A 57,671-nucleotide genomic window follows, 5' to 3' on the forward strand; every position below is an offset into this window, starting at 1 on the left:
TAAGCGTTGTTGTTCATACCACGCACGAGCGACAGCAAATTGTGTATACATATATGGAAATAATAGCCACATCGCTTCTGTTTTTGTAAATCCTGCTACTTCTTCTTTATGTTCGAGTAATAATCGGCTTAAACCATTTGCAATATCGACTTCATTTGCGGCAATACATGTCATCGTATGGATAAGCTCTGGGTAACGTCGGGCAAAAGCACGTACGATACGCCCTCCCATATCATGACCGATCAAATGTGCACGCTCGATTTTTAAATGTTGCATTAATTCTTTTAAGTCTTCAACTAATGTTGCAATATTATATTCATGTGGCTTAGATGATTTGCCATGTCCACGTAAATCATAAATCACGACATGAAAATAAGGTTCGAGTAATTTTTGTGTTGGATATAAGGCAGCCATATTGCCATCTAAGCCGTGGATTAAAATGACTGCTTCCCCTTCACCACTTGTTTGATAGGCGATTTGTTGTTTATCTCTCGTTACAAACTTCTTCAAAACAGTTCCTCCTTAAGCGCTCACCTTATGTATACCCATTTAACAAAATTGCATGCATTTTATATTATTATCATTTATAAACTTTAATTATATAATTCATTAATGTATTTTTGAGTTAACATATCATCACCATAAAGTGTTTGTTATTGCGCTCAAACGATACAAAATACCCTTTCAAAGCCGCATTCCATCATGAAACGCACTTCAAAAGGGTATTTAAAGTTCAGTTGATTCGTTTTATGTTCGTTTACTCGCTGACAATTCAATCGTGTAGAAAATAATCAATACTAAAATCATGACCCAAATCGCAATAGAAATAAGCTGAGCCGCTTGATCATCACCTACAATGACATCTATCGTTTTTTGCAGCAATAACAGTCCAATTCCTGTATATTCCAAGTACTTTTTATATAACCCAAACGCCGTAATGATGATGCCCACCATCGCAATCGCTAAATGTGCATAATGTGTCACGACATGAATCCCTAAGTTCAAATCAAAGGCATTCATTAAAATTAATACGAGTGCAGAAATGGCTAATGCAACACCTGCATAACTTTCTATTTTATTACGATATAAATAGTTTTTATGCATAATGCGTGTATATATAATAATTGATATCGGCAACATCACAAGCATATAAACAAGGGATAGACCTGTCGCTGCACCGAATGGCACAAGTTGCTTGTCATAGAGTGACGAAATCAATATAAAGTTAATAATAAAAAATACAACTGGGTTGAACTGTAATATAAACAAGTTTTTTTGTATCGTTAATATAACTTCAGCCGGAGATTTTTGACGGTATTCGATATAGTCTTTATCTTCCGCTTCTGATTTTTGAATATCTTTTCTCAAATTTTCTTTAACGTCATCGATTAAACTTGGAGACACACCTTTATGCGTAAAGTAATCTTCTACATTCTCCAGTAAAGTCCGATCATTGGGTCTCATATAATCCTCCGTCTCATTTGTTAGCCCTATTATAACAGAAAGTGAGACGTGACGTGTAGACACTCAAGCAAGTTCACTTCATGCGATCAACCATTACTCTACATCAATACGGTAGAGCTTCAATGTTTGATCTTTTGGTGTAGAAGTCGCAAATTGGTATGACACTTTGCCATCTGAAATATAACCACTGCCGCCTGTGACATTGTTATGGTGTTCGCGTGTAGTCGCGTGTGAGCTGACTTGATCCTTCACCTCTTGATACTTCGGACCGTTCAATTCTTGATAACTCATACTAATACGTGTCACTTTTGCATGTTGACCCGCACCACTCGCAGTCACAATCATCAAACCATCTTTTGTATGAAATTCATAATAATGATGATGACCGTAAGCTTCTTTCGTATGAATACCGTGTCCTTTATGTCGAAATACATCGCTCATCCGTTCACCAATTGTAACACCTTCGACAGTTCGATCACCATGTTGTAATGACTTCACTGAATCTAATGTATTACCTGACATCGCATCTGCTGTACCTGCATACATACCCGAAAATGTAAGTCCTGTTATCAATAATGCACTGACTAGCTTTTTCATAGGGTACACACTCCTCTTTTATCTCTCTTATTTGTGTTCACTATCATCATACCCTAAATTGCAATGAAATAACAGTTATATTACAAATTGGTTACAAATCCATATTATGCGTCGTTCTTTGCATGAAATTTTTCACTGTTTTAAGGAATTTATCCTTTTCTTCTACAAATGGATAAACGCCTGACTTTTTAAATAACTCGTATGTCGCGTTCGGCATCAACTCAGCAATGTTTTCAGACTCACTCGGTGCAATGCGTTCATTCGCTACACCCGCGATGACAAGTGTACGCACGTTCATTTCTGATAAAGGCGCATTAAGTTCAAACCCCGTAAATGATTGATCCACCGCATTTTTCTCATAGTCTGTTAATAATGCTGCTGAGTCATTCACATTTTTCAGGAATTTACGCACTTTTCCTTTCGCGTAGTATAAATGTTTTTCTAAAAATTTATCTTGTTCGCTATCACTCCAAGTTCGAATCGTTTCAGCGTATTTACGGAACAAACGCTCATGTGGCAAACCTTCTCCGGAGACAGTCGGATTGATTAAAATGAGCTCGGATACTTTTTTAGGGTCACGTTGAACAAGGTCTAATGCAACAGCGCTTCCCATTTCAATCGCTATAAACGTCGCACATTCGATATAGAGAAACTCCATTAACTCTTTCAAATCTTGACTATAATCATGAAAATCAATCGCTAATGGCTTATCAGAATAACCATGCCCTCTCAAGTCCACTAAAATCACTTGAAAGTAACGCGATAAACGCTTAGCAATCTCTTCAAATACAGTATGATTCATATAAACAGAATGCACCATTACAATAGGATAACCTTTCCCCATTGAGCGATAATTCAATGCTGTGCCATCTGATGCTCTAAATAATTGCATTACCTTTCAGCCTCCCGTTCGATGTTTAAAATGTCTAATAATTCTTCAAGTGTTGTAATTTCAAAGTCCATTTCTGATTCTAAAGGAATGATGTCATCTTCTCTTTCGCCATGACGATACCACACACTCACCATACCCATTGCGCGAGCGGGTGCGACATCATTTAACGCATCATCACCAACATACACAATTTCTTCTGGCGCGACGTCTAACTTTTCAATAATTTCTTCATAAATGCGCGGATGTGGTTTTCGAAAGCCGACCATTTCTGAAGTCGTGAGGTGAGTGACGTAAGATTCGATACCTAACGCATAGACACGATAACGCTTAATTTTAGATTTACCATTTGCGATGACACCAATTTTATAATTTGCTTCTTTAAGTTTTTGCAAAGTATAAGTCGTATCATGAAATGGGAAAACATATCGATAGAAATGCATTTCAAAGTCGTTAAATAAATCTTTCCACGTTAAGCGATCGATATTAAATTGCTTGATGATTTCTTTATACAAATCCGGTTTGTCATGATCTTCGTCGTCATCGAGTTCGATAAATTTTTTGCGGAAGTCTGAGGCTTGTACACGCACTAAGTAATCATGAAAACGTTCGTATTGCTCTTCAATAAATTTTTCACGTGATTTTTGACGGTCTAACAAAGTCCCTTCTAAATCAAATATAATTGCTTTAATGTTTGTTAAGTCCATGGTATACCTCATTACTTATTCTTTAAAAATCATATAATACTATATTAGTCAATTGCTTATTGTCGTTCAACTATCATGAGATAAAACATGAGCGGAATCCCTAAAATAGCTAACACAACACTTGCGGGCAGTTGAATGGGGTCGAGTAATTGCCCTCCTAAAATATCGGCCAATACCATCACTGTCCCACCGATTAGAATATTTAAAGCCATTTTAAAAGCTAACGTTCCTCGGCTCATGCGATGAACAAATTGTGGAATGACCATTCCGATAAAACCAATGACCCCTACAAAGCCGATAATGACTGTAGACATCACTGTCGCTAATACTAATACACTCACTGATAAGCGTTCGACATGAATCCCGAGCGCCGCACTAGAAAGATGGTTCATTTGCAGCAATTTTATTTTGGGCACTAACAGCATGAGCATGACAGTCATAATGATAAAGACGCTGATGACCACTACTGCTTCTCGATATTCCGCAGCTGCAAAACCACCAAACATATACGCCACTATATTTTGTAGCCGTTTGGGATTAAATTGTACGAGTAAAAATAATAACGCATTCAATAGCGAGCCTATTAAAATCCCTGCTAAAATGAGTGAACGTGTCGGATAACCGCGCGAGATAGTATAAGCGACAGCCATCACAATCACTAATGATAGCATGCCCATCACCATCGCTAAAGGGGCAACCCATACAAAAGGTAATCCGAGTAATACAGCAAGCGCAGCCCCCACTGTCGCACCATTGGCAAGACCCAGTGTAAAACTATCAGCAAGTGGATTGTTCAAGATGATTTGAAACATTTGTCCCGCTAGCGTTAGCCCCATCCCGGCAAACAATGCGAGTAACATTCTCGGCAGACGTACATCAACAATGAGTGTTTCTACCAAAGGACTCTGCCACTCTAACCGACTGAACAAACTGTATGCACAGACAAGGATTAAAAGAAGGCTCCATGCACTGATGCTCATGAAGCCTTTCGTTAACTTATTTTTCATACACAGCATCTCTCAACATTTTCATCGCGTCGTCTAAACGTGGTCCAGGACGTGATAACATATCGTCATTTAAAGCAACAACACGGTCATCTTTCACCGCTTGTACTTGATCAAAACCACCGCGCTGTTGTATATCATTACGATAAGCCTCTGTCGATACGCCTGAAGTCGCTATCATGACATCTGGATTTTTCTTAATGACTTGTTCTTTAGACACTTTTGGCCATCCTTCTGTATCGTCAAACACATTATGCGCATGAAGTTGCTTTAACATGTCATTCATAAAAGTTCCTTTACCAGCTGTATACATTTCTGGTTCCGATGCAATTTCAATAAACACTTTTGGTGCTTTCTTTCGATTTGGAATATTGTCAATGACTTGCTGAATATTGTGTTTTGTTTCTTTTACTAAATCGTTTGCTTGTTGTTCCGTTCCTGTTAATTTTCCAATTTGATTAAACGTTTCGTACATTTCATCAATCGAATGTGCGTCTTTAACGTAAGCGACACGGATACCACTCTCTTCTAAACTATCAAGTACCTTACCTTGAGACGCTTTTTGAGATTCATGCGCTAAAATCAAGTCAGGTTGCGCTTTAATCAACGCTTCCTTATTGAGTTGCATCGCGTCAAATTGTTGCTTCTCTTTCACTTCTTTCGGATAATCGTCAACAGTAGAGACCCCTATAACTTTATCGCCCAGTCCGAGTTCATATAAAATCTCCGTATTACTTGGCATTAATGAAATAATACGTTTCGGCATTTTATCAGAAGATTTGCCAGTTTCTTTCGACTGATTGGCATTGAAATTACAACCCGCGAGTATGAAGACAAGCATGACCATCACGGTTGCGAACCATTTTAATTTCATCATTCCACTCCTATTTTTTCATCTTATTTTTGTTTATCTTATCATTTTTCGTTGTTTTTTGGACTCTTAAATTAATTTTTTGTACAAAATTTTAAAAACCATCTAATTTAAAAGGTGCAAGTTTCATATCTTCCATAAAATACGAGCTCTTAATGATAATTAAATGAAGAAACTGTCGACATCTTCTCTTTTATGGTTTGATTTATTCATCTGGGCGAAACACTTGAAGGATCAGCTGATGGGAAAAATCCACTAACGCCTGAACTATGTCACTTTAAAATCAAGTGTTAGCTAGTTGAGACGTCATCCCCTAAAAACACGACTCCTTGATGACAAATCAAGCGTATAGACCCTAAAATCGAACTTTAATAACCTAACTGTTACAAGTGATGATGAAAACGATAACAAACGATAAATATATTAAGTTTTCTATCTAATAAAATAGCTTAAAAAACTGTATTGACAGTGTTTCGCCATCGGAATATAATTAATTGAAAATGATTATCAATTGAGATAGACCGTTTATCATTATATATGAATTTAAAAACATTATTCTTCAACATATCAAGGGCTTCGTTGTTGTTTTTGCATACATACAACGGTTTATAATGACGAACAAATTCTACAATTGATAGTGATCAATCTTACTGATGAGGTGGAAATTATGAAAAAATTAACAACGGTTTTAATCGCATCGTCACTTCTTTTTGCTGCTTGCGGGAATCAGGACAATAGTAACAGCTCCAAAAATCAATCATCCAAAGAAAACACCGAAAATAAAGCTGCGTTAGAAAAAGCAACGAAAGAATATAAAAAATTCACGGATAAAGAGTTAGATCAATTCCTAACTGGCACTGAAGACTTTGTTCAAGCTGTTAAAAATGATGATATGGAAAAAGCAAAATCCTTATATCCAAAAGTGCGTATGTACTATGAACGTTCTGAACCTGTGGCTGAATCATTTGGAGACTTAGACCCTAAAATTGATGCGCGTTTAGCTGATTTAAAAGAAGAGAAAAAAGAAAACGAATGGACGGGCTATCACAAAATCGAGAAAGCTTTATATGAAGATCAAACTATCAATGATACAACGAAAAAAGATGCCGACCAGCTGTTAAAAGATGCGAAAGAGTTACGTGCCAAAGCGGACACTTTAGACATTACACCGAAACTCATGCTTCAGGGCTCTGTTGACTTACTTAACGAAATTTCAACTTCTAAAATTACAGGTGAAGAAGAAATTTATTCTCATACAGATTTATATGACTTTAAAGCCAACATTGAAGGCGCACAAAAAATATATGAACTTTTCAAACCTATTTTAGATCAAAAGGATAAAGATTTAAGTCAAAAAATTAAATCAAAATTTGATAAAGTGAACGGCTTGTTAGACAAATATAAAAAAGACGACGGTTACATTTTATTCACTGAATTAACTGATTCACAGAAAAAAGAACTCTCTAATGCAGTCAACGAACTCGGTGAACCGTTAAGTCAAATGGCTGTGGTTACAGAATGACACAAGAAAACAACCATAATGAAACGACCTATTCCAGACGCTCATTCCTCAAAATGTTAGGAGTTGGAGGTGCAGGCGTCGCAATAGGTGCAAGCGGGGTCGGCAGCATCTTTTCATTTAAATCGATGTTTGATACACCACAAGATGACGCGGACAAAGCTTATCAATTTTATGGTAAAGTGCAACCCGGCATTACGACGCCTACGCAAAAAAATATCAATTTAGCGGTATTAGATTTAAAGAGTAAGGACAAGGCAACTATCCAAAAAATGTTTAAAGCTTGGACCGAGAGCACGGTGAAAATGATGCACGGTGAAGCGATTGGGAAGACGACAAGCAACACCTTACTCCCACCTATTGATACAGGAGAAGCAATCGGTCTTGATGCAAACAAATTAACGATTACTTTCGGTGTGAGTAAAGACTTTTTACAAAAACTAGGGCTCAAAAGTAAAATTCCGCAATCGTTTAAAGACTTACCGCACTTTCCAAATGACCAATTAGACAAAGACATTACTGGTGGCGATATTTTCATCCAAGCTTGTGCAGACGATCCACAAGTCGCTTTCCACGCCATTCACAACTTGATTCGACCTTATCTCGATGTCGTACAAGTGAAATGGTCTGAAACAGGATTTATTTCAGGTAAAGGCAAAGAAACACCACGGAATTTAATGGCATTTAAAGATGGGACGCAAAATCCACGTGACACAAAAGCTTACAAAAATTACGTGTTTTTAGAAGATGGTTGGGCACAGTACGGGACTTATTGCGTGTTAAGGAAGATACAAATCCATATCGAAACGTGGGATCGCACCGCTTTAGAAGAACAAGAAGCCACATTTGGACGTCATCGTGCATCGGGTGCGCCTTTAGGTAAAAAAGATGAGTTTGACGAAATGGACTTATCAGCGAAAGACGCTCAAGGTGAGTACGTCATTCCCAAAGATGCCCATGCACGTCTAGCGAAAGAGGCGAATACTGAGATTTTACGTCGTGCTTATAATTATATGCGCGGGACGAACGATAAAACCGGAAACTATGATGCAGGCCTTTTGTTTATTTCATTCCAGAAGCATCCGCAACAATTTATTGACATCCAAAACAATTTAGGTTCTGTAGATAAATTAAATGAATATATTACACATAAAGGGTCTGGATTGTTTTTAATTCTCCCAGGCGTCAAAAAGGGAGGTTATTTAGGTGAAACGTTATTTAATTAAATGCGTTATTATGGCTGTACTCTTGTTGGTCATCGCTAAAGTTCCTCCTGTCATGGCTGCTGAAAAGGATTTTAGTGATGTTTATGTCGCTATTTCAGACGCAAAATCAACATTACAAGATAAAAATCAATCTGAAAATGCTAAAAAACAAAGTCTTGACCAAGTGAATAAAGCAGTGGCTGACCTCAACATTGATCGTTCAAAAGAAGGCAAAGATGTCACATCGGCTTTAAAAGCGTTAGATCGCTCTGGGTCTACTGAGAAGCAAACGGCACAGCTTTCAGAATTAACAAAGTCACTCATCGCTTATGAAAATACGGTCAATCAAACAGACAATACAGAAGAAATTAAAACATTACAATCCTTAATTGATAAACAAAATGCACCGATTAAAAAAGCGATTGAAGATAGTGATCAAGAAAAATTAAAACAAATTAATGGTGAACTGAATTCCATTTGGACGAAACACGAATCTGTCATTAGAAATAAAAATGTCGATCAATACGGACAAATTGAAGTCTATTTAATGCAATTAAGGGTGGCTATTGAAAAAGAACCATTGAACACTCAAAAAGTTGAATCAAGTTGGCAATCTTTCAAAACAGCGATTGATCAGGCAGACCAAGTCGCAACCTCAAAAGGTAAAGGCAAATATCATGCAACAGATTTAAACACACATCTCGATAAAGCCATTCAAGCGATTGATCAAGGTGATTTGGATAAGGCAGATCAATCTCTCAGTCAATTTATCAAAACGTGGCCGTATGTAGAGGGTCAAATTCAAACAAAAAACATCAGTCTATACAATAAAATCGAAAATCGTATCCCGTACTATCAAAGTATATTGGATGATAAGAACAAAGATGATGTGAAAAAGGAATTAACATCAATCAACAAAGACATTGCAGAAACGGTTGGTAAACAAGGTTATACGTCATGGGATGTCATGCTCATCTTTTTACGTGAAGGATTAGAAGTGTTACTCATCGTCATGACATTGACAACGATGACACGTCAAATGAAAGATAGAAAAGGAACAGCGAGTGTGTTAAGTGGTGCCGTAACGGGCTTAATCATCAGTCTGTTACTCGCATTCTTGTTTATTAGCTTGCTTGGCGATAGTGGTGTCCTCCGAGAAGGTATGGAAGCAACACTAGGATTGGTCGCTGTGTTCTTAATGTACATTGTCGGCATATGGATGCATCAACGTTCCAATGCAAAACGTTGGGATGAAATGATGCAATCGATGTATCACAATGCCATCCAAAATCGCAATCTCTTATTACTTGGTGTGATTGGATTCATTACAGTATTAAGAGAAGGTGTCGAAGTCATTGTCTTTTATATGGGGATGGTCGGTAACATTACCGCTGTACAGTTTACTTTAGGAATTGTTTATGCCCTTGTGATTTTAACTGTGTTTGCATTGTTATATCGCTTTATCGTGAAACTCATTCCGATTTATTATATTTTCAAATTCTTATCACTCATTCTCTTTGTGATGGCGTTCAAAATGCTTGGGATGAGTATTCAAAAGTTACAATTATTAGATATTGTACCGAGACACGGTTTAGAACATGTGCCGACGCTCAGTTGGATTGGTTTTTATCCAACGATTGAGACGATTGTGGCACAAGTCATTTTCATTATTTTTGTGGTACTCATTTATACGTTGAGAAGCAATAAAAAGTAGCAGTGATGAATGAAAAGTAGGGACATCATCATTTTTGATGCTGTGGATGCAGTATTTTGTTTTACTTGCCCTCCTTGTGATGGTTTGTGGTTTTTGATTGCCCTCATGGCTCGCTTTCCGAGGGGCTGGCGCTTCAACTAAATTCGGCTTCATTGAAACACACATGAGATGGAAGCCGAATTGGATTTTCCGGCCCAGCTGATCCCTCAGGAGTCTCAGCCTTTCGGGCAAACTTAGACCCCCAATACAGCGAAAACTGAGGGTAAGCTTCTAAATTGAAGACAATCCATATCATTCAATTATTGCGTCCAATTCATCCTCGTTGTTGGTTTTTTTATTATCAATAATTGATATAATTCCATAAAAAGGATAGGGACTGGGGAAACTAATGGCCCACCCTCTTTAACTCAAGTGTCCAATGATGAGAGTGGTCGTGTGACGTTTCAATACCGTTCTTATTTTCAAAGCACTATGTGAATGGATAAAAAATTTTAGAGAAGAGGAATTTTTATGCTAGAAAGTACATTCGTTTTAGGTATAGCAAGCCCAACAGGTCTCATTATCATTAGTGTCATTGCGCTCATTCTGTTTGGACCGAAAAAGCTCCCTCAATTTGGTCGTGCGATTGGTTCAACGTTACGTGAATTCAAATCTGCCACAGAGCATATCACAGAAGATGACGAATCTCTAGATACACCCAGTACAAAATCTACAAAACAAGAACGCAAATGAGTTATCACTCCTCAATCATTTTAATGAACTGAGAGAACGATTAATCAAAATTGGCATTGCACTTGTTGTCGTACTCATCATCGTCTACATTTCGTCGCATTGGTGGATCAAGCCATTCATTCACGTTATCGCTCAAAATGGTGTGCAGTTACATGCTTTTAGTTTTACCGAAATGATACAAATTTACATTATGATTATTTTATTTTGTACGCTATGTCTCATTTCACCTATACTGTTTTATCAATTGTGGGCATTTATCGCACCTGGTTTAAAAGACATCGAACGGCAATTCGTTTATAAATATAGTTTAATTTCCGTTGTGCTTTTTCTCACGGGAATTGCATTAGCATATTGGCTCATTTTCCCGCTCATCGTTCAGTTTTCATTCAATTTGTCACAGTTGATGTCAATTGATCCAGTGATAGGTTTCAAACAGTATCTAACAGAACTATTGCGTTGGCTGTTATTCTTTGGCGTCATTTTTCAACTGCCCATTTTATTTATCGGATTGGCCAAATTCGAACTGATTGATGTGACGATGTTACGGCCTTACCGTAAATATGTGTATTTCGGTTGTTTCGTTTTGGCGAGTTTGATTGCACCACCTGACATCATGTTAAATATTTTATTATCCTTACCTTTAATTTTATTGTTTGAACTGAGTATGTTCATCATACGATTTACGAAACCGCATTAAGTTAAAAAGGCAACTTCAGCGCTTGATAAACTGAAGTTGCCTTTTTTGATTTACATTTGTTCTGGTGCAGACACACCGACTAATTGTAATGCATTGCGTAATGTAATACGTACAGCATCAATCAATGCTAAGTGTGCTTGCGTTTTTGCTTGATCTTCTGTTAATACTTTTTCTGCATTATAAAACTTATGGAAGTGTGCAGCTAAATCTTGAATATAATTTGTCACACGATGCGGTGCTCTCGCTTCAGCAGCCCCTTCGATCATCGGTTCAAATTCCGCGACTTTCTTCAATAATTCAATCGCTTTATCATTTGTGATGGTTTGATAATCGGCACCTTTTTTAACTTGATAGCCTTGTGCTTCAGCTTGGCGTAAAATCGAACAAATACGTGCATGTGCATATTGTGCATAGTAGACAGGATTGTCTTGAGATTGTTCTTTCGCAAGTGCCATATCAAAGTCAAAATGTGTATCTGCACTACGCATTGTCAAGAAGTAACGCGCTGCATCAATACCCACTTCATCCATAATTTCTCTTAATGTGATTGCATTGCCGGTACGTTTACTCATTTTCACTTCTTCGCCATCTTGCATTAAACGCACCATTTGCATAATTTGAATTTCTAGACGGTCACTGTCCACACCAAACGTTTCAAGTGAGGCTTTCAAACGGTTAATATAGCCGTGGTGATCTGCGCCAAATAAATTGATCAATTTGTCATTGCCACGTTGGAATTTATCGTAGTGGTACGCAATATCTGGTAAAAAGTATGTGTACGTTCCATCTTGTTTAATCAACACACGGTCTTTATCGTCTTTGAAATCTGTCGTACGTAACCACGTCGCGCCGTCTTTTTCATATGTGTAGCCATTTTCTTTCATACGGTCTAATACAGCTTGAATTTCACCTTTTTCATATAAAGATGTTTCACTAAACCAATTATCGAAATGAATGTTAAAATCTTCAAGGTCTTGTTTTAACTTTGCCATCTCATAGTCCACACCGAGCTGTCTGAATGTCTTCAAACGTTCGTCATCAGATAAATCCATTAAGTTCGGTTGCTTTTCAGCTAAATCTGCACCGATATTTTGAATGTCTTGACCGTGATAACCGTCAGCTGGCATTTCCGCTTCTTGACCTAAATGTTGTAAGTAACGTGCTTCGATTGATTTCGCTAAGTTCGTAATTTGATTCCCGGCATCGTTAATGTAGTATTCTCTTGTAACGTCGTAACCTGCTGCGTCTAAAATATTGCATAACGTATCCCCGACTGCTGCGTTACGGGCATGGCCGATATGTAAGTCACCAGTTGGGTTAGCTGACACGTATTCCACTAATATTTTTTCATTTTTCGGTTCTGCAACACGACCAAATTGTGTATCTTGCGCTAAAGCTTGATCGATGACGTCATTTAAATAACTTGAATCGAGGTAAAAATTAATAAAACCTGGTCCAGCAATATCAATCGATTTGACGTGTGCCGCTTCAGTATCCAAATGGTCCACAATGAGTTGTGCAATTTCTCTTGGGTTACGTTTCGCGAGCTTCGTCAATACCATCGCAATGTTTGTCGCGTAGTCTCCATTTTTCGTATCTTTTGGAATTTCGATTTTAATTTCAGGAATCGTTTCGACAAGTTGCGCTTGTTGAATACTTTTTTCAATTTCCTGAATCAATGTCTGTTTCACTTGATCAATAATGTTCATCTTATTTCTCCTTATATTTAATTTCGTATTGATAGGTGCCCATTTTTTCATCGCCTTGGAATAATGCATAATGCACTTTCAACTTACCGCCGTCTGGTGTCACGAAATGAAGAATGCTCATCGTATGCACGGTCAACACCATTTTACCATGAGGCAATTCGTAAAATGTCGTCGTATCTTGTCCTTCGATAAAATGCATATTCATATTGATATCGCCTTTTCGAATCAATTTGACGCTATCATCTGCCAGCTTAATCGTCACATTGACAGTCGCGTTTTCAATTTGTTCTTGATAACGAATCCAATCCGTCTCTTTTTTCAACCATTGGCCCGTTGTTTGATGTGAAAAATGCTCTTTTTGCGCATCTCTTTTAACAATTTGATGTACATCAATTTTGACGTTATGCTCCACGGTCTTCTTCACCTTACTTCATAAAATAATACTTGTCATTATAACACAAGTTACATATTGTGGATGTAGAGAATTCCACATTTTTATTTCATCTACCTTAAAATATTGAAAGAAATACACAAGGTGACTCTCTTCTAAATTCACTTATCGAAAGTTGTTTAGAAATCAAGTCACCTTTAAACAAACTGTAAGCACTATGCCATCAAGCTGTAATGACGACCCGCCTTCTATTCAGCATCATTAAAAGCTTGCTGCAATGCTTCTGAAGAATTGGCCCACATGTCCGGGTTATGTGTTTTAAGAAAATCGGCTAAAATTTGACGGTTTTTAGCACCAATATGATCGACAATCACTTTATGCTTCATCGATTTATCCATCATATTGACATGTTCGGGCATACTTTTATACCCACGACGGATGGACTTATTGACTAACAAATAGGCCGCAGTAACCCCTGCATAATAAGGACCGTGTTCACCGCGTTCTGTTGTCACCCAACATAGCCAATATGCTTTAGCCCCTTCCACATCAACAGTGTCTTTATCGGTAATCCATTTCACGCCACGTTCGACTGCTGCACGTGCATGCATTGCGCCGATATCAATAAAGGCTTCTTCCGCATCAATATCGATAAAAACGGGTGCAATATTATCGAGACTGATTGAACCAATATTAGTCCCTTTATGACCGTCTAATGGATCATTCTTGATAATGTTAAAATTAAACCCTTTTTTCTCAGCCATGTCATTTTACCTCCAAATTTTTCATACTTCACGTCATTGTCATTTTAAAATGCATTGCTCCGTTTGTGAACGTATTTATGCCTTAGTCGGTTAATTCAACTCATTGAGCAAGTTAATAATTTTCGCTTTAATTTCTGGATCCTCAATGTTCATCACGAGCTCTTTCGGGTAATAAAGCTTATAATCTTCACGTTTAATGCCCGTAATACTAGAAATAATGAGCGATTGGCTACTAATTTCACGAATACCGCCATTATTTTGTAATAAGTGAATCGGTTGTCTATTCGAACCTGGTCGATCGTAATCATAAGGCAAATCCGAAAACGAATCACTCACAAAATAATAATCAGGGTCAATGCCTGCTTGTTCAAATAAATCGCGCAGCTCAGTAATTGTAATAATCGAGCCATCAAACGGTAAAAATTTAAATAAGTCTCGATGGATAAAACGACGTGCCAAATCACTCAAAATAGGGTCCTCTTCATCTATCCAGCGCTTCAAATAATACGTCACATCGGCTTCATCTAATTGCACGTACTCTTCTACAGTCGCACGATTTTCGAAAAATGGCACAAAATCACGCGGCGGAATATTAAATTCGTATCCTTGCTCGTATAAATATTTGGCGCGTTTAAAACAATGATTGAGGACGACTTCACCACCACGACTCACCGGATGGAAATAAATTTGCCAATACATTTGATAACGGCTCATAATAAAGTTTTCAACTGCATGCATGCCGCTTTCTTTAATCAACACTTCATCTGCTGAAGGACGCATCAATCGCAAAATACGCTCCATATCAAACGTGCCATAAGACACCCCTGTAAAATAGGCATCACGCTGCAAATAATCCATACGGTCTGCATCAATTTGTGACGAAATCATCGACACGACCAATGGATTGTGGTGTGTTTTATTAATCACTTCTGCAACTTCAGCTGGAAAAGTTTCACTGACACGTCTCAATACAGTATTCACTTCTGTATCACCCATAATAATCGCTTGTGTATAGGCTTCATGATCTGTATTAAAAATCTTTTCGAAACTATGCGAAAAAGGCCCGTGTCCTAAATCATGTAATAACGCAGCACACATCGCAAGTGGTCGGTCAGCATTATTCCATTCTTGTCGGTCTTTAAACGTCTCATCAATCATACGACGGACAATTTCGTATACGCCAAGGGAATGACCAAAACGACTATGTTCAGCCGTGTGAAAAGCTAAATTTAGCGTCCCGAGCTGTTTAATCCGACGTAATCGTTGAAATTCTTTTGTTTTGATTAAATCCCAAATCAGCTGATCTTGAACGTGAATATAGCGATGAATGGGATCTTTGAACACTTTCTCTTCTGATAACTTACGTGTGACATAAGCTGTTTCTGTCAATCAAAACCCTCCTTGTTGGCATTTAACTTAATGGTTTTTTCATGAGTGCGAGATTCATCGTTTCACCGTACATCACATGTGCATACGTACGAATGATTTCAAAACCTTCTTGTTCGTAAAATGCGACACCTTTTTCGTTTTTCGTGTCGACTTCTAAATAGACCGCATCATATTGGCCTTTATAATGTTCTAAACCTTGTTCTAATAGTAAGCGGCCATATCCTTTATTTTGAGAGTGTGGGCGAACGTAATGCGCAGATAAATACAACTCACTGCCTTGAATAAAGTTCGCAAAACCGACAACTTCTTTATCTTCAATTGCAACCATAAATAGTTGTTCTTCTAATCGTTTACGCAAATGCTCTTCGTTATATGAAGCTGCGAGGAGTTCATTCACTGTTGAAGCTGCATAAATATTTAAGTACGTATTGTACCACGCTTTTGTCGCAACATCGCGGATACCGATTACATCATCTGGTGTAGCAATTCTTACTTCATACATTCCACATTTCGCTCCTTATTGCTTGCTAGAATACTTTTTATTATATCATAAATGAAGGGCTAAACAGCGGGGAAAATGCTTCAGATTGCAAGTGTTTTCGAGTCGAACAACATGACGAGTTAATGCATATTTCGGCATGAGTTGCGTGTGGTGTCGTCGTTACTTTCCTATTCTTTACTTTTCGGTTTTCATTACTGATGATTTTGGACATTCCGACGATTTTTCACTTCAATTTGAATTTTGCGGTTTTACGATTGTTATGATGGTCTCTCGTTTTTATGCCAAACCTAGCTGAATTTCGATGATTATAAAACGATGCATGCGCATATAAAAAAGAGACGTGCCTTTTCAAAATTTAAGGGGCGTCTCTTTGCCTATAGCTCTATTGAATAAGAAATTGGGGTTACGCTTTATGACGATTTGCCAATTTTTCTTTTAATTTACGGTCTTGTTCTTCTTTGCGACGTTTTCGTTCTTCATTACGCTTTCTCAAACGCTCTTCTTCTTCAGGATCGCGTGGCTTTTGAAGCTGCTTCTGAACTTTTTCCATCAATTCTTCTTCAGTCGTTGCAGCAAGCGGACGGTTATTGACAAACGCAAATGTTTTACGTCGACCTGGTCCACAATATGATTGACAACCCACTTCAATCTCAGCGTCTGGGTCAAGCTTTTTCAGTTTTTGCGTCAACGTTTTAAGATTCACTGCTTGGCAATCATCGCAAACCAAAAATTTATTTTTCACCTCGACGTCCCACCTCTCAATTTTTTAACTCTATTCATTTTACTCTTTTTTCACAATTTTTCAAGGTGGAAATATTCAAGTCACACTACGATTTATCGTGAGACACTTTCACTTTTTCTGACAAACCTATTAGTCAATTGCCTCAAATTTATCCTTCAAGCGATTCATACATGGCATATATTAACGTTCAGCTCATTATCATTCATCTACAATTCCAGTCTATTCAATTTAAATCTACATAAAATTGTTATTGAATCAATCGCACATACTTTTTATTCTTATGTTGATTTATAAAATAATAAAATAAAGGTGTGATCACATGAAAAGATTACGTTTAATACTTTTATTATCTTTAGCATGCTTAGTCCTTAACCCTATCGATTCCGCTTATGCCAAAGGGAAACAACGACCTGTTCCAGATACCATTGCAGACTCGCACAGTAAATATACTGCATTATACAAAAATGCGAATGGTCGCTACTGTACAGCGATTCTCATTTCATCCACTGCCGCATTAACTGCTAAACATTGTGCAGGATCTCAACCCTTAAAAAAGGCCGGCACGATCTATCCAGGCGCAAATGGAGACAAAACACCATTTGGTTATATGAATATTAGCAGCTATATTCCAAACCCAAATCCCAACTACGATATTGCACTATTAAAAGGAACTGAAAGAGATCAAGACAAATTTTATAAATACTATATTAGAAAATTCTCGACGACCGTTACAGGCTACACTGATGATGAATTACGTGGTTTCATTGGTCAAGACGTATACTCGTATGGTTATCCTCAAAAAAGTATTCCTTATGAGAAAATCCAATACCGGAGCGACGGGCAAATTACTAACTATCAAAGTACCCCAAAACCTTATCTTTTTACGGATATGCCTAATTTTGAAGGACAATCAGGAGCAGGGGTTTTCAAAAAAGATGGTCCATTTGTCGGCATTATCGTTACAAGAAACGGCAATTATGAAGCAAATGTCCTCGCTTTTACTACAGAAATTGCAAAATGGATTAACGATAATGCGAAATAATACGTTGCTTTATTCTTAAGTCACTTTACAACTCACTTCAAAAGAGGTTGGTGTAGGATTGCTAACCTCTTCCATATGTTATGGTTGAGCGATAGCGGCATTTTATCGCTATCGCCTTCAACAATTTTCCTACAAGCCCATTAGTCAATTGCCACAAATTCATCCTTCAAGTTTTTAATGCATGTCTTACATTATCGTTGCGCACGTTATCATGGATCTGCAATTTGAGTCGCTCAATACGAAATCGACGCAAAAGCATCATTGAATAAATGATAGATAATTTTTATGATTATCTTGATATAAAATAAAAAATAAAGGTGTGATGACATGAAAAAATTATGTTTGACCTGCTTACTCTTTCTCTCATGTTTTCTGCTTATGCCTTTCAACACGACTTACGCCAAAGGAACACAAGTCCCCGTGCCAGACACCGTTGCAGATTCTCACAGTAAATATGCCGCATACTTTCAAACGAATTCAGGTCGCTATTGTACAGCCATCTTGATATCATCCACTGCAGCAATCACGGCTAGACATTGTGTAGGACTTAAACCTGCAGAAAGAGTAGGTACAATCTATCCAGGGCGAAATGGTGACCAAAGACCTTTTGGCTATATGAATATTAGGTTCTACATTCCACATCCCAATCCAAAATATGATATTGCGTTAATCAAAGGTATTGAAAGAGACCAAGATGAATTCTACAAATACTATATTAAAAAATTCACGACGACAGTCCGAGGATACACGGATGAAAAACTCAAAAGTTTCGTTGGTGATGAGGTGTACTCCTATGGTTATCCTAACAGAGAGTCAGTGCCTAAAAGATTACAATACCGTAGTGATGGCAAAATTAATCAATATAAAAAAACGCCAAGACCTTACCTTTTCACGGATATGCCTGCGGGTTATGGCGGTCAATCTGGGTCGGGGGTTTTCAAAAAAGATAGTCAATTTATTGGCATTATCATCACAAGTACAAAGAGTAAAACTGCAAATGTGCTCCCTTTTACCGAAGACATTGCACAGTGGATTAACGACAATGCGAAATAACGCTTTGTCATATTTTTAACTTAGACCAGAAAGAGATGGGAGGTTGAAGTCCGGCCTCTCAATCATTTGAACTTTCATCCCAAACCTTCACAGATACATCATTTTATAAAATTTTAAATATAATGCTTTAATATAAAAATCTTATATCAAAGGTGTGATGATATGAAAAAATTATGTTTAATACTCTTACTATTTCTCTCGTGCTTTCTGCTGATACCTTTCAACACGACTTACGCCAAAAAAGGCACACAAGTCCCCGTTAAAGATACAGTGGCAGACTCTCATAGTAAATATGCTGCATATTATCAAGTGACTTCAACTCGTAGTTGTTCCGCTATCCTCATTTCATCCACTGCCGCACTCACCGCTAGACATTGTGTAGGCAAAGAACCTGCACAAAGAGTGGGCACAATTTATCCAGGGCGTAATGGAGACAAAATCCCATTTGGTTATATGAATATTAGAACTTTCATCCCACATCCAGACTATGATATTGCAATCATAAAAGGAACTGAAAGAGATCAGGATAAATTCTACAAATACTATATTCGACCATTCACGACGACAGTTCGAGGTTACACAGATGAAGAATTAAACAGTTTCGTCGGTAAAGAGGTATACTCCTATGGTTATCCGAACAGAAGTCCAGCGCCTAGGAGAGTACAATACCGTAGCGATGGTACTATTTATAAATATATAAAAATCCCAGCACCTTACCTTCCAACGTATATGCCTGGTTATAGCGGGCAATCAGGGTCGGGAGTCTTCACAAAAGATGGTGAATTTATTGGAATTATCAGCACAAAAACAAAACAAAACACCGCAGACGTACTCGCTTTTACCGAAGACATTGCAAAATGGATTAACAAACATGCGGAATAGCGCATTACTTTCTTCTTATATAACTTTATAACGCACTTCAAAAGAGGTTGGTGCACGATTGCCAGCCTCTTCCTTTAGCTACGGAAGATTTTATCGCTATCTCCTTTCAACATTTTGCCTACATGCCATTAGTCAATTGCCACAAATTAATCCTTCAAGCTATCAATGCATATCTTACATTATCGTTCAGCACGTTATCATTTATTTGCAATAATCGCCTTTTCGATTTAAATCATCACAAAAGCATCATTGAATAATTGATACATCCTTTTTATGATTGTGTTGATTGATAAAATAATAAAATAAAGGTGTGATGACATGAAAAAATTGCGCTTGATAATCCTATTTTCTCTAGCATGCTTGCTTCTTATGCCTTTTGACTCTGTTTATGCCAAAGGAAAACTAACACCCATCCCTGATACTGTCGCAGATACTCACAGTAAATTAACTGCATTTTACAAAACCGCTTCAGGTCGCTATTGTACAGCTATCCTCATTTCATCCACTGCCGCACTCACTGCTAAACATTGCATAAAGTCCCCAAGCAGAGGACTATGGGGTACAATATTTCCTGGGGCATCTAGAAACAAAACGCCTTTTGGTTATATGAATATTAGAACCTACAAGCTACATCCAAATTCAAAGTATGATTTAGCGATCATCAAAGGAACCGACAGAGACCAAGATGAATTCTACAAATACTATATTGGAAAATTCACTACGACAGTCAAAGGTTACACAAATGCAGAATTCAAAAGCTTCATTGGTCAGGATGTATACGCCTATGGTTATCCTCACGGTAGCCAGCTGATAAATAATATGCAATATCGCAGTGATGGTAAAATTACAAATTATAAAACAAAACCATATATTAATACCGATATGCCTGCTTATCCTGGACAATCGGGGTCTGGTGTTTTCAAAAAAGACAGTAAATTTATCGGACTTATGGTCAAAAGAACAAGTGGCAACACTGGCGTTGTACTCCCTTTCACCAAAGACATTGCAGATTGGATTAACCAAAATATGAATTAACACTTTGCTGAACCTTTCAATAGTTTTTACCTCATAACAAATAGGAGGTTGGTGCATGATTGTCAATCTCATAAACGTATTATTTCATAAAATTTTAATTATAATACTTCAAAATATTAAACATCTCATATCAAAGGTGTGATCATATGAAAAAATTATCATTAATACTCTTACTATTTCTCTCTTGCTTACTTCTTATGCCTTTTAACACGACTTACGCCAAAGGAACACAAGTACCCGTGCCAGATACCGTTGCAGATTCTCACAGTAAATATACCGCATACTTTCAAACGAATTCAGGTCGCTATTGTACAGCCATCCTGATTTCATCCACCGCTGCACTTACCGCTAAACATTGTGTGGGCGCTAAACGTGCACAAAGAGTTGGTACAATTTATCCAGGGCAAAATGGAAAACAGAGGCCCTTTGGTTATATGAATATTAGCACCTACATTCCAAATCCTAACTATGATATTGCATTGCTCAAAGGAACGGAAAGAGACCAAGACAGATTCTACAAATACTATATTAAAAAATTCACGACAACAGTTCGAGGTTACACAGATGAAGAACTTAAGAAGCTTAAAGGGGAAGAGGTATACTCCTATGGTTATCCTGACAAGAAAGAAACGCCTAAGAAAACACAATACCGTAGTGATGGTATAGTCATGGCTTTTAAAAGAATACCACCACCTTATCTTTTTACAGATATGCCTAATTATAGCGGTCAATCAGGCTCAGGTGTTTTCAAAAAAGATGGTCAATTTCTTGGCATCATCATCACAAGATCAAAAGTGTACACTGCAAATGTACTTCCTTTTACTACAAACATTGCAGATTGGATTAATAAAAATTCGAAGTAAATCGTTGGTATTTACTTAAATATATTTAACTCACTTCAAAAGAGGTTGGAACTTGATGTCCAGCCTCTTAACTTATTCTGTGCTATAGTTCGTTGTTAGAGCGTTTTCCCTCATACCACATTTAGTACGAGGCGCTCCCCTTCTAAACTTCTCCTACAAACTAATCACTCAACAACCATATTTTATTTTTAAGACCGTGTTTGTATGCATTTTATCGTAGTTCACTATGTGATTATTTTGCTCTTTCATCTCAAGAATTCATAGTCATGTTATTTCATAAAATTTTAATTATAACGCTTTAATATATTAAATATCATATATTGAAGGTGTGACAAAATGAAAAAATTACGATTAGTACTATCACTGTTTCTAGTATGCTTAATTCTTAGCCCTATCGATTCTGCTTACGCCAAAAAAGGAACACAAGTCCTTGTTCCGGATACTATTAAAGATACCCATAGTAAATATACTGCACTATACAAATCTGGTATTTACCACACTTGTACAGCTATTCTCATTTCATCCACTGCCGCTATTACTGCTAAACATTGTGGAGGAAATCGCCCCTTAAAATATGGCGGTAGAATATACCCTGGTGCGTCAGGGCCCCTTACTCCTTTTGGTTATATGAATATTAGCAGCTATATTCCACATCCCAAATATGATATCGCAGTCATAAAAGGAACTTTAAATGATCAAAGTAAAGCCTACAGATACTATATTAGACCATTCAAGACTACTGTTACAGGTTACTCAGATCAAGAATTTCAGAAGTTTGTTAATACTGAAGCATATTCCTATGGTTACCCCAACAAGGGAGGACCATATCAACAATACCGAAGTGATGGCATGATTACTTTTTATCAAAAGAAACCCCTTTATCTTCGTACGGACTTGCCTACTTATGGTGGACAATCAGGGTCTGGCGTCTTTAAAAAAAATGGTCAGTTTGTCGGAATGATTATTACCAGAACACCAGAAACTTACGAAGGGAATGCACTTCCTTTTACAAAAGATATTGCCAAATGGATTAACAAATATGTGAAGTAACGACCTATCATGCATTATTAATACTTTATATAACACATAGCAAAACAAGAGGCTGATCATTTCTAGCCTCTTAATTATTGTTGTGGGTCAATCTTAAAATGAATTTAATCACATCTTCAGCCAACATCCTTAGCATATTTCTTCATTACAGTAGTAATCCTTCCTCTTTTCATACAAACTTATCATTCAAATGCCACAATTTTTTCTTTCCAATCATTATTTTGAATGTCTTTCACCACCACTCAGCACGTTATGGTCATTAAAATATCGCTCATTCCATATCTGATATAAGAAAAATATTATTACATAAATTATGCACATTATTATTTATAGTGTTAACATAAAGGATAATATAATAAAGGTGTGATTACATGAAAAAATTAGAATCCATACTCTTATTGTTTCTCTCATGCTTTCTACTTATGCCTTTGGAATCTGCTTATGCCCAAAATGACATAGATATGAGGCCTGATCCGCCTCCAAAACCTCATCAAGACATTGTCCCAGATACAGTTAAAGACCCTCACAGTAAACTTACCGCAAAGTACAGTATTAAACCCGGTCTGAATTGTACTGCCATTCTGATTTCATCCACTGCCGCATTAACTGCTAAGCATTGTATAAAGGCTAAACCTGGAACATCTTACGGCACGATATACCCAGGTGCAAACGGAGACAAAACGCCTTTTGGTTATATGAATATTAGAGAAGTCATTACACATCCAAACTATTTGTATGATATAGCAATATTAAAAGGAACTGAAAGAGACCAAGATAAATTTTATAAATACTATATTGGAAAATTCAAAACAAAAGTTAAAGGTTACACAGATGAAACATTAGGCAGTTTCGTTAATAAAGAAGCTTACTCTTATGGCTATCCCAAAAAAGGTGACATTTATTATCAATATCGTAGCGATGGCACAATTACTCAATATATTGACAGCTTCAAACTTTATTATACAAATATTCCTGCATTTGGAGGGCAATCAGGCTCTGGTGTCTTCTTGAAAAGCGGACAGTTTGTCGGAATTATTATTGCAAGTACTGTAGACAAACATGAAGCTCATGTTCTACCTTTTACTACAGAAATTGCAGAGTGGATAAACAAAAATGCCAATTAAAAAATTACTATAATTCAATATTTCTTGACTAGTTTAATCACTCATCCTAGAAAGAGGTCAATATATGAAATCTAGCCTCTTACTCATAATCCTGTTGTACGTAACATGACTAAAGTAGCACCGAGATTGTTTATGAGACAGATTTTACCTCCCGTCACTTTAAAACCTCATGCGATTTCGTTTTATAAAATTTAAATATATAAAAGGTGTGACGACATGAAAAAAACACGATTAGTACTATCACTGTTTCTAGTATGCTTAATTCTTAGCCCTATCGATTCTGCTTACGCCAAAAATGAGCAAGAATCAGCATCTGATATGTCTACAGATCCCCCTCACCAAGACGTCGTTCCGGATACAGTTAAAGACACTCATAGTAAATATACTGCAAAATACATTTCTGCTACTGGTAAAGTTTGTACGGCTATTCTAATTTCATCAACTGCCGCTTTAACTGCACAACATTGTGGTGGAACTAAATACAAATCACCTGCCGGTAGGATATATCCTGGTGCTTCAGGAGATAAAACGCCTTTTGGTTATATGAATATCAGATATTACATTCCACACCCAAGATATGATATTGCACTAATAAAAGGGATTGATAGAGATCAAGATAAATTCTACAAATATTATATTAAAAAATTCACGACTAAAGTTACAGGTTACTCAAATGAGCAATTTGAGAGTTTCAAGGATAGTGACGTATACTCGTATGGCTATCCCTACAAGAAGGGGGTTTTTGAGCAATACCGCAGTGATGGTAATATCACTTCTTATAGTGGTACCCTACCTCTTCTTAGTACGAATATGCCTGCGTCTGAAGGCCAGTCGGGTTCGGGCGTTTTCAAAAAAGATGGTCCATTTGTTGGCATCATTATCTCAAGTAATAATGGCAAAGCAGATGCACTCCCTTTTACTAAAGACATTGCAGACTGGATTAACAACAATGCGAAATAACACTAAACTGTAATTTTAAGTTTTTTACTCACTTTATCACTTATGCTAAAAGAGGCTGGTCAAGATTTCTAGCCTCTTCCTTTTTTATTGCTCAATTTTAAAATGAACTTAGCGTCATACCACACTAACATTCTCGATGTTATTTTTTTATTCTTTTATTTTAAGTCATATATTCTGTGGTATTATCACTTGCTCCATGTCCTCTTATAGACAAACATAGTCGAAACTATTATATGTAGGACATAGGGAACTTCATCATAAAAAGAAGGGTCATAAATAAATTGACGATCATTATCAGGAATAAATTCTTTGAAATAACATTAATAGAAAAAATACCTGTCATTATCATTTTCTAAATTATCAAATGAAGAATCATAACAAAATCCTAGACTAAGAGCAGTTTTTATAGATGGCTTATTTTCCCTTTTTGTGCGCGCTAATATTTTAATGTTCTTATTAATTTTATTACATTCAACATAATTTATGATTGCCCTACATGCTTCTTTTGTATAACCTCGTCTCATAAAATCAGGACTAATTCTATAATATAAATTAAGATATTTATTGTTATTAATTTTCTTATATCTGACTCCACATACACCTACCAATGTAAAGTTTTTTGTTAATACTAAGAAATATCCAAATCCATATTCATTCCAGTGTTCAATCCAACTATCAAGCATGATTTTTGTTTGTTTTAAATTAGTATGTGGCCCATTAGGATTATGTAAATTTGTTCTACTATCTGAATGAATTTTATATAAATCATTTAAATATTTATAACTAGGCTTCATTAAATACAAATTTTTAGTCTCAATTTCTATTTTCATAAGATGCCTCCTTATTGAATATCATACAACACCATTCGGCATGTTTTCATACCTTCATTAAAGTTCCACTCTTTTCGCTTCACATATTCATATAAATATTATTATATAAAATTTTAAGTTATTGCGTTAAAATATTAAGTATAATATGTCAAAGGAGTGATTTCATGAAAAAAATGCAATTGCTAGTTTTGCTTTTTCTAACATGCTTCATTCTAATTCCTGTCGATGTTGCTTACGCCAAGGGAACACAAGTACTCGTTCCAGATACAATTAAAGACACTCACAGTAAATATACCGCCAAATACGAGTCTGGTATTCGTCGCGTTTGTACAGCCATTCTCATTTCATCAACTGCCGCAGTAACCGCTAGACATTGTGGTGGCACTCAACGTGCAACACGTGCCGGGACAATCTACCCAGGTGCTTCAGGATCCAGTATGCCTTTTGGTTATATGAATATTCGAGAATACATTCCACATCCAGAATATGATATTGCAGTAATCAAAGGCATTTTAAGAGATCAAAGTAAAGCCTACCAATACTATATTAGACCATTCACGACGCAAGTTAGAGGGTATACAGATGAGCTATTAACTGATTTCAAAGATAGCGAGGTATATTCTTATGGTTATCCATATAGAGATCGTGTTTTTAAACAATACCGCAGTGATGGCATTGTTAAATTTTATAGTAAGCAGCATGTCCTTCTTGTTACGGATATTCCTGCGCTTAAAGGACAATCAGGATCTGGCGTCTTCAAAAAAGATGGACAATTTGTCGGAATTATCATTGGAAGTAGAAAAGATGGCGAAGCAAACGTACTCCCTTTTACTGAAAAAATTGCAAAATGGATTAACCAGAACGCAAAATAACCCATTCCTTAACTACCTTTATCATTCACGCCAAAGAGGTTGGTATCATCACCCCGACCTCTTACTTTTGTTATAACTTAAATGCATCAAAGAGTTTACGTCATTCACAATCCCGCTATTTTCACTTCATAACGTCACAGGATCGTTATTTCCAAAAATTTTAAAGTTGATTTTAATATATTGAACGATTATATATTAAAGGAGTGATTTCATGAAAAAATTACGATTAATACTATTACTGTCACTAGCTTGCTTTCTTTTCTTCCCTATCGATGCTGCTTATGCCAAAAAAGGAACACAAGTCCTTGTTCCAGATACAGTTAAAGATCCGCACAGTAAATATACCGCCAAATACGAATCTGCTAACCACTCACATTGTACAGCAATCCTGATTTCATCAACTGCCGCAATAACAGCAAAGCATTGTGGTGGAAATCATCGCACTTCATATAATGGGACAATCTATCCAGGCGAGTCAGGATTGAGCACGCCTTTTGGTTATATGAATATTAGTACATACATTCCACATCCAGACCCCAAATATGATATTGCGCTGTTAAAAGGGACTGAAAGAGATCAAAGTAAAGCTTATAAATACTATATAAAAGAATTTAAGACACCAGTGACGGGTTTCTCAGATCAAGAATTAAGTAGGTTCACTAAGAGTCAAGTATATTCCTATGGCTATCCTTCTAAATATGGTGGTTATAAGCAATATCGCAGTGATGGCGAAATCGAATATTATATAAGATCCTCGCTCCTTTTTTATACGACATTGCCTACTTATGAAGGACAATCGGGATCTGGCGTTTTCAAAAAGAATGGTCAATTTATCGGTATTATTATCACACGGACACAACAATATGAAGGAAATGTGCTTCCTCTTACAGAAGACATTGCAAAATGGATAAATGATAACGCGAAATAATACATTTCTTAACTAACTTTATCACTCATGCTAAAAGAGGCTGGAAATCAAATTCTAGCCTCTTACTCATGTCATAGACTTTACGATGTCCTTAACACCCTGCCATACCAAAATTTCTTATCATTACTATTTCATAAAATTTTAAAGTTATTACACTAAGATATTAAATATAATCTATTAAAGGTGGGATAACATGAAAAAATTTCGGTTGCCGTTCGTACTGTGCTTAATATGCTTTGTCCTCTTCCCTGTCGATGTTGCTTATGCTAAAAAAGGCACACAAGTCCTTGTTCCAGATACGGTCAAAGATCCACACAGTAAATACACTGCCAAATACGAATCTGCTAACCATCAGCATTGTACTGCCATTCTGATTTCGTCAACTGTCGCAATCACTGCTAAACATTGTGGCGGGGATTACAAAACATCATTTAACGGGACGATTTATCCAGGAGAATCAGGGTTAAGTACGCCTTTTGGTTATATGAACGTTAGGGTCTATATTCCACACCCAAAATACGACATTGCGCTATTAAAGGGGACTGAAAAAGACCAAAGCAGGGCCTACCATTACTATATTAGAAACTTCAAGACCCAAGTTAAAAGTTTCACAGATATGCAATTACAGCGTTTCCTTTATGACGATATCTACTCCTATGGTTATCCTTACAAACGTAGTGCTTACAAACAATATCGTAGTGATGGTCAAGTTACTTTTTATGAAAAAAATAAAGTGCTCCTTCGTACGTCATTACCGACTTATGAGGGGCAATCGGGGTCCGGTGTTTTCAAAAAAGATGGTCAATTTATCGGTATTATCATCACTAGAACACAACAATTTGAAGGCAATGTACTCCCTTTTACTCAAAAAATTGCAAATTGGATTAATGAAAATGAATCATAACAACTTGCTAATGCACCATTGCTTCCTAATTCCAAAAATTTACTACGCTGTTATTTCATAAAATTTTAAAGTTATTACATTAATATATTAAACATAAACTATTAAAGGTGTGATGACATGAAAAAATTAAGGTTGCTATTACTGCTGACACTCATATGTTTTATCCTCTTCCCTGTTGATGCTGCTTACGCCAAAAAAGGCACACAACACGTCGTCCCAGATACCGTCGCGGACCCTCACAGTAGATTAACTGCCAAATACGAATCTGTTCACCTTAACCATTGTACTGCCATTCTCATTTCGTCAACTGTCGCATTAACTGCTAAACATTGTGGCGGAGATTATTATTCATCATTTAACGGGACAATCTATCCGGGTGAGTCAGGCTCGAGTACGCCTTTTGGGTATATGAATGTGAGAGTCTACATCCCACATCCAGACTATGATATTGCGATATTAAAAGGAACTGAAGCAGACCAAAGTAGAGCCTACAAATACTATATTAAAAATTTTAAGACACCCGTTACAGGATTTAGTGATAAAGAATTATACGATATCATGGGTCAAGATGTTTACGCCTATGGTTATCCATACAAATTCAGTGGGTATAAGCAATACCGCAGTGATGGCAGCATCTATTATTATTATCAAAATAAGCATTTTGTTCATACATCATTGCCTACGTATGAAGGGCAATCGGGATCTGGCGCCTTCTTAAAAGATGGTCGGTTTGTCGGAATCATCATCACAAGGACAGAAAGTTATGAAGGTAATTTCCTCCCATTTACTAAAGATATTGCAGATTGGATTAACCAACACGCGAATTAGAATCTTGCTGTAATCGTGCTTTCATAAATTTTAAATTATTAAAGGTGTGTTGACATGAAAAATTTACGTTTGCTGCTCTTACTATCACTCGCATACTTTATCCTCTTCCCTGTTGATGCTGCTTACGCCAAAAAAGGAACGCAACACGTCGTCCCAGATACCGTTGCGGATCCTCACAGTAAATACACTGCCAAATACGAGTCTGTCCACCTTGATCATTGTACGGCCATTTTGATTTCATCAACTGTCGCATTAACTGCAAAACATTGTGGTGGAAATTTTCTCTCATCGTTTAACGGCACGATCTATCCAGGGGAGTCAGGATTAAGCACCCCTTTTGGTTATATGAACGTTAGGGTCTACATTCCAAATCAAAAGTATGACATTGCGCTATTAAAAGGGACTGTAGCTGACCAAAGTAGTGCTTACAAATACTATATCAAACCATTCAAGACAGAGGTGACAGGTTTCAGAGATGACCAATTATACGGTTTCACCAATCGTGACGTATACTCGTATGGTTACCCTTACAAGTTTAGTGGTTATAAACAATATCGTAGTGATGGTAGCGTTGCATATTATCATAAAAATGACCATTATCTTCATACGACATTGCCGACTTATGAAGGACAATCGGGGTCTGGCGCTTTCTTAAAAGATGGTCGATTTATCGGAATCATTATCACAAGAGACGACCACTATGAAGGCAATATACTCCCTTTCACTCAAGACATTGCAAATTGGATTAACGAACACGCAAATTAGAATGTTGCTGTATCGCACATAATCCCTAACTTTAGCACACAACAAAAGAGGCTGGCGCTTAATTTCCAGCCTCTTACTCATGTTATTCTTCAACCTTACAATGAACTTATCTCATGTGCATCTACTTTCGTTTGCAATTTTTGCTCTTGTCACTTTCAAACTTTGCATAAATGTTATGTCCTGAAACTTTAAATTTATTATGTTGCTATATTAAATAGAATATATTAAAGGTGTGATAACATGAATAAGATAAGATTGATAGCATTACTTTTACTAACATGTTTTATCTTCTTCCCTGTCGACTCTGCTTATGCCAAAAAAGGGACACAAGTCCTCGTTCCAGATACAGTTAAAGATCCTCACAGTAGATATACCGCAATATACGAGTCTGTTCACCTTAGCCATTGTAGTGCCATTCTGATTTCATCAACTGTCGCATTAACCGCTAAACATTGCGGCGGGAATTATCTCTCATCATTTAATGGTAGTATCTATCCAGGCGAGTCAGGGATGAGTACGCCGTTTGGTTATATGAACGTGAGAGTCTACATTCCACATCCAAGATATGATATTGCACTATTAAAAGGGACTGAACAAGACCAAAGTAGAGCCTACAAATACTATTTTAAAGGCTTCAAGAGTACTGCTGTTACAGCCCTCTCAGATAAAGAATTAAAGGATATGATAGGTCGTGACGTATATTCTTATGGTTACCCGTATAAGTTTAGTAGGTATAAGCAATATCGCAGCGATGGTAGCATTCAAAATTATTATCCACAAGATTTTTTCCTTTATACGTCAATGCCTACTTATGAAGGACAGTCAGGGTCGGGTGCTTTCTTGAAAAATGGTCGTTTTATCGGCATCATTATCACAAGAAATCAACACTATGAAGGCAACATACTCCCTCTCAACAAGGATATTGCAGACTGGATTAACAAAAACTTAAATTAGAATCTTGCTGTATCGCACATAATCCCTAACTTTAGCACACGCCAAAAGAGGCTGATACATGTCTTCAGCCTCTTACACATGTTATTCTTCAACCTTACAATGAACTTATCTCATGTGCATCTATTTTCATTTGCCTTTTTCGCTCTTGTAATATTTATATTTAATACACTCGTTATTTCATAAAAATTTAAAGTTATTATGTTAATGTATTAAATAGAATATATTAAAGGTGTGATAACATGAATAAAATAAGATTGATAGTATTACTTTTACTAACATGCTTTATCCTCTTCCCCGTCGATGCGGCGTATGCCAAAAAAGGGACACAAGTCCTCATTCCAGATACAGTTAAAGACACGCACAGTAAATATACTGCAAAATATGAATCTGGTATCCGTCAGCATTGTACAGCTATTCTGATTTCGTCAAATGTCGCACTAACCGCTAAACATTGTGGCGGGAATCAACGCACAAAATATGGTGGCACGATTTATCCGGGTGAATCAGGATTGAGCACGCCTTTTGGGTATATGAATATTAGCGAGTACATTCCCAACCCAGACTATGACATTGCAATCTTAAAAGGGACTGATAGAGACCAAAGTAGGGCTTATCAATACTATATTAAAAAATTCAAGACGCCAGTTACAGGTTTCTCAGATCAAGAATTGCAAGATTTCGTTGGCAAAGAGGCATACTCTTATGGCTATCCATATAAGTATAGTGGTTATAAACAGTACCGTAGTGATGGAGAAGTTGAGTTTTATGAAAAATCTGTCCCTATTCTTCGCACGACATTGCCTGCTTTTGAAGGACAATCGGGGTCTGGGGTATTCACAAAAAATGGTGAATTTATCGGTATCATTATTACAAGAACGGCTAATAACGAAGCAAATGTCCTCCCCTTTACTGAAAAGATTGCGCAATGGATTAACAAAAACGAAAAATAGCAGCTTGTTTTCTCTATTTTTATAATCCACAAAAGAGGCTGGCGCTTGATTTCCAGCCTCTTACCCATGTTACGATTTACTATAAAATAAACAAATGCCCTAAACCACTGTGCTTACACACTGAGTGCTTTCAATTTCTTTTTGAATTTATTATACACGACAAATAGCGGAATCAAGATAAGCAAATAAATGTTATAACTGACTAAACGCATCATCGCAAAGGGCAGTTCAAATAAGTACGCAAACCAAAACTCAGCATCTTGCTTCTCCCACAAACCTGGCGTTAAAAATAGACCTCTAGTATCATGTTTTAATGTCAAATTCAACATCAGTAGAGCGAAAAATACCGCAAACAGTGTCTCCAAAAATCTCAGCCAGCGTTTGTAATAATAGCTTAAAGACTCTCGATCAGAAAACAACACTTCTGTCTCATCCCCTGCCTTCATCCAATATTGATTCATCCAACCGCCCCGATAGCCTTGGACGTGCTCCCAACCAAATGATTCATATAAAGCAAGATAATCATTCATTTTTTGACGGCTATAAATTTCTTGATAATCTAAGCGTACGATATGCGGTTCATGGGTCTTTTCGAAATAATAATTGCCTAAAACTGACACTTTGACTAAACGGTATCCTTGTTGAAGTTGGTCATTTAGCCACTGTTCTTCTTTTACAGGATCAAAAAAGCTTCTCCACTTTTTATAACGCGTTCTCATCTGAAGCCCCTCCTTGTTGATAAAGTGACACTAAATGTTGCAAGCGCTCTGTTTCAAGTTTCAAAATTTCTTCGCCTCGCGCTGTGATTTGGTATACTTTGCGTCTTTCTTTAGGATTGCTAATCATTTGAATATAGCCATGTTTACTTAAATTTTCTAAAGCCCCATACAATGTTCCGGCAGCGATTTGGACTTGACCTAAGCTTAACTCTTGGACATAAGTCATGACGCTGTAGCCATGTAACGGTTGACGTAATGCTAATAAAATGTAATGCATTGTTTCGGATAATGGGACGAGTTGAGGTCTTTTTTTCATCTTTTTTCACCACACATTATATAGTTCAACTGTATAGTTTGATTATATAGTCGGACTGTATAGTTGTCAAACAGCAAAATAAATAAGCGTTGAACACTGCAATCTGAAAATACATTCAGACTTTTGTTCAACGCCTATCTTATATGAAGCTCATTATTTTTTAACTGGAATGCTGTGTGTAATATCAATCCCTAACACGAGCGGCATGATAAAGTACACGACAACGATAATGACGACGATACTAATCAAGTTCATAACAAAACCTTTGACCGCCATTTCTTTAATTTGAATTTTACCTGTACCAAAGACAATCGCGTTCGGTGGTGTCCCTACTGGCAACATGTAAGCGCAGTTTGCGGCCATTGCGGCAGGTGCCATTAATAGTAATGGATGCACGTCAATGGCTACAGAGAGTGTCGCTAATATCGGTAAAATCATCGTTGCTGTCGCTGTATTGGATGTGATTTCCGTTAAGAACAAGATAAACACGGTAATCACTACGACAATAATAATCGGGCTGACCCCTTTTAACAATGTCAGTTGTTCACCAAGCCATGCTGCAAGGCCACTTTGTTGAATCCCTTTGGCTAACGCTAAACCACCACCAAATAGAATGAGCACGCCCCACGGCAATTCTTTTGCAACGGACCAGTCTAAAATGCGTTTATGTTGATGCTTGGCTGGAATTAAGAAGAGTAAAATCGACACGAACATCGCAATGGTACCGTCTGCCACGAGTTCTGTAAATGCCCATTTCGACAGTAAAAATTCACGCGAAATCCATAAAAAACTCGCCAATAAAAAGACAACGAATACGACTTTTTCTTCATATTTAATTTTGCCTAACGCATCCAATTTGTCTTTGATCACTTTTTGACCGCCTGGCAATGTTTTCATATCATGACGAAATGCGACAAATTTGAAATAAAGCCATGCTAAAAATAGCAGTAAAACGACTGTTGGCACACCGACAATCATCCATTTCGCAAAACTCAATTCGCCACCAAAGTTAGTCGCATATTGCCCTTTTAAAATGATGAGCGGCGGTGTCCCAATAAGCGTACCCAAGCCCCCAATAGTGCCGGCATAACCAATACCCAACACAAGTGAACGTTCAAACTTTTGAATACTTTCATCACTGTCCGCTTCGGTTTTCAATGCATTGGCCTCTTTAATAATCGCTAAACCAATCGGAATCATAATCATTACCGCAGCAGTGTTCGACACAAACATCGATAAACCACCTGTTGCGACCATAAAGCCTAGTAAAATGCGCCCTGTACTCGTACCAATACTGCTTATAATCGTGAGCGCAATTCGTGTATGTAAATCCCAACGTTCCATCGCAATGGCTAAAATGAAGCCACCTAAGAAGAGATAAATAATATCATTCCCATATTGCGCGGATACGGTTGCACTGTTCATGACGTGTCCTAACGGCAACAGGACAAGTGGTAGTAAGCTTGTCGCTGGAATAGGAATCGCCTCTGTGATCCACCAAATCGCAATCCATGCTGTTATCGCTAATACGTAAACCCCTTTGAAAGATAAATCATCTGGTCGAACAAAAAGTAAAATCAGCGCAAAAAGTAGCGGTCCGAGTACGAGCCCAATCGCTTGAGCTAATGTATAAGACGGATCTTTCTTTTTGTCAGTAAAAAAAGTTAACAATCTTGATTCGTTTGGACTGTTCATGATGTGCCCCCCTTTGTTTACAATAGAACATCCCAAATTGTATTAATTTTTAAAATAGTATAGCATATTTAGCGATTAAGTATCTAGAAAAAGTTAAGCGCTTTCTTTTTTAATACTTATGAAAAATTTTAAAAACTATCTACATTGTCTATAATTGAAATATAACCCAATAAAAATATAGCAAATAATATTTAAAATACTTTGTTGTGGTATATGAAAAACAAGGTAATGTGATGAGGGAATTGTTGTTTATGACGATGAACTCAAAAGAAATGTTAAAGAATAAGGTGATGTGATGAATAGAACCATGTACGCTCTAAAAATAGGCGTCATTACTTTTTTAGTATTTTGTACCATTCGCTTTTTTTGGACAGAATTTAATCATTTTTTTGATCAAGTGTTGTTTGCTTCCATCGTTAGCGTTTTAACTGTATGTATTTCTTTATTTTTAATAGGTAAGCCTGAAAGTTAAAACATGACTAACGCCAGTATAGGTTGAAGTTTCACTCACTCCATCCATACTGGCGCTTTTTGGTAATCCTATACGACCACTCATCTGAAATCTTTATGCTATTTTTTTACTGGCAATTTCAAAATCGCAATCGGTTTACGAATAAATGATTTCGCCACTTGATCCGAAATCAACAATCCGACCGCAATCGCCCCGGCAATCAGAGTGGCACGGACGAAAATATCACTGGCTTCATTAAAATTGAGTGTCAAAAGTTGTTGTGTGGCCTTAAAAAATATACTCCCCGGCACTAACGGAATAATGCCTGGCACCATAAAAATGATGACCGGCGATTTATATTTTCGTGCCATGATATGAGAAATAATACCAAGAATAAAGCTGCCATAAAGACTCGCATAAATGCTGTCGATACTAAATATTTCGGACGCAATGTGAAAAGTCAAATAGCCGAATCCGCCACATAAACCCGCTGGTAAAAATAACCGCTTCGGCGCATCATAAACGAACGCAAAGCAAAAAGAAGTTAAAAAACTACATATAAAAATAATGAGAATTGTCATTTTTACCACCTCCTACATGATTAAAAACGCTGTCGTCACACCTGCACCAATTGCAAATGATGTGACAATGGCTTCTAAAAATTTTGCGGTAAACATGAGCATATGGCGTCCGAACAAATCTTGAATGGCTGTCGTAATTAAGACTCCCGGCACGATAGGCATTACTGCAGCTGTAATGGTGGCACCGATATTAGGACTGTCCAACCAATGATTCAACGGTATCGCGATTAAACCGATGACAATGGCCCCTAAAAAATCAGGGATGAATAATGTGAGCTCTTTACTCTTCATCCACTCAGTTACGAAATACCCCATTGCACCGGCAAGCACTGCAGGCAATAAGTCAATCCAAGCGGCTCCCTGTAAATATAAAAAGCCCATAGAGATGAGTCCCGCAAACAACATTTTGTGACCTAATGCATAACGCTCTTGCCCAGGTTCTAATTGTTTCAACATCGCATAAGCTTCGTTAAAATCAATCGCATGTCGTGCAATTTGACGCGACACATGATTCACTAAATAAATATTCCTCAAATTCGTATCGTTCTTTTTAATTCTGACCATGCGAGTATCGTGATCCGGTGATAATGAGAAGTTAATAAAAATATTAAGTGCATAACCTTGTGATTCCTCATACCCATAACTTTGTGCAATCCGACTCATCGTATCTTCCACACGCGTCGCCTCAGCACCACATTCTAACAAGATACGCCCTGCCAACGTCACAATATTCATGACCTCTCGATCCGTGGGGATATACTGCGTCATTTCCGTCACCTACTTTGATGTATTTCTGTTTCCAACAAGCGCTACAACGACTGCTTCGACGTAGTCCTATTGTTCGTTTTGACTTAATTCAAAAATTATAACCGATTTAAGTCGAGATTGCTATGATAGATATTAAGCCACTCAGCCCTATCAAAATAGATGTATCGCTTATAGCATAATCATTTCCTCTAATTTCCCACTTTTGTATTTACATAAGTAAGTACTTTTGTTATAATATGTTTATGGAGATGATAAAAATGACTCAAACATTTAACGATGTAAGTAAATCGACCGAACGCATTTTTAAAAACGGAAATAGTCAAGCTATGAGTTTAAGTAAAAAAACGATTCAATCCGTTGATTTTGAGATTGGGGATACAGTTGAAGTACAAAAAATAAATGGTGGGCTGTTTATTACTAAAAAAGAAGTATCTATTGAAGATAGTATCAAAAACTTCTTCCAAAATGGTGGTAAGTATCAAGAATCAGAAGTAGACTTCGGCGAAAGTGTGGGTCGTGAAATATGAGTATTAAACAATTTGACATCATTTACATTGATTTAAATCCAACTCGCGGTCGTGAAAAACAAAACATAAGACCTTGTTTAGTGATCAATAACCAAATGATGATTGACGGCACTGAATTTGTTTGGGTTGTACCTATCACAAATCGTGAGTTGCGTTATCCAACCGATATAGAACTTAAAACCAAAAAAGGACTGGTATCTGGCGTGATAGATACGATTCAAATACGTGCTTTAGACTTAAACGCTCGTCAACATAACTATAAAGATGCATTACAAGACAATCTAAAAAGTAAAGTTTTAAAAGCAATACAAACATATTTAAATCCAAACTACTAAAATGTGATATGAATTCCTAAAAAATATAGTAATAGTAAGCAGTAAACAATAAAACGTAATGACTGCTTTGATAATACTTAAGCCTAATGGAAATTTCAAGCAACAATTCATTCACGAGAACAATGCAATCCAACGAAAATGAGCGATTGTCTTCAAAATCAAAAAAGACAGTGCCGCCCTTATATCGACGTACACTGCCCACTTCATGATTATTGTTCAATTGTCATTAATGCGTCAAAACGTGTCGCATCTAAACGGTGACCTACGAAGAAGCTGCCAAATTCACCGTAACGTGCTGTTGTTTCATCAAAACGCATTTCGTATACGATTTTTTTGAATTGAAGCACGTCATCTGAAAATAACGTCACACCCCATTCGAAATCATCGAAACCTACTGAACCTGTAATGAATTGTTTAATTTTTCCTGCATATTTACGACCAATCATACCGTGATCGTACATTAACTTTTTACGTTCTTCCATTGATAACATATACCAGTTGTACGTTTCGTTACGACGCTTGTTCATCGGATAGAAACAGATGTATTCTTTTTCTGGTAACTCTGGGTATAATCTTGCTTTGACATGCGGATTTTCGTATGGGTCTTCATTCGAATCACCTGCAAGATAGTTACTCAATTCTACAACTGATACATAAGAATAAGTCGGAATGAAATGATCTGAAATCGCTAGCTTATTGATTTCATTTTCAATTTCAGTTAAATCTTTCATTTCTGGACGTAACACCCATAACAGTAAATCTGCTTTTTGACCTGTCACATTATATAACACTTGGTCGCCTTGTCCCTCTGATTGCGCCTGTTTTAATCGATCCATTAAACGATGAAACTCCGCAATCATGTCCGCTCTATCTTCTTGTGGCACTAAACGCCAAGACGCCCAATCTATCGCATAAAATAAATGTAAACTATACCAACCATCTAAAGTCTCTGCTGCATGACTCATTCAGAACACTCCTTAGAATTATTATTATCTGTACAAACTAAATTTTATCATAAAATATTTGAACAGAACGATTTAAATGATTACAAATTAGTGTCATGGAAATATCGCCTTAAATGCCGTATAATAATAGATGGAAAATCGATGTAAGGAAAGTAGAGGAGGACCATTATGTCTAGTTTATTAGATGTACTAAAAGACAAACTTTCAGGTAAAAATGTTCGCATTGTATTACCAGAAGGAGAAGATGAGCGTGTATTAACAGCAGCTGTTGACCTACAAGCTTCTGACTACGTGGCGCCTATCGTATTAGGTAATATTGACAAAATTAAAGCACTTGCTGCAGAAAAATCTTTAAATATTGAAGGTTTAAATATCATTCAACCTGATACAAGCGATCTTAAAGCAACACTCGTTGAACAATTTGTAGAACGTCGTAAAGGGAAAGCGACTGAAGAACAAGCACAATCTTTATTAAATGATGTGAACTACTTCGGTACAATGCTTGTTTATGCAGGTCATGCAGACGGCTTAGTAAGTGGTGCCGCACACTCAACAGCGGACACTGTACGTCCAGCGCTTCAAATCATCAAGACAAAACCAGGTGTTTCTAAAACATCAGGTGTTTTCTTCATGATTAAAGAAGACCAACAATTCATTTTCGGTGACTGTGCCATCAACCCTGAATTAGCTGCATCAGATTTAGCTGAAATTGCAGTAGAAAGCGCTAAAACAGCACAAAGCTTCGGTATGGACCCACGTGTTGCGATGTTAAGCTTCTCAACAAAAGGTTCTGCTAAGTCAGACGACACTGAAAAAGTCGCTGAAGCTGTGAAATTAGCACAAGAAAAAATCGACGCTGAAAACTTATCAGACGTGATTATTGATGGTGAATTCCAATTCGACGCCGCCATCGTTCCTGAAGTAGCTAAGAAAAAAGCACCTGATGCAAAAATCCAAGGTGACGCTAACGTATTTATTTTCCCAAGCCTTGAAGCAGGTAACATTGGTTACAAAATTGCACAACGTTTAGGCGGTTATGATGCGATTGGTCCTGTCTTACAAGGTCTTAACTCACCTGTAAATGACTTATCACGCGGTAGCTCTACAGAAGACGTTTACAACTTATCTATTATTACTGCTGCTCAAAGTTTACAATAATGGATTTAGCACATAAATATTTTAATGGTCACACATGGCGCTATGTGGACCATTCTTCTGGTTTAGAGCCCATGCAGTCTTTTGCATTTGATGATACCTTTTCTGAAAGTGTCGGTGCTGATTTATCCCCTAGTGTTGTCCGTACTTGGGTACATCAACATACGATTATTTTAGGCATTCACGATTCACGTTTGCCTTATTTAAAAGATGGTATTCAATATTTAACAGATGAACGTGGCTATAATGCGATAGTCCGTAACTCAGGCGGTCTCGGTGTCGTCTTAGATCAAGGCATTTTAAACATTTCCTTAATGTTCAAAGGGAAAACTGAAGTAACTATCGATGAGGCCTTTACGGTCATGTACTTATTGATGAGTAAAATGTTTGAAGATGATTTTACGGAGATTGCGACACATGAAATTACGCATTCGTACTGTCCGGGCAAGTTTGACTTAAGTATTAATAATCAAAAGTTTGCCGGTATTTCACAGCGCCGTGTTCGCGGTGGGATTGCCGTTCAAATTTATTTATGTGTCGAAGGATCAGGGAGTGAACGTGCGGCATTGATGCGTGCCTTTTATGAACGTGCATTGAAAGGTGAAACGACAAAATTCACTTATCCCGACATTCATCCGACAAGTATGGCTTCATTAGAGGAGTTACTCGGTCGTCCGATAACCGTTCAGGATGTCATGTTTAAACTACTCTATGCGATTAAAGATTTAGGTGGTCAGTTAAACATGGATCCGATGACGCCTCACGAATGGGAGCGGTATGACCATTATTATGAACGCATGCTCGATCGCAACGCTAAAATGAATGCAAAATTGGATTAAATCAAAACCACTCGTGTAAACGGGTGGTTTGTTTTGCGTCTGAAGCCCTCTGTTACTGACCCTCCCCTTTTAAGGACACTTGGAAAATCAGCTATCCGTATCTACAAAAGCCTTTGCACCAAAATTTTCTATTCCTATATCTATATTTCAAATGTTTAATTCATCCATTATTTCTTGTGTACTTAAACCGGAGACTTTAAGTTCAACACATTTCCATTTAACTTCACTTGGATATGAAACGCTTTTCATAATAAAAACACTCTTATCAAATTCATTTTAATATGAATTCAACAAGAGTGCTTTTTTTATTTTGTCTCACTAAATGGGGTCAGTTCCAACATCCCTCACCTGCTTTTCTTGTCATCTATTGATTAAGCCTTCGTATCACCTCATAGTTATGTTATGCCCTGTCTATTGGCCTCATAGGCATCACCGTTCACATGATTCTATCCTTCTGTATGTGCATGAAACACCTTAATTTTCTCACCGATTTCATCTCGCACACGTTGAAATTCTGACCACGCTTGACCTGCTGGATCATCAAAGCCCCAATGTTCTTTTTTAACATGTGATGGTATCGTCGGACAATTTTGGTCTGCATCACTACATAGCGTGACCACTAAATCTGATTGTTGGATGATTTGAGGATCAATCAAGTCTGAAGTATGAGACGAGATATCGATACCGATCTCTTCCATGGCCTTAATTGCTTGTGGATTAACGCCGTGTTTTTCAATCCCAGCTGAATAGACGTGCCAATCATCACCTAGTATGTGCTTGCCCCACCCCTCAGCCATTTGACTGCGGCATGAATTGCCAGTGCATATAAAATAAATAGTTTTCTTATTCATATTCAAACCTCTTCCTTAAAATAGAATCAATGTTAGGTATAATCCTAGAAGTGTGATAAATAGAACGGGTATCGTTGTAATGATACCGATTTTAAAGTATGTCCCCCACGAAATCTTGACACCTTTTTGAGTTAATACATGTAACCATAATAATGTTGCTAAAGAACCAATGGGCGTCATTTTAGGTCCTAAGTCAGAACCGATGACATTCGCAAAAATCATGCCTTCTTTAATTGTACCTACCACATCAGCTCGGCCAATTGCAATGGCGTCTATTAAAACAGTGGGCAGATTGTTCATAATAGAAGACAAAAACGCTGCGACAAACCCCATACCCATGATGCTACTGAATAAGCCGTAATCCGAAATATGCGTCAATACATTCGCTAAAATCGTTGTAATTCCTACATTTTTTAATCCAAAGACCACCAAATACATCCCAATTGAAAAAAGAACGATATTCCATGGTGCACCTTTAATCACCTGTTTGATTCGCACAACTTTGGATTGGCGAGCAAACAAAATGAATATCAATGCAATACTTGACGCAATGAGAGATACAGGGATTTTGACAAATTCACTCACTAAATAACCTATGAGTAAGAGTGCTAAAACTATCCATGACACATGAAATAATTGATGGTCTTTAATCGCCGCTTGAGGTAATGTCAGATTTTCTGTATTAAACGTCTGCGGTATAGATTTTCTAAAGTAAAGCCATAAAACGAAAATACTCGCAGTTAACGAAAATAGATTCGGAATGATCATGCGACCTGAATATTGAAGAAAGCCAATATCAAAATAATCAGCCGAAACAATATTGACGAGATTACTCACGATGAGAGGGAGTGATGTCGAATCCGCAATAAATCCACTCGCAATCACAAATGGGAAGACTGCTTTTTGATCAAAACCTAAATGGCGTACCATAGCTAAAACTATGGGCGTCAATATGAGGGCTGCCCCATCATTAGCAAAAAATGCTGCCACCACAGCCCCTAATAACATCACAAAAACAAACATTTTCAAGCCATTTCCGTTTGCGGCCTTGGCCATATGTATCGCGGACCATTCAAAAAATCCAATTTCATCTAATATGAGTGAAATCAAAATAATGGCGATAAATGTGACCGTCGCATTCCATACGATACCCGTCACTTCAAGTACGTCAGAAAAGTTGACAACACCCAAAACCAATGCAACAACTGCACCGATTAACGCAGTCACACCGATGTCTAAATTTTTAGGTTGCCATATCACAAAAACTAAAGTGAACAGAAAGATGACGATTGCTAAAAATGTCATGCGCCACACACGCCCGGCGTAATTTCGTTACATATACAGCGTTCGTGCGCGGTATTAATGCGGCTTAAGTTTTGATTAATCGCTTCTAAAAGTGCGTGATTCAGTCGATACATACGTTTATGACCACTTTTTCTTGTAAAAACCAACTCACTCTCTACTAAAGTCTTCATATGATAACTGAGCGTAGGCTGTGAAAATTGAAAGTGTTCCAACAAATCGCACGCACATAATTCTCCATACGACAAGATATCGCCAATTTCTAATCGACTCGGATCGGCTAAAATCTTCAATGTTTTGGAAAGTTCTTGATATGACATCTGCATACCTCCTAAACTTTAAATAGATTAACATCTATATAGATAGCTGTCTATGTTATTGAGATTTCTACTTTTGATATTTCAAACTTTTGAAACTTGAGTTTGAGCGAATTTTCAAACACTCAGATAGCGTTAACATGTTGGTAGCTCACTACGTAACGTGTCCCATACAAAATGGCCAACTATCCTGTGTCGGACACACCATATATGAAAAAGGACCGATAAGATTTTCATCTCATCAGTCCTTGTTATGCCCGACATCAATATCTCCGTTGTCCACTTCACCACTGTGCTTCATGGACATTCGTTCATTTCCCCCACGAAAATAAACAACACGCATTCATTGACTATTCGTTTGAAATGTAATGTGATTTGCCTTTTAAGAAGAAACTTAAAACGAGTGCTAAACCACTTAAAGCCGTCGCGACCCAGAAAGCACTGTTGACCCCATCAACAGAAGCGAGCTGATTCACGAATTTGATAATTGCTCCCATCGCTTGCTCTTGACCACCAAGTTGTTGCGCCAAGGCTTGCAAGCTGTCTTGAATTGTTGGATCCGTACGGTCTAGATCTTGTTGGAATGTCGCCAAATGTGATTCAGTTTGTTGTGTCATCACTGTCACCAAAATGGCCGTACCGATTGAACCGGCTAATTGTCTCATCGTATTCACTAAGGCGTTACCATGAGAAATTAAACGTGACGGCAATGCATTCATCCCTGCTGTCATAATCGGCATCATGACAAAACTCATACCGAACGAACGGATAATGTAAATCATTAAAATACTGCGATATGGTGTATCCATAGTCAGTTGTGTGAGTTCCCAAGTGCCATAAGTTGTAATGGCTAAACCAATAATCGTAATCGGTTTGATTCCAATTGTATCGAGTAATTTACCAGCTATAGGTCCCATCACACCCATAATTAAAGCACCTGGTAAGAGTAATAACCCAGAGTCTAGCGCTGAGAAACCTCTTAAACTTTGTAAATATAATGGCAGTAAAATCATACCACCGAAGAGACTCATTGTGAGAATCATGTTAATAACTGCTGTTAACGTAAAGCCTGAATATTTGAGTACTTCAAAATCAAGCATTGGCGCTTTCATCGTCATTTCACGGACAACAAACGCAACTGTAAACGCGATTCCAATGATAAACATGATGACAATTTTTGTAGATGTCCAGCCATCGTTACCTGCTTCACTAAAGCCATATAACAATGCACCGAAACCAATTGTACTGAAAATGATACCTGGAATATCCGCTTTTGGATTCGTCGTTTTTTGGTAAATCCCAAACCATGCAAATGCAAGCACAAGTGAAATAATACCTACAATAAACATACCGAAGAACATTGTATGCCAATCATAATTTTCGACAATATAACCAGAAAGTGTTGGTCCGATTGCTGGTGCTAAAATCATCGCAATCCCCATTGTTCCCATGGCCATACCACGTTTTTCAGGTGGGAAGATCGTCATGAATACATTTGTACCTAAAGGCATTAAAACACCCGCACCCATCGCTTGAAGCACACGACCCACCATCATGACTGGGAAGTTCCAAGCGAAACCACAGACGAGTGACCCTATCGTAAATATCAGCATCGCAGTTAAGAATAAACGACGGTATGAATATTTATTAAATAGGAAAGCACTGATCGGAATCAAAATACCATTGACTAACATAAAGCCTGTCATCAACCATTGCCCTGTTGATGCAGAAATATTAAAGTCGGTATTAATTCTTGGTAATGCTGTGTTCAGTAATGTTTGGTTCAAAATAGAAATAAACATCCCGAAAATCATAGCGACTAAAATTTTGCCACGTGTGACGCCTTTTTTAAAGACATAGCTTTGTGTGGCATCCGCTACCTTTTCATTCACCGGCTGACGTTTAGCTTTATTTTGGTCCGCTGTCGCTTTTTGTTGAGCGACCTCTTTGTCTGCCGGCGTTGCAGTAGATGCGTCATCTTCATCGTCGTCTAAACGAAATGAATGACGTGTTTGATGTGCTTCTGAATGTTTGTCACCTTCATCTAAACGAAAAGTATGCGTCGGTTGATGTGCATCACGTTCAGGTTGTATTGCGTCTGATGCGACGTCACGATGTTGTTGAGAAAGTGATTTTCTCTTTCTTCCTCGTATGATCGTCCAGTTCAGTATGATAATCACAATAAGAGCAATTATGGTGTAAATCATCATAAACATGTGATGACCCCCTCTCTTAATTTTTGTGAATACTTACTTCAGCGTTCATGCCTGGAACAACACTATTAGAAGGTTGGCTGTTTAATTTGATTTTAACAGGCACCACTTGTGACACCTTTGTATAGTTACCGTCACTATTTGATGATGGCATTAATGAAAAGCTTGAGGCAGTCGCATGACCGATTTGATCCACTTTACCTTTCACTTTTGCGTCTTGACCATCAATCGTAACATCTACATCTTGGCCATTTTGAACGTCTTTTACTTCTGTTTCGTCAATGTTTGCTGTGATATATAAATCATCTAGGTCATATGCGTATGCAATCGGTTGACCTGCTTGTGCGATGCCATCTTCTTGACCATCTAATTTTGCGATTGTACCCGCTTTAGGCATTGTGATAGTCATTGTTTGTGGCTCATCACCTTGACCTGCACCTTGTACTTTGGCTACAGTATCCCCTTTTTTCAATGTATCTCCTTCACGCACGTCTAAACTACTAATTTTTCCTGACGCAGGACTTGCAATTTTAATTTGGTCCCCGTCCACTTGTGCGTTGTCTGTTTTAATATAATTAACCGATTGATTGTAGAAATAAAAGCCTACAACACCGATGATAATTAAAACGATGATCGTAATGATGTTCACCATAACTAATTTCTTCATCTTCTCTACTCCCTTTCTCAATAAATTCAACTCCTGTATTATAAGTCAATTCACTCTGAAAAAATACAGACAATCATTTCAAATGTGTCGGATGGAAAATTATATTATAATAACACTGGTGATAATATGGTCAAAACAAAATCAAAAGCAAGACGTCGCATTGTGAAAGCAATGATTGAATTATTAAAAACAGAACCCCTTGATGAAATTACGATTAAACAGATTTGCGCAGAGAGTGGCGTCCATCGTTCAACTTTTTACGCCCAATTTGAAGATAAATATCAACTGTTTGAAGTTTTGACGACGTATCATATGGCGAGGTATGAAAAGCTCATTTTGTATACGTCAAAAGTGATTGAGTCTTACCCGCTCGATGAAACGAAAACACGCATTATCAAAACGTTTAGACTGCTGTTTAAGTATATTAAGCGTCACCAAACATTTTTCACAGCCATTATCGTGACGCAACCGCAACTTAATGCCATTCATCAATATTTACAATTTACGCGTCAAGCTTATGAAAAGTTGTTAAATCATTTGCCTGAGCTCCAACAATCCAATTACTTCATTAACTATACAATTGGTGGCGAAATTGCATTGATATACAGTTGGCTTAAACAAGGTTGCCAAGAATCGCCAGACGATATGGCACAAATTTTGTATTCCAATATCATTAAAATGGGAAGATAGGGTTACTGTTGGCCATCTACGCACACGTGATACACTCAACTGACATACACGAGAGACATCTTTGTTGAACCTTTGATATAGAAAAGTGAGGTAAGCAATCATGGCACACCCCCCTAATCAGCAACGGATTATTGAATTAGATGCGTTACGTGGGATGAGTTTGTTTGGGATTTTACTTATGAATATTTTAGTATTGAGTTTTCCTTTTGAGCATGTTCGTTTAGATCTTGCGCTACAAGGAATCGATAGCTTGTTGTTGCGAATGGTCATGTTATTCGTTATTGGTTCTTTTTATCCTATTTTTTCATTTTTATTTGGATTCAGCTTAATGCTCATTTACAGAAGTACACAACAACGCGGCATTGCTTTTAAACCAGTAATACTAAGACGGCTTATTTTTTTGATGATACTCGGGTTAATTCACGGCTTTCTCTTATTTGCTGGAGATATTTTACTGACATATGCCGTGATGGGATTTGCGGCGATGTGGTGCACCAAAGTTTCTGTCAAGAAGTTAAAAAACGCGGCGATCATTTTATTTGCATTGAAAGTCGTCCTCTTTGGTTTACCCTTTCTCATTATAGGATTAATGTCAAAAGCGAAATTACCGTTCAGTGGTGGGAATCAAGCAGCATTGAATGACGTGTTACAAGCTAAAACGAGTTCACATTATATCGACTTCTTCCTTTATAATGCACAGGATAACCTCGGTAACATTGCCTCGATACTGACCATTGATTGGCTCGATATTTTTCCCTATTTATTGTTAGGGATGGCGGCAATGAAAGGCAATTTAGTGGCATGGGTGAAGCAACATCCGACTCGTGCGACACAATGGGGCACTCTTTTTATCGTTATCGGTGTTCTCGTTAAATGCATCGGTGCGTATGCAATGACTAATCCTAGTTTGATGATGTTCAGCTTTATGGTTGGTGGTCCGTTATTATCTGTCGGTATTGTGCTCCTCTTTTTCCATGTCATGCAATATCCAGTAGCTCAGAAGTTACTGAAGCTCTTTCGTTATCCTGGAAAAATGAGTTTATCCGTGTATTTATCTCAATCCATTGTCTGTACATTCCTTTTTACGGGTTTCGGCCTTGGATTTTATAACAAACTGCCACTTTATCAAACCTACCTCTTTGCGCTCGCACTGTTCCTCATACAAGTCGTTGTTTGTTATGTGTATTTGCGTCAGTTCAATCAAGGTCCTATCGAATGGGTGTGGCGTAAAATCACGTACTTCGGAGTCAAAACGACATCATCAAAATAAGTTTAAAAAGTCAAACAGGCCTGTTCTATCATTCATAGTCGCTACGCTATCAATGTGAACAGGCCCTTTTATTGGAGAACTTTTTGAAAATGAAAAACACAAAATGATATGTTTACTGTCATATCTTTTGCTTATTCTTACTGTACCATGTTTTGAATCATTTTGGGATACAATTATTAAAAATTTATTGATTTTTTATGAATTGTCTCACAAAAGATGTAAGATTGGCACATGATGTTAGTCAGTTGCCTCATGATAAAAATCACGTTTTAAGCATTCATAATAGTTCATACTTACATATTGCTCTCCTACGATGCTGTCTTCATGTTTGACGCCAACGAAACGAAATCCCGCTTTTTCTGCAACGCGATTACTGCCAATATTATGTACATTCGCACGCAATTCTAATTTATTGAGATTATAATCCGTAAATGCGATATCACATAATTTACGTACCGCAGCTGTTGTTATCCCTTGGCCATTCTCACTTTTCGCAAGCCAATAACCAACTTCTGCTTTACGCACCTTGTCATTCCAAGCATGTAAATCAATCGTCCCAATGAGTTGATCTTTTTTATAAATGAAGAAATATAAAGCCTTCCCCTCTGCAACCAAGATTAATGTTTGTTGCATAAATGTCTTTTCGTCTTCCACAGAGGATATCGTTTCAGCCCATGGTAAAAACGTTTTGAGATGGTCTCGATTTTGATCAACAACTTTGTAAAGCGCTGGTGCATATGCCAGTGTTGGATAAACAAAATCAATGTCGTCGTTCACAGCAAGTCTAAAATGTTGCATCCCCTCACCCCTCCATTTAATTTTCAGATTATTATACACAAATATCATTATTAAAACAATATCCATTGATACAGTTTTTCAAAAACACTTTCATCAAACGCAATCAATAAAATTCATTTTTTTAATGCAATTTTTCAATTTTTAAGGTATCATTTATTTTCCGACTACAGAAATTCGTTGTTATAAAAAAATAAAACAGGGGTATAAGAATATTCAGGGGTGAAAAAATAATGAAAAAAAAGAATCAAAAACCTGATCGTGGTGACCTCCAACAAAACCTTTCAGAAAAATTTGTTTGGGCCATTGCATATGGTTCATGTATTGGTTGGGGCTCATTTATCCTACCAGGTGACTGGATTCAATCATCCGGACCTATTGCCGCATCTATCGGTATTTTTATCGGTGCCTTACTTATGATTGTGATTGCGGTAAGTTACGGTGCATTAGTTGAACGCTTTCCTGTGTCAGGTGGCGGCTTTGCATTTAGCTTTTTAGGGTTTGGACGTTATGTCAGCTTTTTCTCAGCATGGTTTTTGACGTTTGGATACATATGTGTCGTAGCGTTAAATGCGACAGCTTTTAGTTTATTAATTAAGTTTTTACTGCCAGATGTGATTGAATTTGGCAAACTTTATACCATTGCTGGCTGGGATGTCTACATTACTGAAATCTTAATTGCATCCTTCCTTTTACTCGTCTTTATGTTGATTGCGATTAAAGGGGCAAGCGTTTCAGGTTCATTACAATATTATTTCTGTGTGGCAATGGTCGTTGTCGTCGTCCTACTTTTCATCGGTTCATTCTTTGGTGCTAACTACTCATTAGATAACCTAAAACCATACAATGGCACACATTACGGTTGGTTCCAGGCGATTATTATGATTGTCGCTGTTGCACCGTGGGCCTATGTCGGCTTCGATAACATTCCACAAACCGCAGAGGAATTTAGTTTCTCTCCTAATAAAACATTTAAATTAATCGTATATAGTCTACTTGCAGCAAGTTTGACCTATATCTTAATGATTTTATACACAGGCTGGTTATCAGGTGGCAGTAGCGATTTATGGTTGACAGGTTCTGTAACGAGAGAAGCATTCGGTACAATTGGGCTAGCAGTACTAAGCATTGCGATTATTATGGGGATTTTCACAGGCTTAAATGGTTTCTTATTAAGCTCAAGTCGTCTGTTATTCTCAATGGGCCGTTCAGGCATTATGCCATCATTATTTAGTACATTACACAAAAAATATAAAACACCTTACGTTGCGATTATATTCTTAGTCGCGATTACATTGATTGCGCCGTGGTTAGGACGTACTGCGTTAACATGGATTGTTGATATGTCATCTACAGGCGTGTCTATCGCTTACCTTGTGACGTGTCTTGCAGCGGTGAAATTGTTTAGTTTTAATAAAGACAGTCAAACTTATGGACCGGTGTATAAAGTGTTTGCGATTATCGGCTCTATCTTTGCATTCGTCTTTTTATTATTATTGTTGTTACCATTTTCACCGGCGTCATTATCGATGCCATCGTATATTGCATTAGGTGGTTGGACGATACTTGGATTAGTGTTCTTCTTTATTCGTTTGCCTAAGTTACGTCGCATGGATAAAGATGAATTGACACAATTGATTTTGGATACAAGAAAACGTGATGTTGAAAAAATGATAGAAGAATAATTGATTTTGAAATGTTGAAAGCATGATGCACATAAAATTAATAGTTAGGGGATTGGACATAAAAATTTTTGATGCTATTGATGCAATATTTTTGTTAAACTTGCCCTCCCTATGATTTGTAGCTTTAGATTGCCTTCAAGGCTTCGCTTTCCGAGGGGCTGGCCCTTCGACTAACTAACGCTTGATTAAACAGTTACATTTGTCGAGGCGTTAGTGGATTCTCCGGACCAGCTGATCCCTCAGGAGTCTCAGCCTTCTGGCAATCTTATATCAAATATAGCGAAACTGAGGTCAAGTTTATGAAATCAATAGCATCAACGTTCTATCCCATTCATCCTCATTTCCCAACTACTTTAAAATCAATTAATCAGTCAAATATATATGAATGGATTGAGGCTTAAAATTATTATGTCCCAATCCATTTTTTGTTTTGTCAGTATAAACAATGTGTAAATTAAGTTTAATTACGCACACTCTATTTTGCCAACAAAAAAGACAGACGTTTGCCTGTCTTTTTCAACTTTATTTTCATTCAACTATAATTTAAATGCTGCGATGGCAAGCATGAGCCAGCTAATGACAAACAAAATGCCACCAATTGGCGTAATTGCACCAAGGACACTTACTTGTGTTAAAGATAAGATATACAGTGAACCACTAAAGAATACGATACCTAAAAACATGAGCCAACCTGCCCAACCGACGTTAAGGTTCAGTGCACCCCCGATAATACCAATCAGTACAAGACCTAAGCCATGATACATTTGATATGTTGTCGCTTTCTCCCATACTGACATATAATGTTCTGATAATTTCCCGTCTAATGCATGCGCTCCGAAAGCCCCTGTACCGACTGCCATTAAAGCGTTCAATGCACCTAAAATAATAAATACTTTCACGATATTTCCTCCTCATCAAAGTTACAATTAAAAATCAAATATTGAAGCACCATTTCCGATTTCATCATCCGTCACCATACGTTGATCTGAAGTCGTTGACGTGTTTTGACTGGAAGATGACACTTTACCGCCCATCAATCTAATCTCTTCATCTGTCACTTGTGTCGACGTTTGTCTTTTCGGTGTGACGGGTGAAGCTGAACGTGATGATGTACTTCCATCGTTCGACATTTCTTGCCCCGTATAGAGTGCCGTTAAAGCGTGGATGGCATACATATGTTTTTCAAAAGCTGCATCAGTCGTCGCGGCATCTGCTTGAACCAATTCGTGTTCCAACAGTTGAATCAGTTTGTCTTTATTCATGCGCTCCCTCCTTTTGTTCACACCAATGAATCGGCGCTAAACCTTGTCCTTCAAGATAAGCATTCGTTCGAGAATAAGGTTTGGAACCAAAAAAGCCTCTATGTGCCGACAATGGGCTTGGGTGTGGTGACTTAATCACATAGTGGCGTGATGTATCAATCAGGCTTTCTTTTTGTTGTGCAGGTCTGCCCCACAGTACAAAGACGACGCCAGTTTTATAGTCAGATATCGCTCGGATAATTTCATTTGTAAATGTTTCCCAGCCAATATCTTTATGTGAATGTGCTTGGCCTTGGCGCACTGTCAGAACGGTATTCAATAACAATACACCTTCTCTCGCCCAATCTTGTAAATGTGGCGATGTCCGTTGACAACCGATATCGTCAGCAAGTTCTTGATACATGTTTCGCAATGAAGGTGGAAATTTTGCACCCGGTTGCACTGAAAATGCTAAACCATGGGCTTGATTTGGGCCATGATAAGGATCTTGTCCCAATATCACAACTTTGACATTTTCGAATGGCGTGAGGTCAAACGCTTGATAAATGTTTTTGCGTTCAGGGTAAACAATTTGCGTCGTATATTCTTTTTCTAAAAAGTCATGCATCGCTTTAAAATCATGCTTTTCTTTAATTTCATGAAATATTGTTGACCAATCCATCTTCTTCACCTCAGCCACATTTTAACATAATTTCGCCTGCCTCACCGCTTTGATTCAATAAACATTTTTATAGCAGCCGTTCAACGCGCATGCTAAAATGGTGAACATAAGCATATTGTAGCGTACAGCAGTTACCATCCTCATTATGGTATGATGTAACAGATGTACAATTGAAGGAGTGAATGAACGATGGCTTTGAAAAAAGTATTAACGATTGCAGGATCAGACACAAGTGCAGGCGCGGGGATGCAAGCCGACTTAAAAACTTTCCAAGAGTTAGACACGTACGGCATGGTCGCACTTGCGGCAATTGTCACAATGGATAAAGAAACTTGGTCACATGATGTGAGCCCTATCCCATTTGATGTCTTCAACAAACAACTTGAAACAGTCATTAGCGTAGGACCGGATGCAGTCAAAACAGGTATGCTCGGTAGCGAAGAAATCATCCAACGTGCCGGAGAAGCATACACAGAATCAGGCGCAAAAAGTTTCGTCGTAGACCCAGTTATGGTATGTAAAGGTGAAAATGAAGTGCTTAACCCAGGAAATACTGAAGCGATGATTAAGTATTTATTACCAAAAGCAACTGTTGCGACACCAAACCTTTTTGAAGCAGGTCAATTATCAGGCTTGGGTACGTTAAAATCAATTGAAGATATGAAAAAAGCAGCAAAAATCATCCACGAGCAAGGTGCACAACACGTGGTGATTAAAGGTGGTAAAGCGTTAGATCAAGATAAATCATACGACTTATACTATGATGGTGACAAGTTCTATCAACTCACAACGGATATGTTCCAACAAAGTTATAACCACGGTGCAGGCTGTACATTTGCGGCAGCGACAACAGCCAACTTAGCTAATGGCCAAACACCAAAAGAAGCCGTGATTAATGCCAAAGCGTTTGTAGCGTCTGCCATTAAAAACGGTTGGAAAATGAACGATTTTGTCGGACCTGTTGATCATGGTGCGTCAAATCGTGTTGAACAAATTGAAGTTGAAGTGACAGAAATTTAATTTTCTGAGCACGCGGATTCAAATGCTATTTTATTCATTATCATAAGCATGACTCAAACCTTGATGTATTGTATCGTTGAGCCCAGTAATCTCGCTCACATTGCAGTACATCAAGGTTGTTTTTTGTAATGGGACATACCTTTTAACCGTTCAATCATAGCGCATTTTGAGTATTTTACAATATAATTTGTTAGAATTTTCTGTTTTTTAAAAGAGATTGTGCTATAATCAATTGCAATTATAAGCAGAGTGGTAAGGATATCAACGCATTTGATCATTTTATTTTATAGGTGATAAAGATGAAAATTAAATTACTACAACCCAAACTATTTCTCATTTATGTTTTTATGTTGATTACGGCTTTGGATGGCTTGGTGATTCCGACGCTAGTGGCTGGTATCATTCGTTCGGTTGAAATCAAAAGTCTTTCCTCACTCATCCATTATTTTATTTTCGGTATCATCGGTTACTGTACAATTCGAACTGGTTTATACCTATGGAATCTGTACCAACAAAAGTATATTCTAGACTTCAATCATACATATAAAGGAAAAATGATACGAAAATACTTTTCAGGAAACCATGCATCTATGCGCGCCGATTTATTAAGTTTTATTATTAATGATTTCAAATTTCTTGAAACCAACTATATCAAATCTTTGTTTTTATTTATATACTGTGTCACTTTTTCTATTATCTCTGCAACGTATGTCCTTGTGATTGATTATCAGCTCGGTTTATTATTTATACTCTTTTCAACTATCCCTGTCATTACGCCTAAGCTCTATAAAAATAAAATCAAACAGTCCACAGATACATGGTCTTCGGATTCTTCTCAATTTGTAGATCGTCTCAATGAATATTTTAGTGCGCTGACAACGATAAGATTATTTAATAAACAGTCTTTCTTCCAGTCTGCTTTAACAAATCGATTGCATCATCTAGAAAAAAGTAACTATACCGTGCAGAAAAACCTTTATCAGTCGAATTGGGTGACGCACTTATTATCCGGTGTGAGTTCGTTTGTCCCTTTATTTATCGGAGGACTTTTCGTAATTGAAGGCCACCTTTCTTTGGCTGCTTTAATGGCAGTTTATTTGGCGAGTGATCGCATCGTTACGCCAGCTGTAAATGCGATAGATTATTATAATAAATTGCGGTCCTCAAATACGATTGTTCGTAAATATAATCATTTTATCGCCTCACTCACTCATGAGAATAGTGACGTACAAAATGTTTCAAATAGACCGGCCTCGACGCTCCTTCCTATAAAGTTTGAGGACATCTTGCATCAATATGGTGACCGCATCATATTTGAACATGTACATTTAACGATTAATCAAGGAGATCATATCTTATTAAAAGGGCCTTCAGGAAGTGGCAAGTCTACTTTTTTTAAACTGCTATTGTTACTTGAGCGACCGCAAAAAGGACAATTGCTTTTTAATAATATAGATTCACAGCAAATGCGTTTTACTGATTTAGTTCATTCTATTCACTATTTCGAACAGAGCCCTTTTATCTTTAATGCGTCCATACTATTTAATATTACATTAGGCGAATCGTTTGATGATGATCAACTCGATACTGTAATTGAGCAATGTCATTTAAGTGATTTCGTTCAGACACATGGATTAGAGTATCATACAGGCGTCAATGGAGATCGTTTGTCAGGGGGTCAAAAGATGAGGATTGCATTGGCACGTATTATGATTAGAAAGCCAAAGTTTGTGCTACTTGATGAATTTTCTGCAGGATTAGATAAAGAAAATGCAGATTTTATAAGAAGTATCATACACCAACAAATTGAAACAGTCATTGAAATTACACATGATGAAAGTATAGCCTCAAACTATTACAATAAGACTTACCAGATTAAGAACAAAAGCGTCACAGAATTCACATAAAAACAGGTACTCAAAAAGCGATGCCGCATCTCCTATAACAATAGACATGTTCATCGCTTTTTATAAGTTTAACTGCATTGCATTCCTACATCTCTTTGACCTCTATGACGAGTTTCAGCTGTTCATCCATTCCCAACACTTGAATTTGCATGTTGTTGCGATACCAAGTGACTCGTTCATCGACACCAATCGGATTTTTATAACGTACGGCGATGGGTTCAACTGCTGCTTCAACACATATACGTTGCACAACGAGTTGGCCTGGAACAATATCGGTATGTATCGGGTTCGTATCATTTACCAATGCTAAGTAGTACTGCACGTCTTCTGTTGAAAAATGCATTATGCTGCCTCCCGACTAACAAAAGTTTGTATGATACGACAATGGCATGTGTCGCCTTGCTCGAATGATAATGCCATTTGATAACGTTGAAATGACTTGATTTGTTGGACTTTTATCACTGCCATCGTCACTTGATAATACACGCCTACTTTTAAAGGGTGATGTGCTTCAATTTCTGTCGCTACAAGTTGAATTGCCGCCTCTTTAAACGGTCGAAATAGCGAAAAAAGTGGCCATACTCGTGCAGTCATTAATAAAGGCACGGTGGTCGACTGTGGCATATTAAAAAATTGCTGATAGTGTTGCACTACGTCGTCGTCAAAACAGTAATCTTTAACTTCACGGTCGCCAACGTTCAAAAAGTGCTGCATTACCCATACCTCCTCCAATGCCCATTGTCGCAATCGTACTTTGTGCATCTTTCATATAAAACAGACGGGTGACTAAAATCGCACCACTCGCACTATAAGGATGACCGATTGCAATCGCACCACCATAACGATTCAGCTGCGTTTCCTGAATGTTTAAGGCACGTACAGACGCTAACACTTGCGCACTAAAAGCTTCATTCAATTCTACAGCATCAATTTGGTCTATCGTCTGTTGTTGGCGTTCTAAAATACGCTGCACTGCAGGTACAGGACCGATACCTAATACGTGCGGATCCACTCCTTCAATCGCATAATCCACAAACATCAGACCTTCTGACATACCAAGTTCGCGTGCTTTTTCTTCAGACATGACCGCAACTAGGCAGGCGCCGTCGTGTTTGAGACAACAATTACCGACCGTCACTGTCCCCCCTTCACGTAACGGCTTTAATCGTGCAATCCGTTCATACTGAAGATGTGGCTTAACGCTTTCATCTTGTGTCATCAGCTGACCTTTCACCATTAATGGCAATATTTCAGCTGACATCACCCCCGTCGCAATCGCTTCACTCGCACGGTGGTGACTGCGAACTGCGAAACGATCTTGATCTTCACGTGATACACGATACTGTTCTGCCACGTTGTCTGCCGCTTCAATCATACTCGGATCTTGACCCGCTGGCGCAAATGGGGCACGGTCATAAAATGTTGGTTGCGTTGTCGGATAAAGTGATGTCGGCTTTTCCATTTTCCAAGGTGCACGACTCGTACTTTCGACACCGCCTGCAATGTAAAAGTCTCCCGCACCACTTTCAATGAGTCGACTCGCCAAATGAATCGCTTCAAGGCCCGAACCACATTGACGATCAACCGTGAGACCTGGCACAGAAACATCTATCCCTGCCTCGAGCAAACTCTTTCGCGCAATATTGCCCCCTTTACCGACAATATTACCGAGAATGACATCATCCAAATCATTGAGTGAACAAGGTAATGTCGCTTCAAAATGTTCGAATAACGGTTTGAGTAATTGTTCAGGCTCCCATTTTTGAAGTTGGCCGCCATACACTCCAATTGGTGTTCGTTTTGCTGCAACGATGACTGCTTTCTTCATTGAAAATCACCCCTTTCATAGCAAGTTTGTGCCATTTTTCGTGAAACTTTTCCACTCCCAGTATATGGCAGTGATGCGACGTGAATGAATTTTGAAGGTATTTCATATCTCGATACACGTGATGACAGCCAGTGTCGAATCATTTGAACGTCCAATTGCTTCGGACCAGTGTAAAGGGCAATCGCTAACTCACCTAGCTTGTCGTGTGGACGTCGTACGATGACCGTATCTACAATTTCTGGCCATTGCTTGAGGTGTTGTTCAATCACAGCAGGATACACATTCTTCCCACCAATAATCAAACGATCTTTGACACGACCTTGTAAATACAGCACATCCCCTTCAATTCGAGCGTAATCGCCTGTCGCTATCCATTCTTCAACTGCGTCCTCACCGAGATAGCCTGAAAATATCATCGGGCTTTTCACAAACAATTGTCCGATACCGGCATCGTCTCGCTCTCTCAAAGTCACCGTCACATTTGGAAACAAGCAGCCCACAGAATCGAGGGGCGCAGTTTGATGACGATTGACACTAATAAAGCTTGCTTCCGAAGTGCCGAAAAACTCATCAATCGTACTTTCTGGAAACACTGCTTTAAGTTGTGTATGACGACTGGGTGGTAATTTGTCCCCAGAAATAAAAATGTGACGTACCCACTGTGACTGTTGTCCTAAATGGATGCCATCGTAGACCATTGTAGGCACGAGAAATAATGCGCACGTTTGTTGAAGTTCTGCAATATACGACAGACCTTTTGCCATATCATACCGATCTTGCCCCATAAACGTTTTGCCATTCCATAATGCATAAATCATGACGTATAACGTTAACGAATGGGCATACGGGCCGAGTGCCATATACGTCTGTGTCGAGGAATCTAACAATGTATCATTCATTTCAAAGGAAGCCATCC

General features: G+C 37.7%; 62 protein-coding genes (2 of these 62 running past the window's edge). 29 read left to right on the forward strand and 33 right to left on the reverse strand.

Annotation, left to right across the window (positions count from 1 at the left end; translation table 11 throughout):
* From CCE82_RS05405 to CCE82_RS05435, 7 genes are all read right to left on the reverse strand, one after another.
* A protein-coding gene (locus CCE82_RS05405; RefSeq protein ID WP_086428397.1) for an alpha/beta fold hydrolase crosses the window boundary here: on the reverse strand, positions 1-510 show its 5' portion. 300 nt of this gene lie to the left of the window's left edge; only the first 510 of its 810 coding nucleotides appear in the window; the start codon lies at positions 508-510; its stop codon lies off the left edge, out of view.
* A 237-nt stretch (positions 511-747) separates the two neighbouring features.
* The gene (locus CCE82_RS05410; RefSeq protein ID WP_086428398.1) at positions 748-1,464 is read right to left on the reverse strand and encodes a hypothetical protein; all 717 of its coding nucleotides are present in this window, start codon (positions 1,462-1,464) and stop codon (positions 748-750) included.
* Positions 1,465-1,557: 93 nt separating this feature from the next.
* On the reverse strand, positions 1,558-2,061 hold the full coding sequence (locus tag CCE82_RS05415; RefSeq protein WP_086428399.1) for an SA0570 family protein: 504 nt from the start codon (positions 2,059-2,061) through the stop codon (positions 1,558-1,560).
* Positions 2,062-2,152: 91 nt separating this feature from the next.
* Positions 2,153-2,953, reverse strand: coding sequence for an alpha/beta fold hydrolase (locus tag CCE82_RS05420; protein ID WP_086428400.1), 801 nt, complete (start codon positions 2,951-2,953; stop codon positions 2,153-2,155).
* Positions 2,953-3,657 carry an HAD family hydrolase gene (locus CCE82_RS05425; protein WP_086428401.1) on the reverse strand — a complete coding sequence of 235 codons (705 nt, stop codon included), beginning with the start codon at positions 3,655-3,657 and terminating at the stop codon, positions 2,953-2,955. The genes CCE82_RS05420 and CCE82_RS05425 overlap by 1 nt, the downstream gene beginning before the upstream one ends.
* Positions 3,658-3,713: 56 nt before the next feature.
* Complete coding sequence (locus tag CCE82_RS05430; RefSeq protein ID WP_086428402.1) at positions 3,714-4,664, reverse strand: FecCD family ABC transporter permease; 951 nt, start codon at positions 4,662-4,664, stop codon at positions 3,714-3,716.
* Positions 4,654-5,535: an ABC transporter substrate-binding protein gene (locus tag CCE82_RS05435; protein WP_086428403.1), complete on the reverse strand. Its 882-nt coding sequence runs from the start codon at positions 5,533-5,535 to the stop codon at positions 4,654-4,656. The genes CCE82_RS05430 and CCE82_RS05435 overlap by 11 nt, the downstream gene beginning before the upstream one ends.
* A 664-nt stretch (positions 5,536-6,199) precedes the next feature.
* Here CCE82_RS05435 and efeO point away from each other — a divergent pair.
* The 5 genes from efeO to tatC all read left to right on the forward strand — a co-directional run bounded on the left by efeO (position 6,200) and on the right by tatC (position 11,399).
* Positions 6,200-7,054: an iron uptake system protein EfeO gene (gene efeO, locus CCE82_RS05440; protein WP_086428404.1), complete on the forward strand. Its 855-nt coding sequence runs from the start codon at positions 6,200-6,202 to the stop codon at positions 7,052-7,054.
* A complete protein-coding gene (efeB, locus tag CCE82_RS05445) occupies positions 7,051-8,277 on the forward strand; it encodes an iron uptake transporter deferrochelatase/peroxidase subunit (RefSeq protein ID WP_086428405.1) in 1,227 nt (408 codons plus the stop codon). The genes efeO and efeB overlap by 4 nt, the downstream gene beginning before the upstream one ends.
* The gene (locus CCE82_RS05450; RefSeq protein WP_086428406.1) at positions 8,258-9,970 is read left to right on the forward strand and encodes an FTR1 family protein; all 1,713 of its coding nucleotides are present in this window, start codon (positions 8,258-8,260) and stop codon (positions 9,968-9,970) included. The genes efeB and CCE82_RS05450 overlap by 20 nt, the downstream gene beginning before the upstream one ends.
* A gap of 510 nt (positions 9,971-10,480) precedes the next feature.
* On the forward strand, positions 10,481-10,702 hold the full coding sequence (locus CCE82_RS05455) for a twin-arginine translocase TatA/TatE family subunit (protein WP_086428407.1): 222 nt from the start codon (positions 10,481-10,483) through the stop codon (positions 10,700-10,702).
* A complete protein-coding gene (gene tatC, locus CCE82_RS05460) occupies positions 10,662-11,399 on the forward strand; it encodes a twin-arginine translocase subunit TatC (protein WP_086428408.1) in 738 nt (245 codons plus the stop codon). The genes CCE82_RS05455 and tatC overlap by 41 nt, the downstream gene beginning before the upstream one ends.
* A gap of 50 nt (positions 11,400-11,449) precedes the next feature.
* On the opposite strand, the gene argS is transcribed toward tatC, so the two are convergent.
* The 6 genes from argS to CCE82_RS05490 form a co-directional block, all read right to left on the reverse strand.
* Complete coding sequence (gene argS, locus CCE82_RS05465) at positions 11,450-13,108, reverse strand: arginine--tRNA ligase (RefSeq protein ID WP_086428409.1); 1,659 nt, start codon at positions 13,106-13,108, stop codon at positions 11,450-11,452.
* Position 13,109: 1 nt separating this feature from the next.
* Positions 13,110-13,520 carry a YwiB family protein gene (locus CCE82_RS05470; RefSeq protein ID WP_086428410.1) on the reverse strand — a complete coding sequence of 137 codons (411 nt, stop codon included), beginning with the start codon at positions 13,518-13,520 and terminating at the stop codon, positions 13,110-13,112.
* A 227-nt stretch (positions 13,521-13,747) separates the two neighbouring features.
* Positions 13,748-14,263, reverse strand: coding sequence for a YwhD family protein (locus tag CCE82_RS05475; RefSeq protein ID WP_086428411.1), 516 nt, complete (start codon positions 14,261-14,263; stop codon positions 13,748-13,750).
* A 90-nt stretch (positions 14,264-14,353) separates the two neighbouring features.
* Positions 14,354-15,652: an HD domain-containing protein gene (locus tag CCE82_RS05480; RefSeq protein ID WP_086428412.1), complete on the reverse strand. Its 1,299-nt coding sequence runs from the start codon at positions 15,650-15,652 to the stop codon at positions 14,354-14,356.
* A gap of 22 nt (positions 15,653-15,674) precedes the next feature.
* Positions 15,675-16,154, reverse strand: coding sequence for a GNAT family N-acetyltransferase (locus tag CCE82_RS05485; RefSeq protein WP_086428413.1), 480 nt, complete (start codon positions 16,152-16,154; stop codon positions 15,675-15,677).
* A 403-nt stretch (positions 16,155-16,557) separates the two neighbouring features.
* Positions 16,558-16,896, reverse strand: coding sequence for a YuzB family protein (locus CCE82_RS05490; protein ID WP_086428414.1), 339 nt, complete (start codon positions 16,894-16,896; stop codon positions 16,558-16,560).
* 319 nt (positions 16,897-17,215) lie between these two features.
* Between CCE82_RS05490 and CCE82_RS05495 the strand changes: the two genes are divergently transcribed.
* The 8 genes from CCE82_RS05495 (at position 17,216) to CCE82_RS05530 (ending at position 24,905) form a co-directional block, all read left to right on the forward strand.
* Positions 17,216-17,938, forward strand: coding sequence for a trypsin-like serine peptidase (locus CCE82_RS05495; RefSeq protein ID WP_086428415.1), 723 nt, complete (start codon positions 17,216-17,218; stop codon positions 17,936-17,938).
* Between the two features lie 327 nt (positions 17,939-18,265).
* Entirely contained in the window at positions 18,266-18,991 is a 726-nt protein-coding gene (locus tag CCE82_RS05500) for a trypsin-like serine peptidase (RefSeq protein WP_086428416.1), read from the forward strand.
* A 162-nt stretch (positions 18,992-19,153) separates the two neighbouring features.
* A complete protein-coding gene (locus tag CCE82_RS05505) occupies positions 19,154-19,873 on the forward strand; it encodes a trypsin-like serine peptidase (RefSeq protein ID WP_086428417.1) in 720 nt (239 codons plus the stop codon).
* Between the two features lie 318 nt (positions 19,874-20,191).
* Positions 20,192-20,908 (forward strand): trypsin-like serine peptidase, encoded by a 717-nt coding sequence (locus CCE82_RS05510; protein WP_086428418.1) that lies wholly within the window; start codon positions 20,192-20,194, stop codon positions 20,906-20,908.
* A 146-nt stretch (positions 20,909-21,054) separates the two neighbouring features.
* Positions 21,055-21,771 carry a trypsin-like serine peptidase gene (locus CCE82_RS05515; RefSeq protein WP_086428419.1) on the forward strand — a complete coding sequence of 239 codons (717 nt, stop codon included), beginning with the start codon at positions 21,055-21,057 and terminating at the stop codon, positions 21,769-21,771.
* A 336-nt stretch (positions 21,772-22,107) separates the two neighbouring features.
* Positions 22,108-22,821, forward strand: coding sequence for a trypsin-like serine peptidase (locus tag CCE82_RS05520; RefSeq protein WP_086428420.1), 714 nt, complete (start codon positions 22,108-22,110; stop codon positions 22,819-22,821).
* 371 nt (positions 22,822-23,192) lie between these two features.
* Positions 23,193-23,945: a trypsin-like serine peptidase gene (locus CCE82_RS05525; RefSeq protein WP_086428421.1), complete on the forward strand. Its 753-nt coding sequence runs from the start codon at positions 23,193-23,195 to the stop codon at positions 23,943-23,945.
* Between the two features lie 216 nt (positions 23,946-24,161).
* Positions 24,162-24,905 carry a trypsin-like serine peptidase gene (locus tag CCE82_RS05530; protein ID WP_086428422.1) on the forward strand — a complete coding sequence of 248 codons (744 nt, stop codon included), beginning with the start codon at positions 24,162-24,164 and terminating at the stop codon, positions 24,903-24,905.
* Between the two features lie 320 nt (positions 24,906-25,225).
* Here the strand turns inward: CCE82_RS05530 and CCE82_RS05535 are convergent, their stop codons facing one another.
* A complete protein-coding gene (locus tag CCE82_RS05535; RefSeq protein WP_086428423.1) occupies positions 25,226-25,735 on the reverse strand; it encodes a GNAT family N-acetyltransferase in 510 nt (169 codons plus the stop codon).
* Between the two features lie 164 nt (positions 25,736-25,899).
* Between CCE82_RS05535 and CCE82_RS05540 the strand changes: the two genes are divergently transcribed.
* From CCE82_RS05540 to CCE82_RS05570, 7 genes are all read left to right on the forward strand, one after another.
* Entirely contained in the window at positions 25,900-26,607 is a 708-nt protein-coding gene (locus tag CCE82_RS05540; protein WP_086428424.1) for a trypsin-like serine peptidase, read from the forward strand.
* Between the two features lie 211 nt (positions 26,608-26,818).
* Positions 26,819-27,535: a trypsin-like serine peptidase gene (locus CCE82_RS05545; protein WP_086428425.1), complete on the forward strand. Its 717-nt coding sequence runs from the start codon at positions 26,819-26,821 to the stop codon at positions 27,533-27,535.
* A gap of 193 nt (positions 27,536-27,728) precedes the next feature.
* On the forward strand, positions 27,729-28,439 hold the full coding sequence (locus tag CCE82_RS05550; protein WP_086428426.1) for a trypsin-like serine peptidase: 711 nt from the start codon (positions 27,729-27,731) through the stop codon (positions 28,437-28,439).
* Between the two features lie 117 nt (positions 28,440-28,556).
* Positions 28,557-29,267, forward strand: coding sequence for a trypsin-like serine peptidase (locus CCE82_RS05555; RefSeq protein WP_086428427.1), 711 nt, complete (start codon positions 28,557-28,559; stop codon positions 29,265-29,267).
* Between the two features lie 54 nt (positions 29,268-29,321).
* Positions 29,322-30,032 (forward strand): trypsin-like serine peptidase, encoded by a 711-nt coding sequence (locus CCE82_RS05560; RefSeq protein WP_086428428.1) that lies wholly within the window; start codon positions 29,322-29,324, stop codon positions 30,030-30,032.
* Between the two features lie 240 nt (positions 30,033-30,272).
* Positions 30,273-30,986 (forward strand): trypsin-like serine peptidase, encoded by a 714-nt coding sequence (locus CCE82_RS05565; protein ID WP_086428429.1) that lies wholly within the window; start codon positions 30,273-30,275, stop codon positions 30,984-30,986.
* 239 nt (positions 30,987-31,225) lie between these two features.
* Positions 31,226-31,936 (forward strand): trypsin-like serine peptidase, encoded by a 711-nt coding sequence (locus CCE82_RS05570; protein WP_086428430.1) that lies wholly within the window; start codon positions 31,226-31,228, stop codon positions 31,934-31,936.
* 113 nt (positions 31,937-32,049) lie between these two features.
* Here CCE82_RS05570 and CCE82_RS05575 read toward each other — a convergent pair whose 3' ends face one another.
* From CCE82_RS05575 to CCE82_RS05595, 5 genes are all read right to left on the reverse strand, one after another.
* The gene (locus CCE82_RS05575; RefSeq protein WP_086428431.1) at positions 32,050-32,655 is read right to left on the reverse strand and encodes a DUF2812 domain-containing protein; all 606 of its coding nucleotides are present in this window, start codon (positions 32,653-32,655) and stop codon (positions 32,050-32,052) included.
* Complete coding sequence (locus CCE82_RS05580) at positions 32,639-32,971, reverse strand: PadR family transcriptional regulator (protein WP_086428432.1); 333 nt, start codon at positions 32,969-32,971, stop codon at positions 32,639-32,641. Before CCE82_RS05580 ends, CCE82_RS05575 begins: the two co-directional genes overlap by 17 nt.
* 153 nt (positions 32,972-33,124) lie before the next feature.
* A complete protein-coding gene (locus CCE82_RS05585) occupies positions 33,125-34,666 on the reverse strand; it encodes an SLC13 family permease (protein ID WP_086428433.1) in 1,542 nt (513 codons plus the stop codon).
* Positions 34,667-35,236: 570 nt separating this feature from the next.
* The gene (locus CCE82_RS05590; protein ID WP_086428434.1) at positions 35,237-35,698 is read right to left on the reverse strand and encodes a threonine/serine exporter family protein; all 462 of its coding nucleotides are present in this window, start codon (positions 35,696-35,698) and stop codon (positions 35,237-35,239) included.
* A gap of 12 nt (positions 35,699-35,710) precedes the next feature.
* Entirely contained in the window at positions 35,711-36,466 is a 756-nt protein-coding gene (locus tag CCE82_RS05595) for a threonine/serine exporter family protein (protein WP_206184376.1), read from the reverse strand.
* A 257-nt stretch (positions 36,467-36,723) separates the two neighbouring features.
* Between CCE82_RS05595 and CCE82_RS05600 the strand changes: the two genes are divergently transcribed.
* The gene (locus CCE82_RS05600) at positions 36,724-36,993 is read left to right on the forward strand and encodes an AbrB/MazE/SpoVT family DNA-binding domain-containing protein (RefSeq protein WP_019167948.1); all 270 of its coding nucleotides are present in this window, start codon (positions 36,724-36,726) and stop codon (positions 36,991-36,993) included.
* Positions 36,990-37,328, forward strand: coding sequence for a type II toxin-antitoxin system PemK/MazF family toxin (locus CCE82_RS05605; protein ID WP_019167949.1), 339 nt, complete (start codon positions 36,990-36,992; stop codon positions 37,326-37,328). The genes CCE82_RS05600 and CCE82_RS05605 overlap by 4 nt, the downstream gene beginning before the upstream one ends.
* Before the next feature lie 209 nt (positions 37,329-37,537).
* Here CCE82_RS05605 and hemQ read toward each other — a convergent pair whose 3' ends face one another.
* On the reverse strand, positions 37,538-38,293 hold the full coding sequence (gene hemQ, locus CCE82_RS05610; RefSeq protein ID WP_086428435.1) for a hydrogen peroxide-dependent heme synthase: 756 nt from the start codon (positions 38,291-38,293) through the stop codon (positions 37,538-37,540).
* A 168-nt stretch (positions 38,294-38,461) separates the two neighbouring features.
* Here hemQ and pta point away from each other — a divergent pair, with 168 nt between their 5' ends.
* Positions 38,462-39,451, forward strand: coding sequence for a phosphate acetyltransferase (gene pta / locus CCE82_RS05615; protein ID WP_086428436.1), 990 nt, complete (start codon positions 38,462-38,464; stop codon positions 39,449-39,451).
* Complete coding sequence (locus tag CCE82_RS05620) at positions 39,451-40,287, forward strand: lipoate--protein ligase family protein (RefSeq protein ID WP_086428437.1); 837 nt, start codon at positions 39,451-39,453, stop codon at positions 40,285-40,287. The genes pta and CCE82_RS05620 overlap by 1 nt, the downstream gene beginning before the upstream one ends.
* 446 nt (positions 40,288-40,733) lie before the next feature.
* Here CCE82_RS05620 and arsC read toward each other — a convergent pair whose 3' ends face one another.
* The 5 genes from arsC to CCE82_RS05645 form a co-directional block, all read right to left on the reverse strand.
* Positions 40,734-41,138: an arsenate reductase (thioredoxin) gene (gene arsC / locus CCE82_RS05625; protein WP_086428438.1), complete on the reverse strand. Its 405-nt coding sequence runs from the start codon at positions 41,136-41,138 to the stop codon at positions 40,734-40,736.
* Positions 41,139-41,153: 15 nt separating this feature from the next.
* The gene (gene arsB, locus CCE82_RS05630; RefSeq protein ID WP_086428439.1) at positions 41,154-42,443 is read right to left on the reverse strand and encodes an arsenite efflux transporter membrane subunit ArsB; all 1,290 of its coding nucleotides are present in this window, start codon (positions 42,441-42,443) and stop codon (positions 41,154-41,156) included.
* Complete coding sequence (locus CCE82_RS05635; protein WP_086428440.1) at positions 42,440-42,760, reverse strand: ArsR/SmtB family transcription factor; 321 nt, start codon at positions 42,758-42,760, stop codon at positions 42,440-42,442. Before CCE82_RS05635 ends, arsB begins: the two co-directional genes overlap by 4 nt.
* Before the next feature lie 347 nt (positions 42,761-43,107).
* Complete coding sequence (locus CCE82_RS05640; protein ID WP_086428441.1) at positions 43,108-44,973, reverse strand: DHA2 family efflux MFS transporter permease subunit; 1,866 nt, start codon at positions 44,971-44,973, stop codon at positions 43,108-43,110.
* A gap of 16 nt (positions 44,974-44,989) precedes the next feature.
* Positions 44,990-45,637 (reverse strand): HlyD family efflux transporter periplasmic adaptor subunit, encoded by a 648-nt coding sequence (locus tag CCE82_RS05645; RefSeq protein WP_086428442.1) that lies wholly within the window; start codon positions 45,635-45,637, stop codon positions 44,990-44,992.
* Between the two features lie 126 nt (positions 45,638-45,763).
* Here CCE82_RS05645 and CCE82_RS05650 point away from each other — a divergent pair, with 126 nt between their 5' ends.
* Both CCE82_RS05650 and CCE82_RS05655 read left to right on the forward strand, forming a co-directional pair.
* Positions 45,764-46,327, forward strand: a complete 564-nt coding sequence (locus tag CCE82_RS05650) for a TetR/AcrR family transcriptional regulator (protein ID WP_086428443.1) — start codon at positions 45,764-45,766, stop codon at positions 46,325-46,327.
* A 100-nt stretch (positions 46,328-46,427) separates the two neighbouring features.
* Positions 46,428-47,597, forward strand: coding sequence for a DUF418 domain-containing protein (locus CCE82_RS05655; RefSeq protein ID WP_086428444.1), 1,170 nt, complete (start codon positions 46,428-46,430; stop codon positions 47,595-47,597).
* Between the two features lie 237 nt (positions 47,598-47,834).
* Here the strand turns inward: CCE82_RS05655 and CCE82_RS05660 are convergent, their stop codons facing one another.
* Positions 47,835-48,395 carry a GNAT family N-acetyltransferase gene (locus tag CCE82_RS05660; RefSeq protein ID WP_086428445.1) on the reverse strand — a complete coding sequence of 187 codons (561 nt, stop codon included), beginning with the start codon at positions 48,393-48,395 and terminating at the stop codon, positions 47,835-47,837.
* 230 nt (positions 48,396-48,625) lie between these two features.
* Here CCE82_RS05660 and CCE82_RS05665 point away from each other — a divergent pair, with 230 nt between their 5' ends.
* Complete coding sequence (locus CCE82_RS05665) at positions 48,626-50,077, forward strand: APC family permease (RefSeq protein WP_086428446.1); 1,452 nt, start codon at positions 48,626-48,628, stop codon at positions 50,075-50,077.
* 536 nt (positions 50,078-50,613) lie between these two features.
* On the opposite strand, the gene CCE82_RS05670 is transcribed toward CCE82_RS05665, so the two are convergent.
* Genes CCE82_RS05670 through CCE82_RS05680 form a run of 3 tightly spaced genes read right to left on the reverse strand, consistent with a single transcriptional unit; the run spans position 50,614 to position 52,009 of the window.
* Positions 50,614-50,976 (reverse strand): DUF423 domain-containing protein, encoded by a 363-nt coding sequence (locus CCE82_RS05670; RefSeq protein ID WP_014614702.1) that lies wholly within the window; start codon positions 50,974-50,976, stop codon positions 50,614-50,616.
* 27 nt (positions 50,977-51,003) lie between these two features.
* Positions 51,004-51,339 carry a DUF5327 family protein gene (locus CCE82_RS05675; RefSeq protein ID WP_086428447.1) on the reverse strand — a complete coding sequence of 112 codons (336 nt, stop codon included), beginning with the start codon at positions 51,337-51,339 and terminating at the stop codon, positions 51,004-51,006.
* Entirely contained in the window at positions 51,332-52,009 is a 678-nt protein-coding gene (locus tag CCE82_RS05680; RefSeq protein ID WP_338062202.1) for a uracil-DNA glycosylase, read from the reverse strand. The genes CCE82_RS05675 and CCE82_RS05680 overlap by 8 nt, the downstream gene beginning before the upstream one ends.
* Positions 52,010-52,189: 180 nt before the next feature.
* Here CCE82_RS05680 and thiD point away from each other — a divergent pair, with 180 nt between their 5' ends.
* Together thiD and CCE82_RS05690 are read left to right on the forward strand one after the other, a co-directional pair.
* A complete protein-coding gene (thiD, locus tag CCE82_RS05685; protein ID WP_086428449.1) occupies positions 52,190-53,020 on the forward strand; it encodes a bifunctional hydroxymethylpyrimidine kinase/phosphomethylpyrimidine kinase in 831 nt (276 codons plus the stop codon).
* 299 nt (positions 53,021-53,319) lie between these two features.
* A complete protein-coding gene (locus CCE82_RS05690; protein WP_086428450.1) occupies positions 53,320-54,927 on the forward strand; it encodes an ATP-binding cassette domain-containing protein in 1,608 nt (535 codons plus the stop codon).
* An 85-nt stretch (positions 54,928-55,012) separates the two neighbouring features.
* Here CCE82_RS05690 and CCE82_RS05695 read toward each other — a convergent pair whose 3' ends face one another.
* The 4 genes in view from CCE82_RS05695 to CCE82_RS05710 are tightly spaced (each overlapping or abutting the next) and all read right to left on the reverse strand, a layout consistent with a single transcriptional unit that may run on beyond the window.
* Positions 55,013-55,270: a hypothetical protein gene (locus tag CCE82_RS05695; protein ID WP_086428451.1), complete on the reverse strand. Its 258-nt coding sequence runs from the start codon at positions 55,268-55,270 to the stop codon at positions 55,013-55,015.
* Positions 55,270-55,641 (reverse strand): hypothetical protein, encoded by a 372-nt coding sequence (locus tag CCE82_RS05700; RefSeq protein ID WP_086428452.1) that lies wholly within the window; start codon positions 55,639-55,641, stop codon positions 55,270-55,272. The genes CCE82_RS05695 and CCE82_RS05700 overlap by 1 nt, the downstream gene beginning before the upstream one ends.
* Positions 55,610-56,755 (reverse strand): thiolase family protein, encoded by a 1,146-nt coding sequence (locus CCE82_RS05705; protein ID WP_086428453.1) that lies wholly within the window; start codon positions 56,753-56,755, stop codon positions 55,610-55,612. The genes CCE82_RS05700 and CCE82_RS05705 overlap by 32 nt, the downstream gene beginning before the upstream one ends.
* Positions 56,752-57,671: the 3' portion of an AMP-binding protein gene (locus CCE82_RS05710; RefSeq protein WP_086428454.1), read on the reverse strand. 430 nt of this gene lie beyond the right edge of the window; the window shows 920 of its 1,350 coding nt (coding positions 431-1,350); its start codon lies beyond the right edge, outside the window; it ends in the stop codon at positions 56,752-56,754. Before CCE82_RS05710 ends, CCE82_RS05705 begins: the two co-directional genes overlap by 4 nt.

Source organism: Staphylococcus cornubiensis (genome assembly GCF_900183575.1).
In the GTDB taxonomy this organism is placed as follows: Bacteria; Bacillota; Bacilli; order Staphylococcales; family Staphylococcaceae; genus Staphylococcus; species Staphylococcus cornubiensis.

Bases quoted from the DNA above. Each gene is read 5' to 3' on its own strand.
- CCE82_RS05410 (WP_086428398.1), bottom strand. From the start codon at position 1,464: ATGAGACCCAATGATCGGACTTTACTGGAGAATGTAGAAGATTACTTT.
- CCE82_RS05415 (WP_086428399.1), bottom strand. From the start codon at position 2,061: ATGAAAAAGCTAGTCAGTGCATTATTGATAACAGGACTTACATTTTCG.
- CCE82_RS05420 (WP_086428400.1), bottom strand. From the start codon at position 2,953: ATGCAATTATTTAGAGCATCAGATGGCACAGCATTGAATTATCGCTCA.
- CCE82_RS05425 (WP_086428401.1), bottom strand. From the start codon at position 3,657: ATGGACTTAACAAACATTAAAGCAATTATATTTGATTTAGAAGGGACT.
- CCE82_RS05430 (WP_086428402.1), bottom strand. From the start codon at position 4,664: ATGAAAAATAAGTTAACGAAAGGCTTCATGAGCATCAGTGCATGGAGC.
- CCE82_RS05435 (WP_086428403.1), bottom strand. From the start codon at position 5,535: ATGAAATTAAAATGGTTCGCAACCGTGATGGTCATGCTTGTCTTCATA.
- efeO (WP_086428404.1), top strand. From the start codon at position 6,200: ATGAAAAAATTAACAACGGTTTTAATCGCATCGTCACTTCTTTTTGCT.
- efeB (WP_086428405.1), top strand. From the start codon at position 7,051: ATGACACAAGAAAACAACCATAATGAAACGACCTATTCCAGACGCTCA.
- CCE82_RS05455 (WP_086428407.1), top strand. From the start codon at position 10,481: ATGCTAGAAAGTACATTCGTTTTAGGTATAGCAAGCCCAACAGGTCTC.
- argS (WP_086428409.1), bottom strand. From the start codon at position 13,108: ATGAACATTATTGATCAAGTGAAACAGACATTGATTCAGGAAATTGAA.
- CCE82_RS05475 (WP_086428411.1), bottom strand. From the start codon at position 14,263: ATGGCTGAGAAAAAAGGGTTTAATTTTAACATTATCAAGAATGATCCA.
- CCE82_RS05485 (WP_086428413.1), bottom strand. From the start codon at position 16,154: ATGTATGAAGTAAGAATTGCTACACCAGATGATGTAATCGGTATCCGC.
- CCE82_RS05495 (WP_086428415.1), top strand. From the start codon at position 17,216: ATGAAAAGATTACGTTTAATACTTTTATTATCTTTAGCATGCTTAGTC.
- CCE82_RS05500 (WP_086428416.1), top strand. From the start codon at position 18,266: ATGAAAAAATTATGTTTGACCTGCTTACTCTTTCTCTCATGTTTTCTG.
- CCE82_RS05505 (WP_086428417.1), top strand. From the start codon at position 19,154: ATGAAAAAATTATGTTTAATACTCTTACTATTTCTCTCGTGCTTTCTG.
- CCE82_RS05510 (WP_086428418.1), top strand. From the start codon at position 20,192: ATGAAAAAATTGCGCTTGATAATCCTATTTTCTCTAGCATGCTTGCTT.
- CCE82_RS05515 (WP_086428419.1), top strand. From the start codon at position 21,055: ATGAAAAAATTATCATTAATACTCTTACTATTTCTCTCTTGCTTACTT.
- CCE82_RS05520 (WP_086428420.1), top strand. From the start codon at position 22,108: ATGAAAAAATTACGATTAGTACTATCACTGTTTCTAGTATGCTTAATT.
- CCE82_RS05525 (WP_086428421.1), top strand. From the start codon at position 23,193: ATGAAAAAATTAGAATCCATACTCTTATTGTTTCTCTCATGCTTTCTA.
- CCE82_RS05530 (WP_086428422.1), top strand. From the start codon at position 24,162: ATGAAAAAAACACGATTAGTACTATCACTGTTTCTAGTATGCTTAATT.
- CCE82_RS05535 (WP_086428423.1), bottom strand. From the start codon at position 25,735: ATGAAAATAGAAATTGAGACTAAAAATTTGTATTTAATGAAGCCTAGT.
- CCE82_RS05540 (WP_086428424.1), top strand. From the start codon at position 25,900: ATGAAAAAAATGCAATTGCTAGTTTTGCTTTTTCTAACATGCTTCATT.
- CCE82_RS05545 (WP_086428425.1), top strand. From the start codon at position 26,819: ATGAAAAAATTACGATTAATACTATTACTGTCACTAGCTTGCTTTCTT.
- CCE82_RS05550 (WP_086428426.1), top strand. From the start codon at position 27,729: ATGAAAAAATTTCGGTTGCCGTTCGTACTGTGCTTAATATGCTTTGTC.
- CCE82_RS05555 (WP_086428427.1), top strand. From the start codon at position 28,557: ATGAAAAAATTAAGGTTGCTATTACTGCTGACACTCATATGTTTTATC.
- CCE82_RS05560 (WP_086428428.1), top strand. From the start codon at position 29,322: ATGAAAAATTTACGTTTGCTGCTCTTACTATCACTCGCATACTTTATC.
- CCE82_RS05565 (WP_086428429.1), top strand. From the start codon at position 30,273: ATGAATAAGATAAGATTGATAGCATTACTTTTACTAACATGTTTTATC.
- CCE82_RS05570 (WP_086428430.1), top strand. From the start codon at position 31,226: ATGAATAAAATAAGATTGATAGTATTACTTTTACTAACATGCTTTATC.
- CCE82_RS05575 (WP_086428431.1), bottom strand. From the start codon at position 32,655: ATGAGAACGCGTTATAAAAAGTGGAGAAGCTTTTTTGATCCTGTAAAA.
- CCE82_RS05580 (WP_086428432.1), bottom strand. From the start codon at position 32,971: ATGAAAAAAAGACCTCAACTCGTCCCATTATCCGAAACAATGCATTAC.
- CCE82_RS05585 (WP_086428433.1), bottom strand. From the start codon at position 34,666: ATGAACAGTCCAAACGAATCAAGATTGTTAACTTTTTTTACTGACAAA.
- CCE82_RS05590 (WP_086428434.1), bottom strand. From the start codon at position 35,698: ATGACAATTCTCATTATTTTTATATGTAGTTTTTTAACTTCTTTTTGC.
- CCE82_RS05595 (WP_206184376.1), bottom strand. From the start codon at position 36,466: ATGACGCAGTATATCCCCACGGATCGAGAGGTCATGAATATTGTGACG.
- CCE82_RS05600 (WP_019167948.1), top strand. From the start codon at position 36,724: ATGACTCAAACATTTAACGATGTAAGTAAATCGACCGAACGCATTTTT.
- CCE82_RS05605 (WP_019167949.1), top strand. From the start codon at position 36,990: ATGAGTATTAAACAATTTGACATCATTTACATTGATTTAAATCCAACT.
- hemQ (WP_086428435.1), bottom strand. From the start codon at position 38,293: ATGAGTCATGCAGCAGAGACTTTAGATGGTTGGTATAGTTTACATTTA.
- pta (WP_086428436.1), top strand. From the start codon at position 38,462: ATGTCTAGTTTATTAGATGTACTAAAAGACAAACTTTCAGGTAAAAAT.
- CCE82_RS05620 (WP_086428437.1), top strand. From the start codon at position 39,451: ATGGATTTAGCACATAAATATTTTAATGGTCACACATGGCGCTATGTG.
- arsC (WP_086428438.1), bottom strand. From the start codon at position 41,138: ATGAATAAGAAAACTATTTATTTTATATGCACTGGCAATTCATGCCGC.
- arsB (WP_086428439.1), bottom strand. From the start codon at position 42,443: ATGACATTTTTAGCAATCGTCATCTTTCTGTTCACTTTAGTTTTTGTG.
- CCE82_RS05635 (WP_086428440.1), bottom strand. From the start codon at position 42,760: ATGTCATATCAAGAACTTTCCAAAACATTGAAGATTTTAGCCGATCCG.
- CCE82_RS05640 (WP_086428441.1), bottom strand. From the start codon at position 44,973: ATGTTTATGATGATTTACACCATAATTGCTCTTATTGTGATTATCATA.
- CCE82_RS05645 (WP_086428442.1), bottom strand. From the start codon at position 45,637: ATGAAGAAATTAGTTATGGTGAACATCATTACGATCATCGTTTTAATT.
- CCE82_RS05650 (WP_086428443.1), top strand. From the start codon at position 45,764: ATGGTCAAAACAAAATCAAAAGCAAGACGTCGCATTGTGAAAGCAATG.
- CCE82_RS05655 (WP_086428444.1), top strand. From the start codon at position 46,428: ATGGCACACCCCCCTAATCAGCAACGGATTATTGAATTAGATGCGTTA.
- CCE82_RS05660 (WP_086428445.1), bottom strand. From the start codon at position 48,395: ATGCAACATTTTAGACTTGCTGTGAACGACGACATTGATTTTGTTTAT.
- CCE82_RS05665 (WP_086428446.1), top strand. From the start codon at position 48,626: ATGAAAAAAAAGAATCAAAAACCTGATCGTGGTGACCTCCAACAAAAC.
- CCE82_RS05675 (WP_086428447.1), bottom strand. From the start codon at position 51,339: ATGAATAAAGACAAACTGATTCAACTGTTGGAACACGAATTGGTTCAA.
- thiD (WP_086428449.1), top strand. From the start codon at position 52,190: ATGGCTTTGAAAAAAGTATTAACGATTGCAGGATCAGACACAAGTGCA.
- CCE82_RS05690 (WP_086428450.1), top strand. From the start codon at position 53,320: ATGAAAATTAAATTACTACAACCCAAACTATTTCTCATTTATGTTTTT.
- CCE82_RS05695 (WP_086428451.1), bottom strand. From the start codon at position 55,270: ATGCATTTTTCAACAGAAGACGTGCAGTACTACTTAGCATTGGTAAAT.
- CCE82_RS05700 (WP_086428452.1), bottom strand. From the start codon at position 55,641: ATGCAGCACTTTTTGAACGTTGGCGACCGTGAAGTTAAAGATTACTGT.
- CCE82_RS05705 (WP_086428453.1), bottom strand. From the start codon at position 56,755: ATGAAGAAAGCAGTCATCGTTGCAGCAAAACGAACACCAATTGGAGTG.